Raw genomic sequence first — 57,671 nt, 5'->3', positions numbered from 1 at the left:
CCCCTCCGTCGCAGCCGCCGGGACCGGCGAGGGGTGCCGGCCCGGTCGGGTGCTGGCTCGCGTGGTGCCGCCGTCCCCGTGACGCCGGCCTCCCGCACCGATGATCACCCAGCCCGCGCGGCTCGGCCACGCGAATGACAACTTCCCGGCGAGCCGTCCCGCGGCGGGCGCGGAGGGCCGGCCCGGACGGTCACCCGCCGGGCAGGTGCCCGCGCAGCCGGCGCGGGGCGCGGCTCGGCCACGCCCCGGTGAGCGCCTCCTCGAGGTCCTCGACCGACGCCGCCTCGACGTCCGCGAGCACCCTCGGGTGGGTGCCGTGGCCGGCGACGGTGGTGGACGCCCGCGGCTGCGCCGCGACGAGGACGTCCACCACGCCGGCACCGGGCAGGTCCAGCGCTGCGCCGCCCGTCGTCCCGGCCGCCAGGAGCGCTACGCGAGCTCCACGAGGTCGGCGAGGTCCTCGCTCCAGGCGTCCTCGGTGCCGTCGGGCAGCAGGATGACCTTGTCCGGGTCGAGCGCGCGGACCGCGCCCTCGTCGTGCGTGACCAGCACGATGGCGCCGGTGTAGGTGCGCAGCGCGTCGAGCACCTGCTCGCGGCTGGCCGGGTCGAGGTTGTTGGTCGGCTCGTCGAGCAGCAGCACGTTGGCGCCGGAGACGACGAGCGTGGCCATCGCCAGCCGGGTCTTCTCCCCGCCGGACAGCGTGCCGGCGCGCTGGTCGGCGGCGTCGCCGGAGAAGAGGAAGGCGCCGAGGATGCGCCGCAGCTCGGTGTCGGTGCTCTGCGGCGCGGCCGCGCGCATGTTCTCCAGCAGCGAGCGGTCGTGGTCGAGCGTCTCGTGCTCCTGCGCGTAGTAGCCGATCCGCAGCCCGTGGCCCGGCAGCACCTCGCCGGTGTCGGGGACCTCGGTGCCGGCCAGCATCCGCAGCAGCGTCGTCTTCCCCGCCCCGTTCAGCCCGAGGACGACGACCCGCGCGCCCCGGTCGACGGCGAGGTCGACGTCGGTGAACACCTCGAGCGAGCCGTAGCTCTTGGACAGCCCCTCCGCGGTGAGCGGGGTCCGCCCGCACGGCGCCGGCGTCGGGAACCGCAGCTTGGCCACCCGGTCCTGGACGCGGACCTCCTCCAGCCCGGCGGCCAGCCGCGCGGCGCGCTTGTCCATGCTCTGCGCGGCCCTGGCCTTGGTGGCCTTGGCGCGCATCTTGTCCGCCTGCGCGGTCAGCGCGTCGATCTTGCGCTCGGTGTTGGCCCGCTCCTGCTTGCGGCGCCGCTCGTCGGTCTCCCGCTGGGCGAGGTAGGGCTTCCAGCCGAGGTTGTAGACGTCGACGGTGGCCCGGTTGGCGTCCAGGTGCCACACCTTGTTGACGACGGCGTCGAGCAGCTCGACGTCGTGGCTGATGACGATCAGCCCGCCCTTGTGCGCGGCGAGGAACGTCTTGAGCCAGGCGATCGAGTCGGCGTCGAGGTGGTTGGTGGGCTCGTCGAGCAGCAGCGTCTCGGCGTCCGAGAACAGGATGCGGGCGAGCTCCACGCGCCGCCGCTGGCCGCCCGACAGGGTGCGCAGCGGCTGGCCCATGACCCGGTCGGGCAGGCCGAGGGCGGTGCAGATGCGCGCGGCGTCGCTCTCGGCGGCGTACCCGCCCAGCGCGGCGAACTGGTCCTCGAGCCGCCCGTACCGGCGGACGGCGCGGTCGCGCTCGGCGTCGTCGGCGGGCTCGGCCATGGCGACCTGCGCCTTGACCAGCTGGGCCTTGAGGACGTCGAGGCCGCGGCCGGACAGCACGCGGTCGCTGGCGGTGATGTCGAGGTCGCCGCTGCGCGGGTCCTGCGGGAGGTAGCCGATCTCGCCGGTCACCTCGACCTTGCCGGCGTGCGGCAGGCGCTCACCCGCGAGCGTGGTGAGCGTGGTGGTCTTGCCGGCGCCGTTGCGCCCGACCAGACCGATGCGGTCGCCCGGCTGCACGCGCAGGCTGACGTCGCTGAGGAGGATGCGGGCGCCGGCGCGCAGTTCGAGGCCGGTCGTCGTGATCACTGATCCCAGGGTAGGCCCTCTCGTCCCGGAACCGGAGCGGATTGCCGGGTGACGTCCACGGCACCCCCGTCCGTCCACAGTCCGGGCGAGATCGCTACCGCCGGCGCCCGCGGCGCGTCACCATCCGCCCGTGACCGATCCCTCCTGGTCCGGGCCCTCCTGGGGTCTGCCCTGTCCCGTCTGCGGCACGCCGGCCGCGCCCGCCCCGGCGCCCTGCGGGACGTGCGGCCTGCCCGCCGTCGCGCAGGCGGCCACGGTGGTGGCCCGGCTCGGCGCGACCATCGACGAGTTCGCCCGCGAGCGGGACGCCCTGGTGGCCACCCTGCGCGCCGCGGCCCCGGGCCCGGCCCCCGCCCCTCCGCCCGCTCCGGCCCCGGCCTGGGCGCCCGCTCCGGCCCCCGCCTGGGCGCCGCCGCCCGCGCCCGTGGCGCCGCCCGGTACGCCACCGCTCCCGCAGCCACCGTCCCCGCGGCGGCGGCTGAGCCCGCAGCAGGTGCTGCTGGGCCTGGGCGCGCTGCTCGTGGTCGCCGCGGCCATCGCGTTCGTGGCGGTGGCCTGGAGCCGGCTGGGCGTGACCTTCCAGGCCGCGGTCATGGCCACGGTCACCGCCGCCGCCTGCGCGGCCTCGGCGTGGAGCGCCCGCCGCGGCCTGCGGGCCACCGAGGAGGCGCTGGCCGGCGCCGGGGCCGCGCTGCTGGCGGTCGACCTCGCCGCCGCGCACGCGCTCGGCCTCTGGGGTGCCGACGCCGTGCCGCCCCGGCTGTGGGGCGGGCTGTCCTGCGTCGCGGTCGCGGCCGTGGCCCTGGCCCTCGGCCGCGGCACGCGCAGCACGGTCACCTGGCCGCTGGTCGCCCTGCTCGCCGCCCAGCCGGCCGGCTGGCTGCTGCTGCCCCTCGGGGTGGCCGACGGCGGCGCGGGGGTCGCGGTCCTGCTCGCCACCGCGCTGGTCGACGTCCTGGCGCTGCTCCTGCTGCGCCCGGCCCTGCAGCGGGTCGCGCTCGGGCTGGGCGCCCTGACCGGAGGCGCCGGGGTGCTCCTCGGCGTCCCGCTGGCCTGGGACGGCGGTGCGGTCGACGGGTGGGTCGCCACCGGCGTCCTCGTGGTGGCCGCGGCCGTCGCCGGCGCCCTGCTGCGGGAGCCGCGGCTGGCGCCGTTCCTGCCGGAGCCGCGCGCCGCCGCGGCCGGCGCGGCGGGGGTCGCGGCCCTGGCCCTGGCCGGGTCGCTGAGCGGGCTCGGTGTGGCGGGGACCGTCGCGGCGGGCGGGCTGGGCCTGGTCCTGCTCACCACCGCCGCGCCGCCGTCGGTCGCCGGGTCCGCGCCGGCGGCGCTGCTCGCCGGCGGGGGCGCGCTGACCGCCGCCGGCGCCGGCGTCCTCGCCGACGGCGACCACCCCGCGCCGCTGGCCCTGCTGGTGCTGGCCGCCGCCGTCCCGGCCGTCCTCGCCGCGGTGCTGCGCCCCGGGGTCCGCGCCGCGGCGACCGGGACCGCGCTGGCCGCACCCGGCGGTGCCGTCCTGATCGCCTCGGGGGGTGGCCTGCTCTCCCCCGGGGTCGCGGGCCTCCTGCTCGCGCTCGCCGCCGCCGCCGCGTTCGCCGTCGCCACGGCCCGCGCCGCGCGGCCCGAGGAGGTCGCCGCCGCAGGCACCGGCGCGGTCCTCGCCGTGGCCGCCGGGATCACCGCCGGCAGCGCCGGGGCGTGGGGGCAGGTCGCGGTCGACCTCGCCGTGGCCGGGGCGGCCGCCGGCTGCTACGCCGTCGTCGCCCGGCGCCGCCTCGCCGCCGTCCTCGCGGTGGCCGACCTCGTGCTCGCCGGGTGGATCGCCGCGGCGGGTGCGGAGATCCGCACGCCGGAGGTCTACACGCTGCCGGCCGCGGCGGGGCTGCTGCTGCTCGCGCTCCCGGCGCTGCGCACGGGAGCAGCCTCCTGGGCCGCCGAGGGCGCCGCGGTGGCCGTCGCGCTGCTGCCGTCGGCGGTCGTCGCCGTGGCCGACCCGGCGCCGCTGCGGCTGGTCGGGGTGGTCGCCGCGGCGGCCGGGCTGACCGTCGCGGGGGCGCTCACCCACCGGCAGGCGCCGTTCGTCCTCGGGGCCGGTGCCCTGCTGGTGGTGACGCTCGGCCGGCTGGCGCCCTACGCGCCGCTCGTGCCGCGCTGGGTCACGCTGGCCACCGCGGGCCTGCTCCTGCTGGTCGTCGGGGCCACCTACGAGCGGCGCCGGCAGCAGGCACGGGAGGCGGTGGCCTGGGTCGCGCAGATGCGCTGACCGCCCCTAGCGTGAGGCCCGACGGCCGGGCGCGAGGGGGGACGGCGATGACGGGCGCGCCGCTGCCACCCCTGCCCTACGCGGGCCCGCCGGGAGCGGCCCGCGTCGATCCCGGCCCGCCCCTGCCCTCGCTGCCCGCCCGGCTGCGGCCGCCGCAGGTGATCCTCGGCGTCGGGGTGGTCCTGCTGGTGGCCACGGCGCTGGCCGGGCCGTGGCTGGCGGGCGGGGTCGCCCGGATCGGCGTCCTGCTGCTGGCGCTGGTCGCCGCGTGCGCCGCGGCGTGGGCCGCCCGGGCCCGGCTGCGCAGCACCGAGGAGGCGTGCGCCGCAGCCGCGGTCGCACTCGCGCTGACCGGAGCCGCCGGCGGGGAGCGCACCGCCGACGGCGGGCCGCTGCCGGCGCTGGGCCTGGCCGTCCTGCTGCTCAGCCTGCGGGTGCTGCTCCCCCGGCCGCTGAGCTGGCCGCTCGGCGCCTGGCTGGCGCTGCAGGTGGCGGCCCTGCGGTCGCTCGCCCTGGTGCCCGCGGGCCTGCCGCGCACCGCGCTGCTGCTCGGCGTCGCGCTGGCCGGGCTCGCGGTCACCCTGACGGCGCGGCGCCCGCTGGCCCGCGTCGCCCTGGTGACCACCGCGCCCTGGTTCGTCGCCGGGGCAGCCGGCGGGCTGGTCGGCGCCGCCACCGGTGCCGGCGCCGCCCGCTGGGTCGCGGCCGGCCTGACCGTCGCCGCGGCGGCCGGGCTGCTGCTCGTGCGGCTGGAGCGCGCGGTCGAGCCGCTGCTCGGGCCGCCGCGGCTGGTCCCCGGGGTCGCGGGCCTGGTCGCCGGCGGGGCGGTGGGTGCGGCGCTGTCCACCGACGGGCCGGTCCCGCTCCCGCTCGCGGGCTGGCTCGGCGTGCTGCTCGCGAGCGTGGCCGCGGCCACGCTGACCGGCTGGCGCCGGGGGCTGCTGCTGCCCGCCGCGACCGCCGCGGGGCTCGTCCTGGTGGTGCCGGCGGTGGCCCAGCTGGTCGCGGCCGCGCGCTGGCCGGCCCTGGTCGCGCTGCTGGTGCTGATCGCGCTGCCCGCGGCCGGTGTCGCGGCGGCCCGCCGGGACGAGCGGGCCCGGGCGCTGCCCGCGGCCGTCGGCTGCCTCGCGGCCGCGGCGCTGCTCGCGGTGCCGGCGGGGCTGCTCTCCGCCGGCGCGGCCGCCGCGGCGCTCACCGGGCTGTTCGCCGGAACGCTGGCCGCCCGGCCCGCGCTGGCCGCCGACGTCCGCGGTGCGACCGGCACGGTCGGCGCCGTCTGCGCGGGTGCGGCGCTGGTGGTCCTGGCCGTCTCCGCCGCGTGGGGTCCGCTCGCGGCGCAGCTGGCCGTGCAGGGCGTGCTGGTCTGCGCCTGGGCGGCGCCGGCGGCCCGAGGGGGCGAGGCCGAGGCGGCCTGGCGCACCGGCGCGCTGGAGCTGGGCGCTGCGGGGTGGACGCTGGCCGCGCTGACCGGCACGGCCGTGGTCGAGGCCTGGAGCCTGCCGGCCGCCGCGGCGCTGCTGGTGGCGGCCGGGCCGCGCCTGTTCGACGGCCCGTCCTGGCCGGTGTGGGGTCCGGGTCTGGTGGCCGCGGCGGCGCCGTCGACGGTGGCCGCGGTGGTGCAGCCCGGCGCGCTGCGCCCGCTGCTGGTGCTGCTCGCCGCGGCCGCGGTCATGGCGCTCGGTGCGCGCGCCGCGGTGCGGGCGCCGCTGGTCGTCGGCGCGGCCACGGCGGTCGCGCTCGGCGTGGGGCTGGCGGTGGAGGCCCTGCCGCTGCCGCTGGCCGGGGTCCTCGTCGCCGGCGCGGGCCTGCTGGCCCTCGGCGCCCGCCGCGAGCTGCGCCCGGTCGCGGGCTTCGGCGCGCGGCTGTCGGAGATGCGCTGACCCCCGGCCGGTGGTCAGCCGGGTCCGGGGCCCGGCACCCGGGCGACGTCGGCTCCCCCACCGGCGCCGGGGTACCGGCCGGCCGCGGCCAGGTCGGCCAGCTGCAGGGTCCGCGTGACGTCGCTCGGGGACACGACGCCGACCACGCGGCCGCCGTCGAGCACCACGGCTCGCCCGTCGCCGCAGCCCTCCATGCGCCCCAGCAGGTCCAGCAGTGGCTCCTCCGGGCGGGCGGTCGGGACCTCCGACGGCGGGCAGGCGACGTCACGCAGCCGCGTCGTCGCCCGGGCGGATGCCGGTACCGACCGCAGCCGGTTGAGGGTCACGAGACCGACCAGCGCCCCGCCGGGGCCGACCAGCGGGTAGGTGCTGAACCGGTGCGCCAGGGCCACCTCGTACAGGAATCGGTCGACCGGCTGGTCGGGGTCGGCGGTCAGCACCGGGCCGCTCATCACCCGGCCCACCGGCAGCCCGCCCAGCCGTGCGGACGCGCGGGCCTGCTGCTCCTCGGCGGTCGCGGCGTTGACGAGGAACAGGCCGATCAGACCCAGCCACAGCCCGCCCAGGCCGCGGCCGGTGACCAGCTGCAGGGCGCCGAGGGCGACGAGCGCGAACCCGAAGAACCGCCCCGCCCGGGACGCCGTCACCGCCGAGGACCACGGGTCCCCGCGCCGCCACCACAGCAGCGCCCGCAGCAGCCGCCCGCCGTCGAGCGGGGCCGCCGGGACGAGGTTGAACAGGGCCAGCGAGACGTTGATGACCGCGAGGTAGTCCAGGACGGCCACGGGCAGCCCGCCGGCGCCGGCGACCCGCGCCAGGACGGCGGCCGCCATGGCCAGCCCGCCGAGGACGAGGCTGGTCAGCGGGCCGACGCCGGCGATGCGGAACTCCGCCCCGGGGGTCCGTGCGCCGCCGCGCAGCCGGGCCACCCCACCCAGCAGCCACAGCGTGATGCCCTCGACCTCCACGCCGTTGCGCCGGGCGACCACCGCGTGGGCCAGCTCGTGCGCGAGGAGCGAGGCGAGGAAGGCGGCCGCGGCCACCAGGGCGGCGGCCGCGTACGCGAGGCCGCTGCGGCCGGGCAGCACCAGGGGGAAGCGCCCCAGTGCCAGGCCGGCGGCGATGATCGCCACGATCACCAGGACGCTGGCGTTGACGCCGACCCGGATGCCGGCGATGCGGCCCAGCCGGAAGGTCTCGTTCATGCCGTCCTCCTCGGGCGGAGTGCGCAGCCCGCTGGCGCCCTACCCGATGGTGCGCCACGGACAACCCGCGCCCGGCTCGGGAGCCGGACAGCGACTCCGCGCACACCGCCCGGTGGCCCGGGCTCGGGAACGCGCGCAGCGGCGAGAGGAGCGGGCGCCCAGCGGCAGGGCCGGCCGGTCCGGGGCCACCGGCGGGCGACCCGGTCCGGGTCGACGTCGGCGGCGACGACGTGCCGGACGGTCCCCCCGACGACGACTGCCCGCGCCCCGAGGGGCGCGGGCAGTGTCACGACGCTCGCGTGGGCCGCCGGGTCGTCCCCGGGGGCCCATCGAGGAGTCCGGCGAGGGGATCGCGGACCCTCAGTCGGGCTGGTCCGGCGCGGCCGCGGGGTCCCGCGGCACGCGGAGCGTGTCGTGCGGGGCAGACGGTCCCTCGATCAGACCCGGAAGCCGAGGGCGCGCAGCTGCTCGCGCCCGTCGTCGGTGATCTTGTCCGGACCCCACGGCGGCATCCAGACCCAGTTGATCCGGACGTCGTCGACCAGGCCGGGGCCGGGGCCGCCGGTCAGCGCGGCGCGCGCCTGGTCCTCGATGACGTCGGTCAGCGGGCAGGCCGCCGAGGTGAGCGTCATGTCCAGGACGGCGACCTGCGAGTCGCCGTCCTCGGCGACGTCGATGCCGTAGACCAGGCCCAGGTCGACCACGTTGACCCCCAGCTCGGGGTCGACGACGTCGCGCATGGCCTCCTCGACGTCCTCGAGCAGCGCCGACTTGTAGGCCGGGAGCTCGGGGGCGGTGTTCTCGGTGGTCTCGCTCATGCCTGTCCTCCAGTGGGGGTGGCGGCCAGCGCGCGGGCGGAGGCGTCCTTGAGGGCCATCCAGCTCATCAGCGCGCACTTGATGCGGGCGGGGTACTTCGACACCCCGGCGAAGGCGACGGCGTCCTCGAGCTCGTCCTCGAGCTGCGCGGCCACCGCGGAGTCGCCCTTGGACTGCATGAGCGTCATGAACGAGTCGCCGGTGGCCAGCGCGTCGGTGACCGGGCGGCCGACGACGAGGTCGTACATCGCCGAGACCGAGGCCTGGCTGATCGAGCAGCCCATGCCCTCGTAGGACACGTCGGCGATCGTCTCGCCGTCCAGGTGCACCCGCAGGGTCACCTCGTCCCCGCAGGTCGGGTTGACGTGGTGCACCTCGGCGTCGAACGGGTCGCGCAGTCCGCGGCCGTGGGGGTTGCGGTAGTGGTCCAGGATGATGTCCTGGTACATCGACTCGAGCTGCATCAGGCGGTTGCCTCCTCCGGCGTCACACCGAAGAAACGCTGCGCGGCCCGCACGCCTTCCACGAGCGCGTCGACGTCGTCGTACCCGGTGTGCACGTAGAAGGTGGCCCGGGTGGTGGCCGGGACGCCGTAGCGCCGGACCACCGGCCACGCGCAGTGGTGCCCCACCCGGACGGCGATGCCGAGGTCGTCGAGGACCTGGCCGACGTCGTGCGGGTGGATGCCCTCGACGGTGAAGGACACCGCGCCGCCGCGGGCGACGGTGTCCGGCGGGCCGATCACGGTGACGCCGGGGACCGCCTGCAGCTGCTCGAGCGCGTAGGCGGTCAGCGCCTCCTCGTGCGCCTGCACGTTCGCCATGCCGAGCGCCTGCAGGTAGTCGACGGCGGCGCCGAGGCCGATGGCCTGGGCGGTCATCGGCACGCCGGCCTCGAACCGCTGCGGCGGCGGCATGAAGGTGCTGCCCTCCATCCGCACGACCTCGATCATCGACCCGCCGGTGAGGAACGGCGGCAGCGCGTCGAGGACGTCGTAGCGGCCCCACAGCACGCCGATGCCGGTGGGCCCGAGCATCTTGTGGCCGGAGAACACCAGGAAGTCCGCGCCGAGCGCCGCGACGTCGACCGGCTGGTGCGGCACCGACTGCGCGCCGTCGACCAGCACCAGCGCGCCGACCTCCCGCGCCCGCGCCGTGATCGGCCCGAGCGGGTTGATCGTGCCCAGGATGTTCGACTGCTGGGTGACCGCGACGAGCTTGGTCCGCTCGTTGACCACGGTGTCCAGGTCGGACAGGTCCAGCCGGCCGTCGTCGGTGAGCCCGAGCCAGCGCAGGGTCGCCCCGGTGCGCTCGCACAGCTGCTGCCAGGGCACCAGGTTGGCGTGGTGCTCCATCTCGGTCACGACGATCTCGTCGCCCTGGCCGACGGCGTACCGGCGGTGCGCCGGGTCCTTGGCGGTCACCGCGTTGGACAGCGAGTACGCCACGAGGTTGATCGCCTCGGTGGAGTTGCGGGTGAAGACGACCTCCTCGGCGGAGGCGCCGATGAAGGCCGCGATCCGCGCCCGCGCCGACTCGTACGCGCCGGTGGCCTCCTCGGCCAGCTGGTGCGCGCCGCGGTGCGGGGCGGCGTTGATCCGCTCGTAGAAGTCGCGCTCGGCGTCGAGGACGCTGCGGGGCTTCTGCGCGGTGGCGCCGGAGTCGAGGTAGACCAGCCGCTTCCCGTCGCGCACGGTGCGCGACAGGATCGGGAAGTCCGCCCGGATCGCCTCGACGTCCAGGGGCAGCGGGACACGCGTCCCCGTGGGACGCGAGGCGGTCGAGGTCATGCCTTCGCGGTCTCCTTCGAGCCCTTGACGTAGGCGGCGTAGCCCTCTGCCTCGAGCTTGTCGGCGAGCTCCTTGCCGCCCTCGTCGACGACCTTGCCGCCCACGAACACGTGCACGAAGTCGGGTGTGATGTAGCGGAGGATCCGCGTGTAGTGGGTGATCAGCAGGACGCCGACGTCACCCTCCTCGCGGGTGCGGTTGACGCCCTCGGAGACGACCCGCAGCGCGTCGACGTCGAGGCCGGAGTCGGTCTCGTCGAGGATCGCGATCTTCGGCTTGAGCAGCCGCATCTGCAGGATCTCGTGGCGCTTCTTCTCACCGCCGGAGAAGCCCTCGTTGACGTTGCGCTCGGCGAACGCCGGGTCCATCTCCAGCGCCGACATCTCGTCGCGGACGTCCTTGACCCAGGTGCGCAGCTTCGGGGCCTCGCCCTTGACCGCGGTGGCGGCGGTGCGCAGGAAGTTCGACACCGAGACGCCGGGGACCTCGACCGGGTACTGCATGGCGAGGAACAGGCCGGCGCGGGCGCGCTCGTCGACGCTCATCGCGAGCACGTCCTCGCCGTCGAGGGTCACCGTGCCGCCGGTGATCGTGTACTTCGGGTGCCCGGCGATCGAGTACGCCAGGGTCGACTTGCCCGAGCCGTTGGGGCCCATGATCGCGTGCGTCTCGCCCGACCGGACGGTCAGGTCGACGCCGCGGAGGATCTCCTTGGTCTCGTCGCCCTCACCGACCGTGACGTGCAGGTCGCGGATCTCCAGAACCGACACTTCTTCTCTCGCTCCTCAGTTGCCGGCCGCGAGCGGGAGGCGCCCGTCGGACTCGGTGTCGACGTAGACGTCATCCCCCTCCACGCGGACCGGGTAGACGTCGACCGGCTCGGTGGCCGGCAGGTTGGTGGGCTCGCCGGTGCGCAGGTCGAAGCACGACCCGTGCAGCCAGCACTCGATGGTGGGTGCGCCGTCGAACTCCTCGACGTCGCCCTCCGACAGCGGGACCTCGGCGTGCGAGCACACGTCCTGCACCGCGTAGACGTCGCCGTCGTACCGGACGACGGCGACGTCGACGTCGGCGAGCTCCACCCGCAGCGCCCCGTTCTCGGGGACGTCGGAGAGCCCGCAGACCCGCTCGAAGGCCATGGGTCAGGCCACCTCGACCGGCTGCTCGTCGAGGCCGGGCAGGGCGCCCAGGCGCGTCTCGATGGAGCGCATCAGGCGGTCCTGCAGCTCGTCGACCCCGATGTGCTGGACGACGTCGGCGAAGAAGCCGCGCACGACCAGGCGGCGGGCGGTCTCCGCGTCGATGCCGCGCGAGCAGAGGTAGAACAGCTGCTCGTCGTCGAACCGGCCGGTGGCGCTGGCGTGACCGGCGCCGACGATCTCGCCGGTCTCGATCTCCAGGTTGGGCACCGAGTCGGCGCGGGCGCCGTCGGTGAGCACCAGGTTGCGGTTGAGCTCGTAGGTGTCGGTGCCGGTGGCCGCGGGGCGGATGCGGACGTCGCCGATCCACACCGTGCGCGCGCCCTCGCCCTGCAGCGCACCCTTGTAGAGCACGTTGCTGGTGCAGTTGGGCACCGCGTGGTCCACCCAGAGCCGGTGCTCCTGGTGCTGCGTCTCGTCGGAGAAGTAGACGCCGAACAGCTCCGCGGTGCCGCCGGGGCCGGCGTACTGCACGTTGCTGACCAGCCGGACGAGGTCGCCGCCGAGGGTGACCACGACCTGCTTGAAGCTGGCGTCCCGGCCGACGACGGCGTCGTACTGCCCGCCGTGCACCGCGCCGGGCGCCCACTCCTGCACCGAGACGACGGTGACCTGCGCGCCGTCACCGACGAGCACGGCCACGCCGCCGGAGTACCGGGCGAGGCCCGCGTGGTCGAGGACGACGGTCACCTCCGCGAACGCGCCGACCTCGACGACGAGCTGGCCCCACACGACGTCGTCCGAGCCGCTGCCCGACAGCCGCAGCGTGACCGGGCGGTCGGGCCGGGCCTCCGCCGGCACGCGGACGACGGCCGCGCCGCCGCTGCGCTGCCGGGTGAGCGCCGCCAGCCGGTCGACCGGCTCGGGCAGGCCCTTGATCAGCGGGTCGTCGGCCTCCACGCGGGTCAGCTCGACGCCCTCGGGCAGGTCGGTGTCCCACTCCAGGTGCGCGTCCGAGGGGGCGCCGTCGAGCAGCGGGCGGATCCGGCGCATCGGGGTGAAGCGCCAGTCCTCCTCGCGGCCGGTGACCGCGCCGAAGGCCTCGGGGTCGGTCGAGGTGAACCGCTCGGCCGGCGAGCCGGTCGGGGTGGTGCCGCCGTGCGAGTGGGCGCCCGGCGCGGCCTGGCCGGCCGTGCCGGTGCCCGCCGCCGGGACGGCCGGCGGGCCCGCCTGGGTGCCCACCCCCTCGCCGAACAGCTCGCCGGCGAGGGTGGCGGACTCCGTGGTGAGACCGGTGGTGATGGGGGTGTTCTGGTCCGGCATCAGCCGACGGCACCTTCCATCTGCAGCTCGATGAGCCGGTTGAGCTCGAGGGCGTACTCCATGGGCAGCTCGCGGGCGATCGGCTCGACGAACCCGCGGACCACCATCGCCATGGCCTCGTCCTCGGACAGGCCGCGGCTCATCAGGTAGAAGAGCTGGTCCTCGCTGACCCGGGAGACGGTCGCCTCGTGGCCCATGGCGACGTCGTCCTCGCGGACGTCGACGTAGGGGTAGGTGTCCGACCGGCTGATCGTGTCGACCAGCAGGGCGTCGCACTTGACCGTCGACTTCGAGCCGGACGCGCCCTCGTCGATCTGCACCAGGCCGCGGTAGGAGGTGCGGCCACCGCCGCGGGCCACCGACTTCGACACGATGGTCGAGGAGGTGTTCGGGGCGGCGTGCACCATCTTGGCGCCGGCGTCCTGGTGCTGGCCCTCGCCCGCGAAGGCGATGGAGAGCACCTCGCCCTTGGCGTGCTCGCCGGTCATCCAGACCGCCGGGTACTTCATGGTGACCTTGGAGCCGAGGTTGCCGTCGATCCACTCCATGGTCGCGCCCTCGTGGGCGATCGCCCGCTTGGTGACCAGGTTGTAGACGTTGTTCGACCAGTTCTGGATGGTCGTGTACCGGCAGCGCGCGTTCTTCTTGACGATGATCTCGACGACCGCGGAGTGCAGCGAGTCCGACTTGTAGATCGGCGCGGTGCAGCCCTCGACGTAGTGCACGTAGGCGCCCTCGTCGACGATGATCAGCGTCCGCTCGAACTGGCCCATGTTCTCGGTGTTGATCCGGAAGTAGGCCTGCAGCGGGATCTCGACGTGCACGCCCTTCGGCACGTAGATGAACGAGCCGCCCGACCACACCGCGGTGTTCAGCGCGGCGAACTTGTTGTCGCCGGACGGGATGACCGAGCCGAAGTACTCGCGGAACAGGTCCGGGTGCTCCTTGAGGGCGGTGTCGGTGTCGAGGAAGACGACGCCCTGCTCCTCGAGGTCCTCGCGGATCTTGTGGTAGACGACCTCGGACTCGTACTGGGCCGCGACGCCGGCGATCAGCCGCTGCTTCTCCGCCTCGGGGATGCCCAGCTTGTCGTAGGTGTTCTTGATGTCCTCGGGCAGCTCGTCCCACGAGGCGGCCTGGGCCTCGGTCGAGCGCACGAAGTACTTGATGTTCTGGAAGTCGATGCCGGAGAGGTCCGACCCCCAGTCGGGCATCGGCTTGCGCTCGAAGAGCTTGAGCGCCTTGAGGCGGCGCTCGAGCATCCACTCGGGCTCGTCCTTGCGCGCCGAGATGTCCCGGACGACGTCCTCGTCGAGACCGCGTCGGGCGGAGGCCCCGGCGACGTCGGCGTCGGCCCAGCCGTACTGGTAGCGGCCGAGCTGCTCGATCTGCTCGTCCTGCGTCAGCGGCGTGCCGGTCACCGGCTGCTGGGTGCTGGTCATGCGGGCGTCCTCTCCCGGTCGTTCGTGGGGGTGCTGGTGGACGGTGCGGGGCCGGGTCGTGGGGGGACGACCCGCGCTGCTCGCTCACCGGGTACAGGGCGTGCGGGGGTCGTTCTGTTCCCCGCACCGGTGTGAGGCCGGGCGCCTCCGCTGCTGCGAGGCGGCCCGGGGATGTGGGTGGTGCAGACGCCGTCGCCGTGGGCGATCGTGGCCAGCCGCTGGACGTGGGTGCCCACCAGCCGGCCGATGACCGCCGTCTCGACCTCGCACAGCTGCGGGAACTCCGCCGCCACGTGCGCGACCGGGCAGTGGTGCTGGCACAGCTGCCCGCCGCTGGAGATCGCCGAGGCCGTGGCAGCGTAGCCCTCGGCCGTCAGCGCCTCGGCCAGCGCCCGGGCCCGCTCGACCGGCGCACCGGCCGCGCGGGCGACGGCGTCGGAGGCCCGCTGCTCGAGACCGGCCAGCTGCGCCTCGGCGACGGCGCGGACGGCGTCGGGACCACCGGAGGCCGCGACGTACCGCAGCGCGGTCAGCGCCAGGTCGTCGTAGGCGTGGGCGAACCCGGACCGGCCGGCGTCGGTGAGGTGGAAGTGCCGGGCGGGCCGGCCCCTCCCCCGGTGCGCGCCCGCGGCCGCGCGCTCCTCGACCCGGCCCTGGGCGGCCAGGGCGTCGAGGTGGCGCCGGACGGCGGCGGGGCTGACGCCCAGCCGGCCGGCCAGCTCGCTGGCGGTCTGCGGACCGTGCTCGAGCAGCAGCGCGAGCACGCGGTCGCGGGTGCGGACGTCGTCGGCCCGCACCGTCCCCGCCTGCGTCGCGCTGCTTTCCACAACACGATTGTGTCCTATTTCGGGAGGCCTGCAAGCAAGGTCCCCCTAAGTCGCCCGGCCCCCGACCGTGCAGGTCAGGGGCCGGGTGGCGCAGGTCACGACGGGCTCAGGCCCGGGCGGCCGCGGCCGGCTCGCGGTCCTCGACGCGCAGGTCGAGGGCGCCGTCCCGGACGTCGGCGACGACGTGCCGGCCGGCCCCGACGCGACCGTCGAGCAGCAGCCGGGCCAGCGGGTTGTCGACCTCCCGCTGGATCGCCCGGCGCAGCGGGCGCGCCCCGAACGAGGGCTCGAAGCCCCGCTCGGCGATCCAGGCGACCGCCTCGTCGGTGAAGGTGACCTCGATGCCCTGCGCCGACAGCCGCCGGCGGGTCTCGTCGAGCAGGAGCCGGGTGATCTGCTGCAGCTGCTCGCTCTCCAGCTGCTGGAACACCACGATCTCGTCGATCCGGTTGAGGAACTCCGGCCGGAACGACTCCCGCAGCCGCCGCATGAGCCGGTCCCGCAGGCCGGCGTCGGCCGCGGCGCCGTCACCGGTGCCGAAGCCGAGCGGGGTGTTGCGCCCCTGGATCAGCTCCGACCCCAGGTTGCTGGTCATGATCAGCACGGTGTTCGTGAAGTCGACCGTGCGGCCCTGCGAGTCGGTGAGCCGGCCGTCGTCGAGCACCTGCAGCAGCGTGTTGAAGACGTCGGGGTGCGCCTTCTCGATCTCGTCGAGCAGCACCACCGAGTAGGGCCGGCGGCGGACCGCCTCGGTCAGCTGACCGGCGTCCTCGTAGCCGACGTAGCCGGGCGGGGAACCGACCAGGCGGCTGACGGTGTGCCGCTCCTGGAACTCGCTCATGTCCAGCCGGATCATCCGGTCGGAGTCGCCGAACATCGCCTCGGCCAGGGCCCGGGCCAGCTCGGTCTTGCCGACGCCGGTCGGGCCGAGGAACAGGAAGCTGCCGATGGGCCGGTCCGGGTCGCCCAGGCCCACGCGGGACCGGCGGATGGCCTCGGAGACCACGCGGACGGCGTCGTCCTGGCCGACCACCCGCTCGTGCAGGCGCTCCTCGAGCTGCAGCAGCCGCGCCATCTCCTCCTGGGTCAGCTGGGCCACCGGGATGCCGGTCTGCCGCGAGACCACCTCGGCGACGTCCTCGACGCCGACCTCGGGCACGCCCGGCTGGCCGCCGCCGGTGCGGGCCTCCTCCAGGCGGCGCTGCGCCGTGGCGAGCTCGTCGCGCAGCTCGGAGGCGCGCTCGTACTGCTCGGCGGCGACCGCCTGGTCCTTCTCCCGCTGCAGCCGCTCGACCTCCTGCTCGAGGCCGCGCAGGTCCGTCGGCGGGGTCTTCACCCGGCGGCGGACGCGGGCGCCGGCCTGGTCGATGAGGTCGATGGCCTTGTCCGGCAGGTGCCGGTCGGTCACGTAGCGGTCGGAGAGCTCGACGGCGGCGCGGACGGCGTCGTCGGTGAAGCGCACCTGGTGGTGGGCCTCGTAGCGGTCGCGCAGGCCGCAGAGGATCTGCACGGTGTCCTCGACGCTGGGCTCCGACACCAGGATCGGCTGGAACCGGCGCTCGAGAGCGGCGTCCTTCTCGATGTTCCGGCGGTACTCGTCGAGCGTCGTCGCGCCGATGACGTGCAGCTCGCCGCGGGCCAGGGCGGGCTTGAGCATGTTGCCCGCGCCGCCGGAGCCCTCGGACGCGCCCGCGCCGACGACGGTGTGCAGCTCGTCGATGAAGACAACCACCTCGTCGGAGTGCTCGCGGATCTCGTCCACGATCTTCTTGAGCCGCTCCTCGAAGTCCCCGCGGTAGCGGGTGCCGGCCACCAGGCCGGTGAGGTCGAGCTCGACCAGGCGCTTGCCGCGCAGCGTCTCCGGGACGTCGCCCTCGACGATCTGGGCGGCGATGCCCTCGACGATCGCGGTCTTGCCGACGCCGGCCTCGCCGATGAGCACCGGGTTGTTCTTGCGGCGCCGCGAGAGGACCTCGACGGTCTGCTCGATCTCGGACTCGCGGCCGATCACCGGGTCGATCTGGCCGTTGCGGGCCATCTCGGTGAGGTCGCGGCCGAACTCGTCGAGCGTCGGGGTGCTCGAGGCCGGCCGCCCGGGACGGCCGCCGCCCGGCGTGCCGCCGCCGGTGGCCGCCTGCTGCAGCGCCTCGGGGGTGACCCCGTGCTCGCGCAGCACCCGCCCGCCCGGGGACTCGGCGTCGACGGCGAGGGCGAATAGCAGGTGCTCGGGGCCGATGTAGGTGGAGCCCAGGGCCCGCGACACCTGGTGGGCGTCGAGCAGGACCCGCTTCGCGGCCGGGGTGAGGGCGGCCCGCTCGGCCTGCGGCGTCCCCTGCGGCATCCGCTCCTCGAGCTCGGTGCGCAGCCGGTCGGGGTCGGTGCCCGTGCGGGACAGGAAGGCGCGCGCGGTCTCGTCGCCGGTCATCGCCCACAGCAGGTGCTCGGTGTCGAGGTCGGCGCTGCCGGTGGCCAGGGCCTGCGCGGCCGCGGCGTTCACCAGCTCGCGGGCCTGCTGGCTGAGGAACTGCACGGGGCTCACCCGCTGCCGCGGCGTGCGCTGCTCGCCGCCCAGGTAGCGGGCGAAGAAGTCGTCGAACGGGCTCCCGTAGGGGCCCGGGAAGAAGGGGTTGGTCATACCTCACGTCCAAGGGGAAGTCGGGGCGTCGGCGGGGCTCGCTCGGAGGTCGCCCGGATGGGGCACCCGTACCCGGGAGGGCGCACCGACACCAGGTCGGCGCGTCGGCCGCCTGCGCCTCCTACAGCGCGGTCGGGCGCCCCGTCCTTCCCCGTCCGTGATCGCCCTGGGCGAACCGGGGAGGTGGCCGGCCGCGACTAGCATCGGGCCGTGCCGGTCCTGCCCACCGCCTTCTCCCCCGCCGTCATCACGCGCCTGGCGCTGGCCAACGTGGTCGCCAACGGCGCCATCGTGGTCACCGGCGGCGTGGTCCGGCTGACCGGCTCGGGTCTGGGCTGCCCCACCTGGCCGCGGTGCACCGCCGACAGCTTCGTGACGACGCCGGAGATGGCCGGGCACGGCCTGATCGAGTTCGGCAACCGGCTGCTCACCTTCGTGCTCACCGCGGTGGCGGTCGCGGTGCTGGTGGCGGTCTGGCGCTCCCCGCGCCGGGACCTGCGGCCGCTGGCGGTGCTGACGTTCCTCGGCATCCCGGTCCAGGCGGCGATCGGCGGCGTCACGGTGCTCACCGGCCTGAACCCGTGGACCGTCGCCGTCCACTTCCTCGTCTCCACGCTGCTGGTCGCCGTCTCGACCGTGCTGTGGCTGCGGTCCCGCGAGCCCGGCGTCGGCCGGCCGGTGGTCCGCCGCCCGATCGCGCTGCTGGCCGGCGGGATCGCCGCGGTCACCGCGGTGGTGCTCGCGCTGGGGACGGTCGTCACCGGCAGCGGCCCGCACAGCGGCGACCTCGACGACGCCGGCGTCCCCACCGGCGACCGCATGGGCTTCGACCCCGAGACGGTGAGCCGGCTGCACGCCGACGCGGTGTTCCTGCTCGTCGGCCTGACGATCGCGCTGCTCGTGGCGCTGTACGCCACCGACGCCCCCGACCGCGTCCGCCGGGCCGCGCGCGACGTGCTCGTCGTCCAGCTCCTGCAGGGCGTCGTCGGCTTCGTCCAGTACTTCACGCACCTGCCGGTCGTGCTGGTGCTGCTGCACATGCTCGGCGCGGTGCTGGTGACCGCGTACACCGCGCGGCTGGTGTGGTCGGTCCGCGGCCCGGCGACCGGGCAGCCCCTCGACGCCGCCGCCGTCCCCGCCACCGCCGCCCGCTGAGCCGCCGGGCCGGGCCTCACTCCCGACCGCGCCGGCCTCACCACGCGGTGTCCGACCTCGCGCTGCAGGGTGAGGTCGGGCACCGGAGAGCGAGGTGGAGCCCCTCGTGCGGGGCCGGGCTCAGCCGCGCAGGCCGACCGTCCAGATCTCGCCGTCGAGCGTGACGACGTAGGCGGTCCGGCCCACCACCTCCATGGAGGTCGGCCGGTCGAGCGGCTCGGCCAGCAGTTCGAAGCCGCCGTCCCGGGTCGCCCGGAGCAGCTGCCCGGTGTCCGGGTCCGCCGGCGACCCCTCCGGGTTGCCGGGCGTGAAGACGCCCTGCGACAGGGCGTAGACGCCACCCGGACCGCGCTCGACGTCCACGAGCAGCCGGCCACCCGAGGCGACCTCGCGGACGTCCTCGTCACCAGGCCGGAAGGCCAGCACCCGGCCGGTCGCCGGCTCGTGCGGGACCGGCCCGGCCAGGGCGACCAGCACGCTGCGGCCGTGGGCCGCCAGGCCGGTCGGGACGACGTTCCCCAGGGTCAGGACCTCGGTGATCCCGCCGTCGGAGGTCACGTGCAGGACGCGGTTGTGGTGTCCGTCGGTGACCAGGAAGCCGCCGTGCACTGCCTCCAACGCGTACTGCACGCCGGTGGGCACGAAGAAGTCCGTCTCCGGGGGGTTCTCGAGCGACCAGGCGCCGATGTCCGCGACGACCGTGCAGGTGTCCGGAGCGTCGACGCGATAGAGCCCGACGACGTCGTCCCCGCCGACATCGGGGCCGACCAGCGTCACCAGCACATAGGCGGTCCGACCCTGGAAGGCGACGTCCATGGCACCGCCCGTGTCGTCCGGGGGGAGCACCCGCTCCGGCAGGCAGTCCGCGACCGTCGTCGCCTCCCCCGTGCGGCGGTCCACGCGGGTCAGGTCGCCGGAGACCGGCTCGGTGACGTAGAGGTCCCCACCGGGACCGACGGTGCTCCCGGAACCGCCGGCGAGCCCCTCCACCAGCAGCTGCGGCTCCGCGGTCCCGGCGGCTGGTGCGGCACTCGCCGTCGCAGGTGCGGCCAGAGCCAGCAGCAGCGCGGCGGCGGCAACCGCCGGAGCCCTTCCTGGAGTGCTCCCCACGGTCCTCCCCTTCCTCGACGCGGTCCCCCCTTCACGCGGCCGGGACGGCGCGTCGCCGCGCCCCTGCCGCGGACCGGACGGCCGGTGTACTCCGTCGCCGCGTGGGCCGGGACCCCGTTCCGGCACCGCGGTTCTCGGCTCACGGCACGGCACCACCTGCCGTGACGGCGCCCGACACGGCGCGAGACGACACTGGATCGACACCGGGCACCCCGACCGGCGAGAGGCGCCGCGTGGCGGTCGGTCGCGTCGGACGTCGAGATCCCGTGATCTCGACCGGCGGCACCGGCCCGGACGGTCGAGATCACGGGATCTCGACCCAGCCGAGTGGGTCAGACGAGGACGTCGATGGCGATGGCGATCGACAGCAGCGTCATGTGGGTGATCGACACCGAGAACAGCTTCATCGGCCGGTCGGGGACGGCGGCGCGGATGCGGTCCAGCCACTGGTGGGTCTCGGCGACGTACCAGGCGCCGAGCAGGCCGCCGCCGATGGCGAAGGCCCAGTTCAGCACCGGGGTGATCGACCCCATGAGCAGGGTGGCGCCCAGGGTCGCCCACGCCCACGCGACCGACTGGCGGCCGACGCTCTCCGGGCCGGCGACGACGGTCAGCATGGGGACGTTCGCGCGGGCGTAGTCGTCGCGGTAGCGGCTGGCCAGCGCCCAGAAGTGCGGCATCTGCCAGCAGAAGACGACGGCGAAGAAGGCGAGCGCCGGCCAGTCGAGCGAGCCGGTCACCGCCGCCCACCCGATGAGCACCGGCGCCGCGCCGGGGAAGGCCCCGAAGACCGTGTTGTGCCAGGTCCGGCGCTTGAGCACCATCGTGTAGACGACGGAGTAGGCCAGGATCGCGACCGCGGCCAGCGCGGTGGCCAGCGGCGTGGTCTCGAACCACAGGATCGCCAGCGACGCCGTGGCGAGGGCCGCCCCGAAGACCAGGGCCGCCCGCGGGGACACCACCCCGGCGGGGATCGGCCGGTTGCGCGTGCGGGACATCAGCCGGTCGATGTCGCGGTCGTACCAGCAGTTGAACACGTTGGCCGCGCCGGCGGCGAACATCCCGCCGACCATCGTCGCGGCCACCAGCCGCCAGGACGGCCACCCGTCGGCCGCCATCATCATCGCCGGCAGCGTCGTCACCAGCAGCAGCTCGACGAGCTTCGGCTTGGTCAGCGCGACGTAGGCCCCGACCACGCCCGACAGCCGGCGGGCCGGGACGGCCGGCCGCTGGGTGAGCGCCGTCACCGGGCGGCCTCTGCCGCGCGCACGCACGGACGGCAGGGAGCCACCGGGCACGAAGACAGCACGATGGTCCCTTCGAACCGGGGTATGGAACGGGCCCACTGTAGCCCTCGGCCACCCCGCCCACCGGTGCGGATGACTAGGGTTTGATCACGTTGACGCCGCGGGAACTGCGGGTAGGGCCGTCGCCGACGACGGAGGGTCACGGGTCGAGGGAGACCAGGGACACGGCCGATCCGCTGCCCCGCACCCGACGTCGTCCGCCCGGGAGCACGGACCACCGCTCCCCGGACGGCCCCACGCACGGCCGACCTCGAGGAGTTCCGCCCGACATGACCCAGGCTGACGACACGAAGAGCACGGAGTCCGAGGCCCCCGCCGAGGCCGCGACCGACTCCCCCACCGGATCGCCCCGGCAGCCGCACCCCACGCTGCCGGAGGACTTCGGCGACCTCGACCGCCGGGCCATCGACACCGCCCGCGTGCTGGCGATGGACGCCGTCCAGAAGGTCGGCAACGGCCACCCCGGCACCGCGATGAGCATGGCGCCCACGGCCTACCTGCTGTTCCACAAGTGGCTGCGGCACGACCCCACGGACCCGAACTGGGTGGCCCGAGACCGCTTCGTCCTGTCGATGGGCCACTCGAGCCTGACGCTGTACGTCCAGCTCTACCTGTCCGGCTACGGCCTGGAGCTCGAGGACCTGCAGGCCCTGCGCACCTGGGGCTCGAAGACCCCCGGCCACCCCGAGGTCAACCACACGCCCGGCGTGGAGACGACGACCGGCCCGCTCGGCCAGGGCGTCGGCAACGCCGTCGGCATGGCCATGGCCGCCCGCCGCGAGCGCGGCCTGCTGGACCCCGACGCCCCCGAGGGCGAGAGCCTCTTCGACCACACCGTCTGGGTCTTCGCCTCCGACGGCGACCTGGAGGAGGGCGTCAGCGGCGAGGCGTCGTCGCTGGCCGGCACCCAGCAGCTGGGCAACCTGGTCCTGGTCTACGACGACAACCGGATCTCCATCGAGGACGACACGAACGTCGCCTTCACCGAGGACGTCGGCAAGCGCTACGAGGCCTACGGCTGGCACGTGCAGCACGTCGACGACGGCGAGGACCTGGCCGCGGTCGACGCCGCGTTCGCCGCCGCCAAGGCCGAGACCCGCCGCCCGTCGATCATCGTGCTGCGGACGATCATCGCCTGGCCCGCGCCGAACAAGCAGAACACCGGCGCCGCGCACGGCTCGGCGCTCGGCGACGACGAGGTCCGCGCCACCAAGGAGGTCCTGGGCTTCGACCCGGGGAAGACCTTCGAGGTCGACGACGAGGTGCTCGCGCACGCCCGCTCGGTGGTCGACGCCGGCGAGAAGGCCCACGCCGAGTGGCAGGAGCGCTTCGACGCCTGGGCGCAGGAGAACCCCGAGCGCGCCGCCCTGCTGGAGCGGATGCGCGAGCGCCGGCTGCCCGAGGGCTTCGCCGACGGCCTGCCGACCTTCGACGCCGACCCCAAGGGCGTGGCCACCCGCAAGGCCTCGGGCAAGGTCCTCGCCGCCCTCTACCCGGCGCTGCCCGAGCTGTGGGGCGGGTCGGCCGACCTCGCGGAGAGCAACAACACCGCCGTCGAGGGGGAACCGTCCTTCCTGCCGGCCGACCGCCAGACGAAGATGTGGAGCGGTGGCCCCTACGGCCGCACGCTGCACTTCGGCGTCCGCGAGCACGGCATGGGCGCGGTCATGAACGGCATCGCGCTGCACGGCGGCACCCGCGTCTACGGCGGCACGTTCCTCACCTTCTCCGACTACATGCGCGGGGCGGTCCGCCTGGCCGCGCTCATGCAGCTGCCGGTGACCTACGTGTGGACGCACGACTCGATCGGCCTGGGCGAGGACGGCCCCACGCACCAGCCGATCGAGCACTTCGCCGCGCTGCGGGCCATCCCCGGCCTCGACGTCGTCCGCCCGGCCGACGCCAACGAGGTCACCGTCGCCTGGCGCACGATCCTCGAGAACAACGACCGCCCGGCCGGCCTGCTGCTGTCCCGGCAGAACCTGCCGGTGTTCGACCGCTCGGAGTTCGGCTCCGCCGAGGGCGTCGCGCGCGGCGCCTACGTGCTGGCCGACGCCTCGAACGGGCAGCCCGAGGTGATCCTGCTGGGCACCGGCTCGGAGGTGCAGATCGCCGTCGCCGCCCGCGAGCGGCTGGAGGCCGACGGCGTCCCGACCCGCGTGGTGTCGGTGCCCTGCGTCGAGTGGTTCGCCGACCAGGACCAGGCCTACAAGGACGAGGTGCTGCCGCCCTCGGTCCGCGCGCGGGTGAGCGTCGAGGCCGGCGTGCCCATGGGCTGGCGCGAGTTCGTCGGCGACGCCGGCCGGATCGTGGGGCTCACCCACTACGGCGCGAGCGCCGCCTACTCGGTGCTCTACGAGGAGTTCGGGCTGACCGACGAGGCCGTCGTCGCCGCCGCCCGCGAGTCGATCGAGGCCGCCGCCGCGGGGAACGCCGTCCCGGCCGGCCCGGTTGCAGCCACCGGGGGCCTCCCCCACCCCACCGGCGACCGCTGAACCCACGCGGCCTCACCACGAAGGGCAGAGACATGGCACAGAACGAGAAGCTGGCCGAGCTGTCACAGGCGGGCGTCGCCGTCTGGCTCGACGACCTGTCGCGGGACCGCATCCGCAGCGGCAACCTGCAGTCGCTGGTCGACGAGCGCTCCGTCGTCGGCGTCACCACCAACCCGACGATCTTCGCCGCCGCGATCAGCGGGTCGGAGTCCTACGACGACCAGCTGCACGCCCTAGCGGTGCGCCAGGTGAGCGTCGAGGAGGCGCTGCGCACCATCACCGCCTCCGACGTGCGCGACGCCTGCGACCTGCTGGCCCCCGTGGCCGAGCGGCAGCCCGGCGACGGCCGGGTGTCGCTGGAGGTCGCGCCGGGCCTGGCGCACGACACCGACGCCACCGCCGCCGAGGCCGCGCACCTGTGGTGGCTGGTGGACCGGCCGAACCTCTACATCAAGATCCCGGCCACCGTGGAGGGCCTGCCGGCCATCACGACGTCGATCGCCCGCGGGATCAGTGTCAACGTCACCCTGATCTTCAGCCTCGAGCGGTACCGCGCCGTCATGGACGCCTACCTGTCCGGGCTGGAGCAGCGCCTCGAGCAGGACCCCGACGCCGACCTCAGCGGGATCGCCTCCGTCGCCTCGTTCTTCGTGTCCCGCGTGGACAGCGAGATCGACAAGCGGCTGGAGAAGGCGGGCGCCGACCAGCTCAAGGGCAAGGCCGCGCTGGCCAACGCGCAGCTGGCCTACCAGGCCTACGAGGAGGTCTTCTCCTCCGACCGCTGGAAGGCGCTGGAGGCCAAGGGCGCGAGGCCGCAGCGGCCGCTGTGGGCCTCGACCGGGGTGAAGAACCCGGAGTACTCCGACACGCTCTACGTCAGCGAGCTCATCGCCCCCGGCACCGTGAACACGATGCCGGAGAAGACGCTGCAGGCCTACGCCGACCACGGCGCGGCGGGCACCCCGGTGCAGAAGACCTACGACGACGCCGCGGCGACGATGAAGGCCATCGCCGACGCCGGCGTCGACCTCGACGACGTGTTCCGCGTCCTCGAGGAGGAGGGCGTGCGGAAGTTCGTCGACTCGTGGGACGAGCTCACCGAGTCCGTGCGCGGCCAGCTCGAGGACAAGGCATGACGCTGGAGTTCTCCTGCTCCGGCCTCGACGTCCCGGAGGTCGTCCGCACCCAGCTCGCCGACGACGACGTCGCCGCGCGCCTGGTGGCCAAGGACGCCACCCTCTGGGGCCCCGAGGCCGAGAGCGAGGCCTCGATCCGGCTCGGCTGGCTGGACCTGCCCGCGTCCTCGCGCGAGCTGGTGTCCCGGCTGGCCGAGCTGCGGGCCGAGCTCGCCGGCGAGGGGATCGACCGCGTCGTCCTGTGCGGCATGGGCGGTTCCTCGCTGGCGCCGGAGGTCATCTGCCGCACCGCGGGCGCGCCGCTGGTCGTCCTCGACACCACCGACCCCGGGCAGGTCGCCGCGGCGATGACCGACCTCGACCGCACCGTGGTCGTGGTCAGCTCCAAGTCCGGCGGCACGATCGAGACCGACAGCCACCGGCGGGCGTTCGTCGCCGCGTTCGCCGAGGCGGGGCTGGACGAGAAGGAGGTCGGCCGGCGGTTCGTCGTCGTCACCGACCCCGGCTCCCCGCTGGCCGACACCGCCGCCGCCATGGGCGCCCGCGCGGTGTTCCTCGCCGACCCGAACGTCGGCGGCCGCTACAGCGCCCTGTCGGCGTTCGGGCTGGTGCCCGCGGCGCTGGCCGGGGTGGACGTCGGCACCCTGCTGGACGAGGCCGCCGACCTCGCCGAGCACCTCGCCGAGCCGGACAACCCGGCGCTGGAGCTCGGCGTCGCCATGGGCGCGGGCTTCCGCACCGGCCGGGACAAGGTCGCCCTCGCCGAGGGCACCGGCGGCAGCGGCCCGCGCATCGAGGGCTTCGGCGACTGGGCCGAGCAGCTCATCGCCGAGTCCACCGGCAAGGAGGGCCGGGGGCTGCTGCCCGTGGTCCTGGAGTCGGTGGACGCGCCCGGGTCGCAGGCGCCGGACGCGCTGCTGGCCGTCGTCGACGGGGACCCGGTCGACGGCCGGCCCTCGGTCGGCGTCACCGGCCCGCTGGGCGCGCAGTTCCTCGGCTGGGAGTACGCGACGGCGGTGGCCGGGCGGGTGCTGGGGATCAACCCCTTCGACCAGCCCAACGTCACCGAGTCCAAGCAGAACACCTCGCGGATCCTCGAGTCCGGCCTGCCCGAGGAGCGGCCGGCCGCCACGATCGGCGCGGTCGAGCTGTACGCCTCCGGCGGCGTGCTCGACGGCGTCGACCTGACCCAGGCCGACGGGCTGCGGCTGGCGCTGGACGCCCTGCTGGGCGCCGTCCCGCCGCGTGGCTACCTCGCCGTCATGGCGTACCTGGACCGCGAGGCCGACGCCCGGGCCGGCGAGCTGCGTGCGGCGCTGGCCCGCCGCACGGAGCACGCGGTCACCTTCGGGTGGGGTCCGCGCTTCCTGCACTCGACCGGCCAGTACCACAAGGGCGGTCCGCAGGTCGGCGCGTTCCTGCAGCTCACCGGCGCGGTGACGCAGGACCTCCCGGTGCCCGACCGGCCGTACTCCTTCGGCACGCTGCAGGCCGCCCAGGCCGCCGGCGACCGGCAGGCGCTGGCCGACCGGCAGCGCCCGCTGCTGCACCTGCACCTGACCGACCGGTCCGCCGGCATCGACCAGGTCCTCGCTGCCCTCGACTGACCCTGCACCCCCTCGAGGAGGGCACGTGATCCCCAACCCGCTGCGCGACCCGCGGGACCGGCGGCTGCCGCGGGTCCCCGAGCCCTGCGCCCTGGTCGTCTTCGGCATCACCGGCGACCTGGCCCGCAAGAAGCTGCTCCCGGCCGTGTACGACCTGGCCAACCGCGGGCTGCTGCCGACGAACTTCGCGCTGCTGGGCTTCGCCCGGCGGGACTGGGGTGACCAGGACTTCGCCGAGCTGGCACGGGACGCGGCCCGCAACGCGGCCCGCACGCCGTGGCGGGAGGAGGTGTGGGAGCGGCTGGCCAACAGCGTCCGGTTCGTCCAGGGCTCCTTCGACGACGACAACGCCTTCGACGAGCTCGCCCACGCCCTCGCCGACCTGGAGAGCAGCCACGGCATCGGCGGCAACGCGGCGTTCTACCTGTCGATCCCGCCGGCGATGTTCCCCGTCGTGCTCAAGCAGATGCAGCGCACCGGCATGGCCGAGAGCACGCCGGACCGGTGGCGGCGGGTCGTCGTCGAGAAGCCCTTCGGCACCGACCTCGCCTCCAGCCGGGAGCTCAACGAGCTGGTCGACTCGGTGTTCAGCGCCGAGGACGTCTTCCGCATCGACCACTACCTGGGCAAGGAGACCGTCCAGAACCTCATGGCGCTGCGGTTCGCCAACGAGCTGTTCGAGCCGGTCTGGAACGGCCACCACGTCGACTCGGTGCAGATCACCATGGCCGAGGACGTCGGCATCGGCGGGCGGGCGGGCTTCTACGAGAAGACCGGGGCGGCGCGCGACGTGCTGCAGAACCACCTGCTGCAGCTGCTCGCGCTCACCGCGATGGAGGAGCCGGTCGAGTTCTCGGCCGACGAGATCCGCACCGAGAAGCTCAAGGTGCTGCGTGCGATCTCGCTGCCCGAGGACCTGCACACCTTCGCCGTCCGCGGCCAGTACGAGCAGGGCTGGCTGGCGGGTCAGCGGGCCAGGGGCTACCGGCAGGAGGAGGGCGTCGACGCGCACTCGACCACCGAGACCTACGCCGCGGTCCGGCTCGGGGTGGAGACCCGCCGGTGGGCCGGCGTGCCGTTCTACCTGCGCACCGGCAAGCGGCTGCCGCGGCGGGTCACCGAGATCGCGCTGGTGTTCAACCGGGCGCCGCACCTGCCCTTCGCCGACACCGACACCGAGGAGCTGGGCAACAACCAGCTGGTGGTGCGCGTGCAGCCCGACGAGGGGGTCACCCTGAAGTTCGGGTCGAAGGTGCCCGGCAGCGTCATGGAGGTCCGGGACGTGTCCATGGACTTCCTCTACGGCGAGCAGTTCACCGAGGCCAGCCCCGAGGCCTACGAGCGGCTGCTGCTGGACGTGCTGCTCGGCGACGCCACGCTGTTCCCGCGCAACGCCGAGGTCGAGGCCTCCTGGGCCGTCATCGACCCGCTCGAGGAGTTCTGGGCCGGCAGCACGCCGCACGCCTACCGGGCCGGCGAGTGGGGGCCGCGCGCGGCCGACGAGATGCTGGCCGCCGAGGGCCGCCGGTGGCGGCGTCCGTGAGGCGCCCCCGCGGAGAGGAGACGCGATGACGACGCTCTGGGACACCACCGGCTCGGCCGTGGTCAAGGAGCTCGCCGCCCAGCGGCGGACCGGCGGAGCGGTGCTGTCGGGGGTGGCGCTGACCCTGGTGGTCGTCGCCGACGAGGGCCGGGTGGCCGAGGCCGAGGAGGCCGCGACGGCGGCCGCCGAGCAGCACCCCTGCCGGATCCTCGTCGTCGTCCGCCGGCAGATCGAGGCCCCGGTGCCGCGGCTGGACGCCGAGGTGTCCATCGGCGGGCGGCTGGGCCCCGGCGAGGCGGTCGTCATGCGCATGTACGGGCGCCTGGCGCTGCACGCGGAGTCGGTCGTGCTGCCGCTGCTGGCCGCCGACGCGCCCGTGGTCACCTGGTGGCACACCGAGCCGCCGCGGCAGCTGAGCACCGACGCGCTCGCGGTCATCGCCGACCGGCGGATCACCGACAGCACGTCGGCGTCGGACCAGCTGGCCTCGCTGCGGACCCGGGCGCACGACTACTCCCCCGGCGACACCGACCTGGCCTGGACCCGCGCCACCGGCTGGCGGGCGACGCTCACCTCCGCGCTGGACTCGGTGTCCGGCCGCCGCGGGGACGCGGTGAAGGTGCTCGGCGCCCGCGTCGAGGGCGACCCCGGGGCGGCCACCGCCCAGCTGCTGCGCGGCTGGCTCGCGTCCCGCACCGGCAGCGCGGTCGAGGTCGTGCAGGCCACCCGGCACCCCGGGCCCAGCGGCATCGACTCGGTGTTCCTGACGCTGGACCAGGACGAGGAGGTGCGCGTGCACGCCGACCGCCGCGGCGGCGCGGTGATCAGCCAGCCGTACCGGCCCGACGCCACGATGGCGCTGCCCGACCGGTCGCTGGGCGACCTGCTCGGCGAGGAGCTGCGCCGGCTGGACCCCGACGAGCCGTACGCCGAGGCGCTGGAGGCCACCACCGGGGTGACCGGCCTGGCCGGCCGGGCGCCGGTGCGCGCGCACGTGTGGGTGGACCCGGCCGAGCACGCGGGCGCGCCGTTCGCGAGGGACGACGTCGGCACCAACAGCCCGCACGGGGAGGCGCCGACGGTGCCGCCGGACTCCGAGGGCACCGACGAGGTGGCCGAGCACGGCGAGCACGACACCCCGGACCCGACGGCGCCCGAGACCCCGTCCGAGGCCGGCTCCGGAGCGGCGCGGTGACGCTGCCTCCCGGGGACCGGATCGCCGAGGCGCTCGCGGAGCGGATCGAGGGCCCCACGCCCGGGATCGTCGTCGAGCCCGACGCCGAGCTGCTGGCGCGGGCGGTGGCCTCCGCGCTGGTCGCGCGGCTGGCCGCGGCCCAGGCGGTGCACGGGACGGCGTCGGTGGTGCTCACCGGCGGCGGGATCGGGACGGCGGTGCTGCGGCACGCCGCGGAGCTGGCCGAGGAGCCGGCGCCCGGTCAGGCGGTCGACTGGACCGCCGTCGACGTCTGGTGGGGCGACGAGCGGTTCGTCCCGGCCGACGACGACGAGCGCAACGAGAAGGGCGCCCGCGAGGCGCTGCTGGACCGGGTCGGGGCGCCGCCGGAGCGGGTGCACCCGATCCCGGCGTCCGATGCCGGCTTCGACACCCCGGAGGAGGCCGCGGACTGGTACGCCGGGGCCCTGGCCGACGCCGCCCGCGACGCCGGGACCGACGGCCCGCTCCCCCGGTTCGACGTCCTGCTGCTCGGGATGGGCCCCGAGGGCCACGTGGCGTCGATCTTCCCGGACTCCCCCGCGGTCTCCGACGAACGGACCGTGGTGCCGGTGCGGGACTGCCCGAAGCCGCCGCCGACGCGGGTGAGCCTCGGCTTCGCCGCGATCACCGCCGCCGAGGAGGTCTGGCTGCTGGTGTCCGGGGAGGGCAAGGCCGAGGCCGTGGCACGGGCGCTGGGTGGCGCCGACCGCGCCGAGGTCCCGGCCGCCGGGGCCCGCGGCCGCCGGGCGACCCGCTGGCTGCTCGACGCCGCCGCCGCGAGCCGCCTGCCCGGGGCGGGGTGACCGCCGTCGACGGCTGCCTGCCGTGCGCCGTCGACGGAGGCCGACGCGTCCTCCTCCCGCACGCGGGTGCGGGAGGACGAGCCGTGGCGGCTGTCGGTCGTGCTCCGCGGGGTGCTGCCCCGTCGACCCGGCGCCGCGCCGCGAGGGCGGCCGCTGGCCGACGGCCGCGGGCTGCCGGCGCCCGGCACGCCCGGTGCCCCGGCGGAGGCCCACGGGGCCTCCGCCGGGGCGGTCAGACGGGAGCTCTAGGCGCCGCGGCGGGCCCGCAGCTTGGCGAGGGCCTCCTCGAGGAGGGCGTCACCGTCGGCGTCGCTGCGCCGCTCACGCACGTAGGCGAGGTGCGTCTTGTACGGCTCGGTCCGTGGCGCCGGCGGCGGCGCCTGCGGGTCCTGACCGGCCGGGAGACCGCAGCGCGGGCAGTCCCAGGTCTCGGGGACCTCCGCGTCGGTGGCGAAGGCCACCCGCGTCTCGTGACCCGAGCTGCACCAGTAGCCGACCCGGTGCCGCGGGGCCGCCTCTCCGCGCTCGGCCTCACCCATCGGACCCGCGCCGACCCGGGTCCCCCGGATCGCGTTGCCACCAGCCACGAGCGCCCCCTCGTCCTGACCTGCCTGCTGGATCGTCACGGCGCGTGATCACGCCGCCCGGGCAGTCTAGGGCCTGAGGGTGTCTCCCCGGTCACGATTTCGCCGCGACCAGGGGCGGGGCGGGGCTACACCTTGAGCAGGATGCCCAGCGCCACGATGCACACGGTCCAGATCAGGCCGGTGAACACGGTGAGCCGGTTGAGGTTCTTCTCGACGACCGAGGAGCCGGACAGCTGGGAGGAGACCGCGCCGCCGAACATCGAGGACAGGCCACCGCCCTTGCCCCGGTGCAGCAGGATCAGCACCACGAGCAGCACGCTGGTGAGGACCAGCAGCACGTTGAGGACGAGCTCGACCATGGCCCCAGCGTAACCGGTGCCCGCAGGCGTCCCGGTCAGCGCACGCCCGCGGTGGCCAGGTCGTGCCCCGCGTAGGGCTCCATGACCAGCCCGTTGCGCAGCCGCTGCCCGGCCAGGAGCTGCACGCGCGTCTCCACCAGCGGCACGTAGGCGCCGGTCCCGCCGGCCGCCGTCGCGACCTCCCGCCAGGCGCCCCGGGCCGCCTGCGGGTCGGCGGCGGCGCGGGCGGCGTCGACCAGCCCGGAGATCGCCGGGTCGGTGAGCCGGGCGTAGTTGGTGTTGCCGACCAGGCTCACCGAGCGGCCGTCGACCAGCGGCACGAGGAACGAGCCCGGCGTCGGGAAGTCGGCGGTCCAGGTGGCCAGCACGATGCCGAAGCCGTTGCGCGCCACGTTGTCCGGATTGCCGACGTCGGTGGCGTAGAAGCTGGTCGCCGGCAGCGGGCGCAGCTCCGCGGTGATCCCGACCTCCGCGAGCTGCGCGACGACCTCCTCGGCCACCGCGACGCTGGCCTGGGCGTCCGGCACGGCGAGGACCGTGCGGAACCCGTCGGGCTGCCCGCAGGCGGCCAGCGCCTCCCGGGCGGCGTCGGGGTCGGGGCCCGGGTCGGGGTCCTCCGGCCCGCCGCCCAGGGACCGCGGCCACAGCTGCGAGGTGCGGACGGCGTTGTCCGCGCCGCCGGCGACCTCCTGGACGGCGCCGCGGTCGATCGCGGCGGCCACCGCGGCCCGGCAGTTCGGGTCGTTCATCGGCGCGACGTCGGTGGGCAGCGCGAGCAGCCGCACCGCGCCGGTGGTCAGGTCGTCGACCCGGTCGGTCAGCGGCACGTCGCCGCCCGCGCCCTCGGCGAGCCGGGCGGCGGTGGCCGCGTGCAGGCCGGCGCCGGAGACGTCGACGTCGGCCGAGCCGGCGAGCAGCTCCTGGTCCCGCTCCAGGGTGGACAGCCCGGTGCGGACGACGACGCGGTCGGGCAGCGCCGTCCGGACCTCGTCGGTGGCCGGGTCCCACTGCGGGTTGCGGTCGAGGACGATGCCGGTCGCGGCGTCGACGGTGGTGACCGCGTAGGGGCCGGAGGAGACCGGGTCGCTGCCGTAGGCGGCGCCGGTGTCGTTCTCGATCGGCACCGGGCTGCTCGAGGGGAGCGCCAGCACGTAGGGGAAGTCGGGCTGGGCCGAGCGCAGCCGGAAGGTGATCGTGGCGTCGTCGGGCGTCTCGATCGCGGCCAGCCCCAGCCTGCCTGGGGTCTCGTCCTGGTACGGCCCGGCGTAGGGGTTCTCGGGGTCGTCGAGCAGGTCCACGACGTAGGTGGGCCCGCCGACCACGACGTCGGAGGCGAAGGACCGCTCGATGCCGTACTTGACGTCGCGCGAGGTGATCGCCCGGCCGTTCTCGAACCGGGCGCCCTGCTTGAGGGTGAACGTCCAGCTCAGGCCGCCGTCGGGGGTGGTGCCGAGGCCGGTGGCGAGGTCGGGCACCAGCTCGCCGGTGCGGCCGGGCTCGCTGGCGTAGGTCACCAGGGTGCGGGTGTAGAGCCGCATGAGGTTCCACACGCCGGGCTGGTAGGACCGCTGCGGGTCGAGGCTGTCGACCTCGCTGGTGACCACGCGCAGCGTGCCGCCGGTCGCGTCGGAGGGCGCGCGGACGCCGTCGACGCCGGCGTCGGGCCCGTCGCCGAGCACCGGGACGCCGCTGTCGCCGTCCCCGCCGCCGCTGCAGCTCACGGCCACCGCGACGACCAGCAGGACGACGAGGGCGAGCCCGAGGACGCGCCCGGGCGTGCCGCGCAGCCACTCGGGCAGGCGGCCGCCCCGGGAGCGGGCGGGTCCCTGCAGCGTGCTGTCCACCCACCCGCTCCCGTGCGGCCGCGGGCTAGCTGCCGCCTGCGGCGATCCGACAGATCTGCGCGAACTCGTCGGCGTCCAGGCTCGCGCCACCGACCAGTGCACCGTCGACGTCCGGCCCGGCCAGGATCCCGGCCGTGTTCGCGGCCTTCACCGACCCGCCGTAGAGGATACGGACCGCCGAGGCCGTCTCCGGGCCGAAACGCCCGTCGAGGCGGGACCGGAGTGCGCCGCACACCTCCTGGGCGTCCTCGGGGGTGGCCACCTCGCCGGTGCCGATCGCCCACACCGGCTCGTAGGCCAGCACGACCCCGCGCACCTGGTCGGCCGACAGCCCCTCGAGCGCGGCGTCGAGCTGGTCGGTGCAGTGCGGGACGTGTTGCCCCGCGCGGCGGACGTCGAGGCCCTCGCCCACGCACAGGATCGGCGTGAGCCCGTGCCGCAGCGCGGCCTGCACCTTGGCGGCCACCGTCGCGTCGTCCTCGCCGTGCAGCGCGCGCCGCTCGGAGTGGCCGACGACGACGAAGCCGCAGGCCAGCGCGGCGAGCATCGCGCCGCTGACCTCGCCGGTGTAGGCGCCGGAGTCGTGCGCCGACAGGTCCTGCGCGCCGTAGCCGACCGGCAGCTTGTCGCCGGTGACCAGCGTCTGCACGCTGCGCAGCGCGGTGAACGGCGGGAGCACGACGACCTCGGCGTCGTCGAGCTCCCTCTCCTTGAGGCTGAAGACGAGCTTCTGCACCAGGCCGATGGCCTCCAGGTGCGTCATGTGCATCTTCCAGTTGCCCGCGATCAGCGGGCGGCGGCCCTCGCGCGGGGCGCGCGGCGCGGTGCGTGCCATCCCCGGCCCCCTCAGTCCGCGAGCACCGCGAGGCCCGGCAGCTCCCGGCCCTCGAGGTACTCCAGCGACGCGCCGCCGCCGGTGCTGATGTGCCCGTAGGCCGCCTCGTCGAGGCCGAGCTGCCGGACCGCGGCCGCGGAGTCGCCGCCGCCGACCACCGACAGCCCGTCGACGGCGGCCACGGCCTCGGCCACGCCGCGGGTGCCGGCCTGGAAGGGCGCCAGCTCGAACACGCCCATCGGGCCGTTCCAGAAGACCGTGCGGGCGCCGGCCAGCTCGCGGCCGAACGCCTCGACGGTGCGCGGGCCGACGTCGAGACCCATCTGCCCGTCGGGGATCTGCTCGGCCGCGACGACGGCGGTGTCCACGTCGGCGCTGAACTCCGGCGCGACGACGACGTCGACCGGCAGCACGATCCGCTCCCCCGCCTCGGCCAGCAGCCGGCGGCAGGTGTCGACCTGGTCGGCCTCCAGCAGGGACCTGCCGACGCCGTGGCCCTGCGCGGCGAGGAAGGTGAAGCACATCCCGCCGCCGACGAGCAGCCGGTCCACCTTGGGCAGCAGCGCCTCGATGACGGCGAGCTTGTCGCTGACCTTCGAGCCGCCGAGCACCACGACGTAGGGCCGGTCGGGGTCGGTGGTCAGCCGCTGCAGCACGTCGAGCTCGGTGGCCACGAGCCGGCCGGCCACGTGCGGCAGCCGCTGCGCGACGTCGAACACCGACGCGTGCTTGCGGTGCACGGCGCCGAACGCGTCGTCGACGTAGACGTCGGCCAGCGCGGCGAGCCGGTCGGCGAGCTCGCCGCGCTCGGCGTCGTCCTTGCTGGTCTCGGCGGCCTCGAAGCGGACGTTCTCCAGCAGCAGGACGTCGCCGTCGCCGAGCGCGTCCGCCCGGGCGCGGGCGTCCTCGCCGGCGACGTCGGCGGCCAGCGGGACCTCCGCGCCGAGCAGCTCCCCCAGCCGCGCGGCGACCGGGGCCAGCGAGTACTGCGGGTCGGGCGCGCCCTTGGGCCGGCCCAGGTGCGCCGCGACGACGACGCGGGCGCCGGCGTCGCGCAGCGCCGCGATCGTCGGCAGGCTCGCCCGGATCCGGCCGTCGTCGGTGATGGCCCGCGTCTGCTTGTCGAGGGGGACGTTCAGGTCGGCGCGCAGCAGCACGCGCCGACCCGACACCCCCTCGGCGAGCAGGTCGTCGAGGGACCGCATCAGAGCGAGTCGCCGACGAGCTCGACCGAGTCGACCAGCCGGTTGGAGTAGCCCCACTCGTTGTCGTACCAGCCGAGCACCTTGGCCATCGGCCCGAAGACCTTGGTCAGCTTCGCGTCGTAGATGCACGAGGCCGGGTCGGTGACGATGTCGGAGGAGACGATCGGCGCCGAGGTGTACTTGAGGATCCCGGCCAGCGGGCCGGACTCGGCGGCCTCGCGGTAGGCGGCGTCGATGTCGTCGGCCGAGGCCTCGCGGCTCAGCTGGACGGTGAGGTCGGTGGCCGAGCCGGTGGGCACCGGGACGCGGACGGCGTAGCCGTCGAGCTTGCCCTGCAGCTCCGGCAGCACCAGGCCGATCGCCTTCGCGGCGCCGGTCGAGGTGGGGACCATGTTGAGCGCGGCGGCGCGGGCGCGGCGCAGGTCCTTGTGCGGGCCGTCCTGCAGGTTCTGGTCGGCGGTGTAGGCGTGGATCGTCGTCATCAGGCCGCGCTCGATGCCGAAGGCGTCGTTGAGCACCTTGGCCAGCGGGGCCAGGCAGTTCGTGGTGCAGGACGCGTTGCTGATGATCGTCTGGGTGCCGTCGTACTTCTCGTGGTTGACGCCCATGACGATGGTCAGGTCGTCGCCGGTGGCCGGCGCCGAGATGACGACCTTCTTCGCGCCGCCCTTGTCCACGTGCTTGCGGGCGTCGTCGGCCTTGGTGAAGAAGCCGGTGGACTCGACGACCACGTCGACGCCGAGGTCGCCCCACGGCAGCGCCGCCGGGTCGCGCTCGGACAGGACCTTCATGGTCTTCCCGGCGATGTCGATGCCGCCGTCGGAGGCGGCGACGTCCTCGCCCAGCACCCCCAGGATGCTGTCGTACTTGAGCAGGTGGGCCAGGACCTCGGGGCTGGTCAGGTCGTTGACCGCCACGATCTCGATGTCCTTGCCGCTGGCCGCGGCGGCACGCCAGAAGTTGCGCCCGATCCGGCCGAACCCGTTGATGCCCACGCGTACGGTCACGACTGACCTCCATGTGTCCCCGGCGACGCCCGTCGCCCCGGTCGGCCGCACGGCGCGCGGCCTCGATCGGCGACGACCCTATCGGCCGGGGCGGGGTCCGTCCGGATGAGGTCAGGCCCCGGCCACGAGCTCCGGGAGGTCGCCGGGCGGGGCCGGCACGGGCAGCGCCGGACCGGCGGCCGGCGCGGCGGCGACGACGCGGTCGCGGCCGGTCGCCTTGGCGGTGTAGAGCGCGCGGTCGGCCGCCTCGAGCAGGGCGGCCGCCGAGGTGCCGTCGGCCGGGCAGACGGCGACGCCGACGCTCACGGTGACGGCGACGTCCTCGCCGTCGAGCAGGTGGCGGACGGCGGCGACCTCGCGGCGGACCCGCTCGGCGCGGGCCAGCGCCTGCTCCCGCCCGGCGCCGGGCAGGACCACGACGAACTCCTCGCCGCCCAGCCGCGCGGCCGTGTCGCCCTCGCGGACAGCGGCGGCGAGCGTGCCGGCGACGCCGAGGAGCACCCGGTCGCCGGAGGCGTGGCCGAAGCGGTCGTTGACGGCCTTGAAGTGGTCGACGTCGACGACGAGCAGCGACAGTTGCCCGGTGCGCGGCCGGCGGGCGAGGTCGGCGTCCAGCACCCGGTCGAGGTGCCGGCGGTTGTGCAGGCCGGTCAGCGGGTCGCGGACGGCCTCCTCGGCGACGACCGCGCGCAGCCGCTCGATGACCTCGACCTGCTCGGCCAGCTGCCGGTTGAGCCGCTCGACGGCGAGCTGCCGCTCCTGCTGCTCGCTCACGTCGCGGACGACGAGGATGCGGCCCAGCGCGCGGCCGCGGGGGTCGGCGACGGCGGAGTCGCGCACGTCGAGCCACACGCCGGGCCGGACCTGGGCGACGCGGTGGCCGTCGCGGCGCTCGGTGCTGAGCAGCACCCCGACCGCCCGGGGCCCGGCGACGTCGTGCAGGGCACGGCCGACGAGGTCGCCGTCGAGGTCGGGGCGCAGCTCCCGCAGCATCCGGGTGGCGGCGGGGTTGCAGTCGATGAGCACGCCGTCGGGGTCGACGACCAGCACGGCGTCGGGGACGGTCTCGACGACCTGCTCGCGGGCGACCGGGACCAGCCGCAGCAGGCCGCCGCGGAAGATGGCCCAGCAGTCGAGGAGCCCGGTGAGCAGGAAGAACAGCGGGGTGACGTCGGTGCCGTGCCCGTCGAGCTGGGAGCCGACCGCGACCACGTTGCCGACCGTGGACAGGCACGCCGAGCCGAGCAGGATGCCGATCTGGCGGCGGAAGACGCCGGCGACGCGCAGCCATCGGCGCGCGAGGACGGCGTAGGCCACGCCGATCAGCGCGTAGGAGTAGGCGGTGTGGGCCAGGAACAGGGGCCCGAACGTCACCCGGGACTCGGCGCCGGCGGTGCCGGTGACCATGTCGGTCATCACCAGGTCGCGGGTCGCGGGCAGCGCCCCGGTCAGGACGAGCAGGACCGGCTCGACCGCCAGCAGCGCCGCGGCGCGCGGCGCGAGCCGCCACGAGGGGTCGGCGACGGTGCGGGCCAGCACCCAGGTGCCCACGACCACCAGACCGACGGCGGCCATGAGCAGGGGGACGTAGACGCGCTGGACCGGCTCGCTGCCGGCCAGGTAGACGACGCCGTCGGCGGCCGACCAGGTGGCGACGCCGGCCATGGTGACCGCGAGCGCGGTGGCCGCGGGGGTGCGCCGCCGCCGGCGCCAGGCCAGGACGCCGGTGCCGACGGCGACCAGCGCGGCACAGCCGAAGACGACGGCCCAGTTCCCCGCGGTCATGCCGCCTCCGCTCCGCACCGGGGCGGGCCCGGGCGGCCGCCTCCACCCCGCCCATCGGCGGCACCGGGCGCGGGGTACAGCGGCGCGGCCGGGCGCTCACCCCCGGGGGTGACGACGACGGGGCGCCCCCCGCGTGAGCGGAGGGCGCCCCGTCGTCGTCGGTGCCGCGAGCGCTACTGAGCCAGCATGTCCTCGGTGACCACCGACTCGGTGTCGGGGATGCCGAGGTCCTTGGCCCGCTTGTCGGCCATCGCCAGCAGACGCCTTATCCGGCCTGCGACGGCGTCCTTGGTCATCGGCGGGTCGGCGCGCTGGCCGAGCTCCTCCAGCGAGGCCTGGCCGTGCTCCAGGCGGAGCCGGCCGGCGACGAGCAGGTGCTCGGGGGCGTCGCCCGCGAGGATCTCCAGCGCCCGCTCGACGCGCGCGCTGGCCGCGACCGCGGCGCGGGCCGAGCGGCGCAGGTTGGCGTCGTCGAAGTTGGCCAGCCGGTTGGCGGTGGCCCGGACCTCGCGGCGCATCCGCCGCTCCTCCCAGGCCAGGACCGCGTCGTGGGCGCCCATGCGGGTGAGCAGCGCGCTGATCGCGTCGCCGTCGCGGACGACGACCCGGTCGGCGCCGCGGACCTCGCGGGCCTTGGCGGCGATGCCCAGCCGGCGGGCCGCGCCGACCAGGGCCATGGCCGCCTCCGGCCCCGGGCAGGTCACCTCGAGCGACGAGGAGCGGCCGGGCTCGGTGAGCGAGCCGTGCGCGAGGAAGGCGCCCCGCCAGGCGGCCTCGGCGTCGTTGATGCTGCCGGAGACCACCGACGGCGGCAGGCCGCGCACCGGGCGCCCGCGCTGGTCGACCAGCCCGGTCTGGCGGGCCAGGCCCTCGCCGTGCTTGGCGATCCGGACGAGGTACCGCACGCCGCGGCGGATGTTGCCGCCGGCGAGCACGCTGACCCCGCTCGTGTAGCCGTAGACCTCGCTGATGTCCCGGCGCAGCCGGCGTGCGACCGAGCCGGTGTCCAGCTCGGCCTCGATGACCACCCGGCCGCCCACGATGTGCAGGCCGCCGGAGAAGCGCAGCAGCGCCGTCACCTCGGCCTTGCGCTCGGAGGTGCGCGTGCACTCCACCCGCGACAGCTCGTCCTTGACCATGGCCGTCATCGCCACGACGACCACCCCCTGCTCTGCTGCGGCGCCATCCTCGGCGTCACCTCTCCCCCTCGTACCGTCTGGGCACCCCCGCTCCCGGTGCTCCGGCCGGGACCGTTCCCGCTCACCGTGCCCCGACCACCGAGCTCAGCGCGGCCCCCAGGCGCGCGGGGTCGTGGCGCGGTGATCCGTCGGGCGCGGCGACCGGAGCCAGGACCAGCTCGGCGCCACACTCGCGCACCGCTGACAGGAGACCACAGCGGTCAACCACCGATTCCGCATCCGCGACCACGGTGTGCAGCGCCACACCGCCCAGGTGCGCCTGCAGCACCCGCAGGTGCTCCTCCGGCGAGAAGCCGTCGGTCTCCCCTGGCTGCGGCTCCAGGTTGAGGACGACGACCACCCGGGCGCGGGTGGCGGCCAGCGCGGCGCGCAGCCGCGGCACCAGCAGGTGCGGCAGCACCGACGTGTACCAGGAGCCGGGGCCCAGCGACACGACGTCGGCCCTGGCGATCGCCTCGAGCACGTCGGGGTGCACCGGCGGGTCCGGCGGCGACACGAGGATGTCGCGCACCCGCCCCGGGGTGGACGCGATGGCGACCTGCCCGCGGATGGTGCGGGTGCGCGCGGGGTCGTCGGGGTCGACGGTCTCCACGCGGGCGACGAGGTCCAGCGGCACGTCGGCCATCGGCAGCACCCGGCCGCACGCGCCGACCAGCTCGCAGACCGCGTCGAGGGCGCGGACGGTGTCGCCGCCGTGCAGCTCGACCAGCCCGGTGAGCAGCAGGTTGCCCACCGGGTGCCCGGCCAGCACGCCGGTGCCGCCGAGGCGGTGCTGCAGCAGCCGGGCCATCTCCTGCCGGCCGTCGTCCTCGCCGGCCAGCGCGGCCAGCGCCATCCGCAGGTCACCGGGCGGCAGCACCGGCATCTCCCGGCGGATGCGGCCGGACGAGCCGCCGTCGTCGGCGACCGTGACGACGGCGGTGAGGTCGGGCGTGATCCGCCGCCAGGCGCCCAGCGCCGCTGCCAGCCCGTGGCCGCCGCCGAGGGCGACGACCCGGGGGCCGCCGGACCCGGGCGCCGTGTCGTCGCCGCCCACTACTCGCGGCCCAGGTCACGGTGGCGCGCGACCGCGTCGGTGCCCTCGGCGCGCAGCCGGCGGGCGAACTCCTCGGCGATGGCGACGCTGCGGTGCTTGCCGCCGGTGCAGCCGACCGCGAGCGTCAGGTAGCGCTTGCCCTCCCGCCGGTAGCCGGGGATGAGCAGCCGCAGGACCTCGGTGTAGCGGTCGAGGAACGGCCCGGCGTCGGCCTGGCCGAGCACGTAGTCGCGGACGTCGGCGTCCTGCCCGGTGTGCGGGCGCAGCTCCGGCAGCCAGTGCGGGTTGGGCAGGAACCGAGCGTCGACGACGAGGTCGGCGTCCAGCGGCAGCCCGTACTTGAAGCCGAAGCTGAGCACGGTCGCCGTCAGCGGCGGCGTGCGGCCCTCGCGGGCGAAGGCGTTCTCCAGCGTGGCGCGCAGCTGGTGCACGTTGAGGTCGCTGGTGTCCACCCACAGGTCGGCCTCGCCGGCGATGCCGGTGAGCAGCGTGCGCTCGGCGGTGATGCCGTCGAGGGGGCGCCCGGAGCCCTGCAGCGGGTGCTCGCGCCGGTTGGACTCGTAGCGGCGCACCAGCACCTCGTCGCGGGCGTGCACGAACACCACCCGGGGACGGTGGCCGGCCTCGGCGAGCACCCGGATGGCCTCCTGCAGGTCGCTGGAGAAGGCCCGGCTGCGGACGTCGACGACGGCGGCGAAGCGGCGCACGTCGCCGCGGGCGCCGAGCTCCACCATCGGCAGCAGCAGCGCCGGCGGCAGGTTCTCGACGACGTACCAGCCGAGGTCCTCGAGCACCCGCCCGGCGGTGTTCTTGCCCGCGCCGGACAGCCCGGTGACGACGACGACCTCGACCGGCGGGGTCTCGGTGCCGGCCGGGTCGAGCCCGGCGGGGACGTCGGCGTGCGGCCCGTGCTGGCCCTCCGGGGACGGCACCGGCGCCGTCCCCGCGTCCTGCCCGGCGCTCACGAGGCGACCCGGCCGACCTCGGCGGTCTCCCCGGCCCCGGGGCGGGGGGTGCCCCGCTCCGCCGGTCCGCTGGGTGCCGTGGTGCTCTCCACGACGGTCCCCACGCCGGCCTCCACGCCGGCCTCCACGCCGGTCTCCGCGCCGGTCACCGGCGCCCCGTCCTCCTCGGCGGGACGGCCCGCGTCGTCCCCGGTGGCGGGCTCGGCGACGGCGGCCATGACCGCCTCCGCCGTCCGGCGGCCGATGCCGGGGACGGCTGTGAGCTCCTCCACCGTGGCCGCGCGCAGCCGCTTGAGGGACCCGAACTGCTTCATCAGCGCCTTCCGCCGCGTCTCCCCGAGACCGGGGACGTCGTCCAACAGGGAGACCAGCATGCTGACCGAACGCTTCTGCCGGTGGTAGGTGATCGCGAACCGGTGGGCCTCGTCCCGCACCCGCTGCAGCAGGTACAGCGCCTCGGAGGTGCGCGGCAGGATCACCGGGTCGCTCTCCCCGGGCAGCCACACCTCCTCCATGCGCTTGGCCAGCCCGCAGACGGCGACGTCGACGATGCCCAGCTCGTCCAGCGACCGCGCCGCCGCGGCCACCTGCGGGGCGCCGCCGTCGACGACCAGCAGGTTCGGCGGGTAGGCGAACCGGCGCGGCCGGCCCTCCTCCGCGGCGACGCCCTGCTCGTCGCGCCGGTCGGCCTCCTCCTTGAGGTGCCGGGCGAAGCGGCGGCGGACCACCTCGGCCATCGCCGCGGTGTCGTCGGTGCCCTCGTGCACGGCGAAGCGCCGGTAGTCGGACTTCTTCGCCAGCCCGTCCTCGAACACCACCATCGAGGCGACGACGTTCGTCTGCTGCACGTGGCTGATGTCGATGCACTCGATGCGCAGCGGCGCCTCGGGCAGCTCGAGCGCCTCCTGCAGCTCCGCCAGGGCCAGCGAGCGGGCGGTCAGGTCGCTGGAGCGCTTGACCCGGTGCCGGGCGAAGGCCTCCTTCGCGTTGCGCTCGACGGTCTCCAGCAGGCTGCGCTTGTCGCCGCGCTGCGGCACGCGCAGCGACACCTTCGACCCGCGCAGCTCGCTGAGCAGCTCCTCGTAGACGTCGGCGTCGTCGGGGAGCTCGGGGACGAGCACCTCCTTGGGCACCGACTCGCCCGCCTCGAAGGAGCCGGTCTGCTCGTCGACGCCGCCGTAGACCTGCAGGAGGAACTGCTCCACCAGCTCGCCGGTGGTGACCTCCTCGACCTTGTCGATGATCCAGCCGCGCTGGCCGCGCACCCGGCCGCCGCGGACGTGGAAGACCTGGACGGCGGCCTCGAGCTCGTCCTGCGCGAACGCGACGACGTCGGCGTCGGTGCCGTCCCCCAGGACGACGGCCTGCTTCTCCATCGCCCGCCGCAGCGCGCCGAGGTCGTCGCGCAGCCGGGCGGCCTTCTCGTACTCCATCGCCTCGGCGGCCTCGGCCATCTCCCGCTCGAGGCGCTTGACCATGAGGTCGGTGCGACCGGCCATGAAGTCGCAGAAGTCGTCGACGATCGCCCGGTGCTCCTCGGCGCTGACCCGGCCCACGCAGGGGGCGGCGCACTTGCCGATGTAGCCGAGCAGACAGGGCCGGCCGATCTGCCCGGCGCGCTTGAAGACGCCGTTGGAGCAGGTGCGGGCCGGGAAGACGCGGGTGAGCGTGTCGAGGGTCTCGCGGATGGCCCAGGCGTGCGCGTAGGGGCCGAAGTAGCGGACGCCCTTCTTCTTCGGCCCGCGCATCACCTGCAGCCGCGGGTACTCCTCGTTGAGGGTCACGGCCAGCGACGGGTAGCTCTTGTCGTCGCGGTACCGGACGTTGAACCGCGGGTCGAACTCCTTGATCCAGTTGTACTCGAGCTGGAGGGCCTCGACCTCGGTGCCGACGACGGTCCACTCGACGCTCGCCGCCGTCGTGACCATCTGCCGGGTGCGCGGGTGCAGGCCCGCGACGTCGGCGAAGTAGCTGTTGAGCCGCTGGCGCAGGCTCTTGGCCTTGCCGACGTAGACGACGCGGCCCGTGGGGTCGCGGAACTTGTAGACCCCCGGCGACTCGGGGATGGAGCCGACCGCCGGGCGGTACGTGGACGGGTCGGGCACGCATCCACAGTAGGTGGCGCGGCCGACGGTCTGCTCACCCTCGGTCGCGGGGAAGCACATCCGTGTGGTTCAGCCCACCCGCGACTCCAGCCAGGCGAGGAGGTCGGCGGTCACCTCGTCCCGGTTGGTCTCGTTGAACACCTCGTGGCGGGCGTCGGGGTAGACGTGCTGCTCCACCGGCAGACCACGCTCGCGCAGCAGGCCGGCGAGTGCGGTCACCTGGGCGGCGTCCTCGCCGCCGACCGGGTCGCGCCGCCCGGACAGCAGCAGCACCGGCAGGCCGTCCGGCAGCCCGGCGACGGCCTCGGGGGTCGCGGCGCGGGCGGCGAGGGCGAACATGCCGGCGCCGTACCGGTGGGTGGGCGGGACGTCGTCGCCGCACAGCGGGTCGGCGAGGTAGGCGTCGACCTCGGCCGGGTCGCGGGTCAGCCAGTCGTAGGGCGTGCGCGCCGGCTCGAACGGCGCGTTGAAGGCGGCGAGGGCCTCCATCGGCTCGTCGCCCGCCCCGCCGGCCACCGCGGCCTCGAGCTGCTCCGCCGTCGCGGCGAGGTGCGGCGCCACGCCGATCGGCCCGGACAGCACCAGCCCGGCCAGCCCGTCGCCGTCCCGCTCGGCCGAGGCCAGCGCGACCGCCGAGCCGAGCGAGTGGCCGAGCAGCACGGAGGGGACGCCGGGGTGGTCGGCGGCCAGCCGGCGGCCCAGCTCGCGGACGTCGTCGAGGACGGCGTCGCTGCCCGCAGCGTGACCGGCGGCGGGGTCGCCGAACCGGCCGGGGCCGGTCGACCGCGCGGTGAGCCCGTGGCCGCGCTGGTCCTGCGCGGCGACGGCGAACCCGCGGGCGGTGAGCGCGGCGGCCAGGCGGCCGTAGCGGCCGGCGTGCTCGGACAGCCCGTGCACGACCTGCACGACCGCGCGCACCTCGCCGTCGGGGGTCCAGCGGCGCTCGGCGAGCCGCGTGCCGTCGGCGGCGGGGACGAGGGTGGGGTCGGCGGGCAGGGTCACGGGGCTGGCCTCCTCGGACGTCGTCGTCGGAGGTCAGCCTGCCGGTCCGCCCGTCCCGCCGCAGGGCGGGCGGGGTCAGCCGGCCGGGCGGGAGCGGTGCAGCGCCGGCAGGTGCACCGCCGCGACGGCGCGCCGGCCCAGGCGGACCGCGCGGCTCCCCAGCAGGAGCGCCGCGACCAGCCCGACCCCGCCGGCGAGGAAGGCCGTCACGCCGGAGACGGTCCCGGTGCCCACGGCGGACGCCACCACGGCCACGAGCCCCACGAGGACCAGCGTGGAGCGGATCCCGTCACTGGGCCGGGGCTGACCGCAGTGCGCCAGGTCGGGATCGCAGTCGGGCGTGAGCGCGCTCATGGGCGACTCCATCCATCGAGGACCCCGCCACGCCGGTCCGACGGCGTGACGTCCGTCACACAGAAGATAAGCGCAGTGACGCCCGGCGTTCAAGCCGTCGCCGCGGGCGGGCCCTTCACGGCGAGGATCGGGCAGTCGACGGTGAGCAGGATCCGCTGGGCCGCGCTGCCCATGAGCAGCTTGCCGACGGCGCTGCGCCGGCGCAGGCCGATGACCAGCAGCTCCGCGCCGGTCTCGGACACCGCGTCGGCGAGCTCCTCGGCGACGTCGCGGCCGATCGGCTGGCGCAGCTCGACGGGCAGGCCGGAGACGGTGAGCTCGTCCTGCAGCCGGCGCAGCGGGGCGCCCTGCAGGTACTCCTCGTCGACCAGCGCGTCGCCGCGGCTGCTGTTGACCACGACCAGCCGGGCGCCGCGGCGGTGCGCCTCGGCCAGGGCGTGCTCGAGCGCCGCCTGCCCGCGCGGGGTGGGCACGTGCCCGACGACGACCACCGGTTGCCGGCTCACCGCTCCTCCTCCCCGTCGGCGCGCGCACCGACGCGCTCGTCCTGCCCGTGCTCGTGGTGCCGCAGCCCCTCCCCCGCCTGCAGCTCCTCCGGGGTGGAGCGGCGGCCGCGCACGGCCCGCAGCACCACCGGCAGCACCAGGGCGAGCAGCGCCAGGAACAGCACGACCCGGCTGAACCAGGTCTCGACCAGCACGCCGAGGTCGCCGCTGCTGATCGCCAGCGCGCGTCGCAGGTTGGTCTCGGCGACCGGGCCGAGGATCAGCCCGATGACCGCGGGGGCCACCGGCCAGCCGTAGCGGCGCATCACGAACCCGAGCAGGCCGAGGACCAGCAGCAGGACCAGGTCCAGCGGGTCGGCGTTGACCGCGTAGCAGCCCAGCGAGGCGAACAGCAGGATCCCGGCGTAGAGGTAGGGCCGCGGGACGCGCAGCAGCTGCACCCACACCCGGGCCAGCGGCAGGTTGAGCACCAGCAGCATGACGTTGCCGACGAGCAGCGCGGCGATCAGCGTCCAGACCAGCGAGGACTCGGTGGACAGCAGCGTCGGGCCGGGCTGGATGCCGTAGCCCTGGAAGGCGGCCAGGATGATCGCCGCGGTGGCCGAGGTGGGGAGGCCGAGGGTGAGCAGCGGGACGAGGACGCCCGCGGCCGCGGCGTTGTTGGCCGCCTCCGGTCCGGCGACGCCCTCGATCGCCCCGCGGCCGAACTCCTCCGGGTGCTTCGTGAGCTTCCGTTCCGCGGCGTAGGACAGGAACGTCGGGATCTCCGCGCCGCCGGCCGGCAGCGCGCCGAGCGGGAAGCCCAGCGCCGTCCCGCGCAGCCACGGGCCGACCGAGCGGCGCAGGTCGCGGCGGGTGAGCCAGGGCCCGGAGGCGGCCATCACCTGCACCGGCCCGCGGCGCAGCCGGGAGGCGACGTACAGCGCCTCCCCCACGGCGAACAGCGCCACCGCCACCACGACGACGTCGATGCCGTCGGCCAGCTGCGGGACGCCGAGGGTGAACCGCTCCTGCCCGGTGAGCACGTCGGTGCCGACCAGCCCGAGGTAGAGACCGACACCGAGGGACGCCAGCCCGCGCAGCGGCGAGGCGCCCAGGACGGTGGCGACCGCGACGAAGGCCAGCACGGCGAGGGCGAAGTAGTCGGCCGGGGTGATGCCGATGGCCAGGTCGACGACGGTCGGGGCGACCAGCGCCAGCAGCAGCGTGGCGATGGTGCCGGCGACGAACGACCCGATCGCCGCGGTGGCCAGCGCGGCGGCGCCGCGGCCGGCCTTGGCCATCCGGTTGCCCTCGAGCGCGGTCATGATCGAGCTGGACTCGCCGGGGGTGTTGAGCAGGATCGACGTCGTCGAGCCGCCGTACATGCCGCCGTAGTAGATGCCGGCGAACATGATGAACGCCGTCGTCGGCTCCAGCGCGTAGGTGACCGGCAGCAGCAGCGCGACGGTCATCGCCGGGCCGATGCCCGGGAGCACGCCGACGGCGGTGCCCAGCAGCACGCCGAGCAGCGCGAACAGCAGGTTGACCGGGGTGAGCGCGTCGACGAAGCCGCCGGCCAGGTCCGCGAGGGCGCCCATCAGAACCAGCTCGTCGCCAGCTCGAGGAGGGTGCCGCCGGGCAGCGCGACGCCGAGGCCCTTGACGAACACGATCCAGACGACGACCGAGAGCACCCCGCCGGCCAGCAGCGGCCGCACGATGCCGCGGGCGCCGAGGGCCCAGGCGACGAGCGCGAACATCAGCGTGACCGCCAGCGGCCAGCCGATGACGTTGATGAGCAGCGCGTGGCCGAGGAACGCGACGGCGATGACCCCGACCGCAGCCCACGACGTCGGGGCGTCGGGGTCGACGTCCTCGCTCTCGTCGGAGGGCCCGCGGTCCCCCTTGAGCACGCGGAAGCCCAGCCCGAGCGCGGTGGCCAGGACCACCCCGCCGACCAGGTACGGGAAGAAGCGCGGGCCGATGGCGTTCGCCGAGCCGGGGACGGCGATGTTCGCGGCGTCGAGGACGAGGTAGAGCCCGAGCGCGCCGAGCAGGACCACCATCGCCAGCTCGCCGCGGCTGACCCCGGCCGGCGGCGGGGCGGGGTGCCGGGACTCCGCGGCGTCGTGCGTGCCGGTGGCGTCGGCGGTGGACACGTCCGGGTCCGGCGACGCGCCGCTCACTGCACGAGCCCGATCTGCTCCAGGATCGCGCGCACCCGCGCCTCCTCGTCGGCCAGGAAGTCGCCGTACTCGTCGCCGGTGAGGAGCAGGTCGTCCCAGCCGTTGGTCTCGACCGCCTCGGCCCACTCGGGGGTGTCGTGGACGTCCACGACGAGCTGCGTGAGGTCCTCGCGCGCCTCTTGCGACATCCCCGGCCGGGCCATGAGGCCGCGCCAGTTGGAGACCTCGACGTCGAAGCCGGACTCGACCAGGGTCGGGACGTCGGGCACCTGGTCGGACCGCTCGGCCGTGGAGACCGCGAGGCCGATCAGGTCGCCGGTGCGGACCTGCTCGCCGTAGTCGGTGGGGCCGGAGATGCCGGCGGCGACCTGGTTGCCGAGCAGCGCGGCGAGCGACTCACCGCCGCCGGAGTAGGCGATGTAGTTGACCTGCCCGGGGTCGATGCCGGCGGCCTCGGCCAGCAGCCCGGCGAGGATCTGGTCGGTGCCGCCGGCCGAGCCGCCGGCGATGGGGGTGCCGGCCGGGTCGGCGGCCCACGCCTCCACGAAGCCCCGGATGTCGGTGTAGGGCGCCTCGGCCGGGGCGACGATGAGCTCGGTCTCGCCGATCAGCCGGGCGATCGGCGTGACGTCGGACAGCCGGGTGGCGGAGTCGTTGGTGTCGACGGCGCCGACCATGACCAGGCCCATCATCATGAGCAGCGCGTCGTCGGTCTCCCGGGCGAGCTGGCCGAGGCCGATCGTGCCGCCGGCGCCCTCGACGTTGAACACCTGCACGTTGCGGGCCAGGCCGCTGGTCTGGACGACCCGCTGGAAGACGCGCGCCGTGGTGTCCCACCCGCCGCCGGGGCTGGCCGGCGCCATCAGCCGCAGCCGGGAGAGGTCGCCGGGCTGGACGACGGTGCCGGCGCACCCGCCGAGCGCCCCGGCCGCGGCCGCCAGCGCCGGGGCGGCCACCGTCCCGGCGAGGAACGACCTCCGGCTGAGCGGCACGGACGGCCTCCCCTCGGTGGTGACGGCGGTCACACCGGACGCTAGACCCGGCCGGAGGCGCGGTCGAGCCGGCGGACCCGGACGTGCGGGTTCCGCGGCCGGCCCCTGCCGGCTCCGTGACGGCCGGGCCCGGGGACCGCGACGCGGTCCCCGGCGGGCCCGGCCGGCGGGGTCACGCCGAGGGCGGCGGGGTCATCTGGGCGATGCGGACGGAGTTGCCGAACGGGTCGCGGAAGCCGAAGTCGATGCCGTAGGGCTGCACCACCGGCTCCTCGGGCAGGTCGACGCCCTTCTCCTTGAGCGCGGCGTGGGTCTTGTGCGCGTCGTCGGTGGTGAGGAACAGGTGGCCGCCGCCGGCGCCCTTGGTGACCAGGTCGCGCACCGTGTCGGCGATCTCCGGGCTCACCGACGGCGGGGCGGGCCGCTCCAGCAGCACCGCGTGGCCGGGGTCGCTGGGCAGGACGACGGTGAGGAAGCGCATCGGCCCGAACTGCTGGTCGGTCTGGACCTCGAAGCCCAGCTTGCCGACGTAGAAGTCCAGCGCCTGGTCCTGGTCGAGGACGTAGAGGGAGGTGATCGAGATGGAGGTCAACATGCCGACGACGCTAGGGGCGGGCGTCGGCGGCGGGCTTCTCCGGAACTGCTGTCTTCTCGCTGGGCCGCAGCCAGCGCATGCCGAAGCAGGAGGGCACCGGCGCCAACGGCCCGCGCCGCCGGTAGACGCTCGGAGGCTCCCCCACGACCTCGGCGAAGACCCGGCTGAACGTGCCGAGGCTGGAGAAGCCGACGGCCATGCAGATGTCGGTGACCGTGCGGTCGGTGCTGCGCAGCAGGAACATCGCCCGCTCCACCCGCCGGCGCTGCAGGTACCGGTGCGGCGTCTCGCCGAAGGTCTCCTTGAAGGTGCGGATGAAGTGCGCCTCGGAGACGTGCGCGATGCGGGCGAGCGCCGGGACGTCCAGCGGTTCCCCGTAGGAGCGGTCCATCTCGTCCCGCGCCCGCAGCATGCGCCGGTTGGAGTCCTCGCTGGCCCGGCTCACGGGGGCAGCATCCCAGGGTCTCGACGGGATCCTGACCCACGACGGCGGCACGTCACTCCGCGGAGGGCCGTCCGGGGGCGCCGGGGGCTCGGGCTACCCGTTCACCCCACGAGCCGGCGGCACCGCGGGCACGGGTCGTCCGCCGCGCGCCAGGGGGCCTCCAGCACCTGCACGATCGCGCCGCAGAGCGCGACCTCGTTCTCCCCCGTCAACTCCTCCGCGCTGCGGTGCACCTCGACGGCGTGCACGAGCCCCGTCTCCCCGCCCGGACTCATCCGCGGCGGCCAGCAGGACCGCGGCCGGCCGCACAGGAGGCTCGCGCCGGCCGCACTGACTGTTCGGTCAGTAATCACAGTCCCAGCGTGCCCTGGATCACATCCGGCCGCGCCTCGGACGATGCCGTCTTGTTACCGTGGTGCCGTCCTTTCTGCTCAGCGGCTCGGGCGCCTCGTTCTTCGAACGCATGAGCGCTCACGTGGACGACGTGGTGACCGCCCCGGTGCCGGTGGCGCCGGCGGTCGGGCTGTCGTCCGGGCCGCTGGGTGCCGCGCAGGCCGCCGACCGGGAGATCGCCCGGTCGACCGCCCGACCGCCGCGCCCGACCTGGCCGGCTGCTGCGCCCGCCACCACCGCGGCGAGCACCGGGCCCCCGGCTGGCGGCACCGCCCGGCCGCCGACGGGGCCCTCACCGTCACCACCCCCACCGGCCTCACCGCGACGACCACCCCACCGCCCCGCCGAGGCGGGACCCCGGGGCGAGGCGCGTGTGCGACCCGGAGCGTTGACCGGTCCCGGACGCCGCGGACACGATGACGGGCGCACGCCCTGCATGGCCGACCTGCCGCGCGCCGGCCCGAGCGACGGGAGCGACCATGGCGGACACGGGAACGATCACGGTGCCCCACCTCGGCACGTCGACCATCGGCTACCGGTTCGGCCGGCCCTACGACCCCTCGCTCCCGACGCTGGTCCTGGTCAACTCCTTCAGCACGTCCGCCGACCTCTACCGGCCCCAGTTCGCCGACGAGGACCTCGCCGCCACCGCCAACCTGCTCGCGCTCGAGCCCTACGGCCACGGCCGCACCCGTGCCTCGTACGAGCAGTTCACCTACTGGGACTCGGCCGTCGCCGACCTGCAGGTCCTCGACGCGCTGGGCATCCCCGAGGCCTTCGTCCTGGGCACGTCACAGGGCGGGTGGGTGGCGGCCCGGATGGCGATGCTGGCGCCACGCGTCGTGACGGGCATCGTCCCCCTGGGCACCTCGATGGACCACGAGAGCCCGCGCAGCCGCGACCTGGGCTGCTGGGACGGCGTCGCCTTCTGCACCCCGGCCATCGACGCGCTCGCCGAGGAGGTCGGGCACGACTGGGCCGTCCCGGTGGAACTGGTCGACGCCGTCCTCGCCGAGGGGCTCGGCGAGGACGTGTCCCCGGCCGAGCGCTCGTTCTGGCACGAGACGCACCAGCAGAACTACAGCGGAGACGACGGCCGCCGCCGTCTCCGGCTCTCCAGCATCAACCTGCGCGACCGCGACGGCCTGCACGGGCGCCTGGACGACGTGCGGTGCCCGGTCCTGTGGATGCACGGCACCGAGGACACGGTGTACTCCGTCGCGAACGCCGAGCAGGAGATCGGGCTCTTCACGAGCAGTGCCGACGCCGAGCTGCGGGTCGTCGACGGCGGCCGGCACTTCCTGAGCGCCTCGCACCCCGCCGAGGTCGATCGGGCGACGATCGACTTCATCCGGCGCTGGACGTAGCGGCGCCGCCCTCCCCGAGGCCCTCGTGCCGACCGTCCGCGGACCCACGATCCCACCGCGCCTGCTCCTCACGGCGCTGCTGGCCCTCGGGCTCGCGCTCGCGGCGCCCGGCACCGCGTCGGCGCACCCGCTGCTGCTCGCCACCGAGCCGGTCGCCGACAGCACCGTGATGACGACCCCGCGGGCGGTCACCCTGACCTTCGCGGCCCGGCCGGCGGGCGGCGAGGTCACGGTCACGGGGCCGGACGGCGCATCCGCCGGTGCCGGCCCGGTCGTGCTCGACGGCGCCGTCCTGGTCGCGCCCGTCGCCCTCACCACGGCGGGCCGGCACACCGTCGCCTGGTCGGCGGTCTCCGACGACGGCCACCGGCAGCGCGGCGTCTTCGTCTTCTACCACGCACCCGCGGCACCGCCGTCCCCGCTCGCGCCGGCCGCGAGCACCCCGACGCCCCCCGCCGGCGAGCCCGCCCGCACCGGCACGGCGTCCGGCGCCGACGACGGCGGCGCACCGGCCCGGGCGGTACCCGTCCTGGTGGCCGTCGGGCTCGCGACCGCCCTGGCCGCCGCGTTCCTCGTGCGGCGCGGACGCCGCTGAGGCGCGACGCGACCGGTCTCAGTCCGCCTGCTCCCACCGCCCACCCGAGCGGGTCACGCGGCCACGCGCCGGCTGCGGGGAGTGGGCGCCCACGCCGGACGTCCCCTCCTCCCCCAGCTCCCGCCACAGCCGCCGCCGGGTGCGGTGGGCCAGCGCGGCGTCGACGTCGCCCATCGACCGCCAACCCGGCTCGGCCAGCTGCACCGGGCAGGTGACGGCGTCGCCGAGCAGCACCAGGCGCTCCCCGCCGGAGGTCACCGACACGGGCGGGTGCCCCGGCGTGTGCCCGGGCGTCAGCCGGGCGTCGACCCCGGGCGTCACGGTGGCGTCCTCCGCGAGCGGGCGCAGCCGCGCCGTCCCGGCCCAGCGGCGGAAACCGGTGCGGACGTGGCCGGCCATCTCCCCCGGCCCGTCGACGAAGTGGGTGCCGTCGGCGGCGACGAACCAGATCGTCGCCCCGGGGAACCCCGGCTCGCCGTCGGGCCCGAACAGCCAGCCGACGTGGTCGGCGTGCAGGTGCGTGCACACGACGTCGGTCACGTCGTCCTGGCGCACGCCGAGCGCCCGCAGGCCGGTCGGCAGCTGCCCGCCGGCGAGCAGCATCCGGTCCGGCAGGGACTGCGCCTCCGGCCCCGTGCCGGCGTCGACCAGGACGACCCGGCCGCCGGTGCGGACGACGAAGCAGCCGATCGGCAGCCACGCGGCGCCGTCGCGGTCGAAGACCTCGGGGTGCGCACCGGCCGGCACGTCGGCGCCGAAGCAGCTCGGGCGGGCGACGGACGTCCCGTCCGCGACGGCGTCGACCCGCACCTCGCCGATGCGCATCCCCGGAGCTCCGGTCAGCTGGCGCGCTTGCGCGTGGCCCGCTTCTTCGGCCCGGCCGCCGCGGCCTCGATCGCCGCGGGGTCGAGCAGCGGCACCAGGTACCGGCCGGTGTGCGACTCGGGCACCGACGCGACGAACTCCGGCGGCCCCTCGGCCACGACCGTGCCGCCGCGGAACCCGCCCTCGGGCCCCATGTCGATCAGCCAGTCGGCGCTCTTGATCACGTCGAGGTTGTGCTCGATGACGATGACCGAGTTGCCCTTCTCGACCAGGCCCTGCAGCACCTGCAGCAGCTTGCGGATGTCCTCGAAGTGCAGGCCGGTGGTCGGCTCGTCGAGGACGTACACGCTGCGGCCGTTGGACCGCTTCTGCAGCTCGCTCGCCAGCTTCACCCGCTGCGCCTCGCCGCCGGACAGCGTCGTCGCCGGCTGGCCGAGCCGCACGTAGCCCAGGCCGACGTCGGTCAGCGTGCGCAGGTACCGCGAGATCGAGGGGATCGCGGCGAAGAAGTCCGCGGCCTCCTCGATCGGCATGTCGAGGACCTCGGCGACCGTCCTGCCCTTGTAGTGCACCTCGAGCGTCTCCCGGTTGAACCGGGCGCCCTTGCACACCTCGCAGGGGACGTAGACGTCCGGCAGGAAGTTCATCTCGATCTTGAGGGTGCCGTCGCCGGAGCACGCCTCGCAGCGCCCGCCCTTGACGTTGAAGGAGAACCGCCCCGGCTGGTAGCCGCGGATCTTCGCCTCCGACGTCTGCGCGAACAGCTTGCGGATCTGGTCCCACACGCCGGTGTAGGTGGCCGGGTTGGACCGCGGCGTCCGCCCGATCGGCGACTGGTCGACGTGCACCACCTTGTCCAGGTGCTCGAGCCCGGTGACCGTGCGGTGCCGGCCCGGCACCATCCGCGCCCGGTTCAGCTCGTTGGCCAGGACCGTGTAGAGGATGTCGTTGACCAGGCTGGACTTGCCCGAGCCCGACACCCCGGTGACGGCGACCAGGCAGCCCAGCGGGAACGTGACGTCGACGCCCTTGAGGTTGTGCTCGCGGGCGCCCTTGACCACCAGCTCGCGCCCCGGCGTCGGCTGCCGCCGCACCTTCGGCACGGTGATCTCCATCCGGCCGGACAGGTACTGCCCCGTCAGCGACCGCTCGCTGGCCATCAGCTCCGACACCGGCCCGCTGACGATCACCTCGCCGCCGTGCTCACCGGCGCCCGGGCCGATGTCGACCACCCAGTCGGCGGTCTTGATCGTGTCCTCGTCGTGCTCGACGACGATGAGCGTGTTGCCCATGTCCCGCAGCCGGACCAGCGTCTCGATCAGCCGGGTGTTGTCCCGCTGGTGCAGGCCGATCGACGGCTCGTCGAGCACGTACAGGACGCCGACCAGCCCGGAGCCGATCTGCGTGGCCAGCCGGATCCGCTGCGCCTCGCCACCGGCCAGCGTGGCCGCCGGCCGGTCGAGGGACAGGTAGTCCAGGCCCACGTCGACGAGGAACGACAGCCGCGCCTGGATCTCCTTGAGCACGCGGTCGGCGATCGCCCGCTCGCGCTCACCCAGCTCCAGGGCACCGAGCCAGTCGGCCGCCTCGCCGATCGACAGGCCGGTCACCTCGGCGATCGAGCGGCCGTTGAGCTTCACCGCGAGGATCTCCGGCTTGAGCCGGGTGCCGTGGCACACGGGACAGGGCACGTCGCGCATGTAGCCCTCGTACTTGTCCCGCATGTAGTCGCTGTCGGTGTCCTCGTGCCGGCGCTCGATGAACGGCAGCACGCCCTCGAACGCGGCGTAGTAGCTGCGCTCGCGGCCGTAGCGGTTCTTGTAGCGGACGTGCACCTGGTCCGGGGAGCCGTGCAGGACGGCCTTCTGCACCCTCGCCGGGAGCGCCTCCCACGGGGTGTCCATGGAGAAGCCCAGCTGGTCGGCCAGCCCGGACAGCAGCCGCTGGAAGTACTCGTTGCTCATCGACCCGGCCCACGGGGCGATCGCGCCCTGCGCCAGGCTCTTCTCCGGGTCGGGGACGACGAGGTCGGGGTCGACCTCCTTGCGCGTCCCGATGCCGGTGCACTCCGGGCAGGCGCCGAACGGCGAGTTGAACGAGAACGAGCGCGGCTCGAGGGCCTCGAACGACAGGCCGTCGTCGACGCAGGCCAGGTGCTCGGAGAAGGTCCGCTCGCGCTCCGGGTCGTCCTCGGGGAGGTCGACGAAGTCCAGGACGACGAGGCCGCCGGCGAGGCCGAGCGCGGTCTCGACCGAGTCGGTGAGGCGGCGCTTGGCGCTCTCCTTCACCGTCAGCCGGTCCACGATCACCTCGATCGTGTGCTTCTCCTGCTTCTTGAGCTTCGGCGGCTCCGTCAGCGGGTACACCACGCCGTCGACCCGGACGCGGGAGAAGCCCTGCGTCTGCAGCGAGCTGAACAGGTCGACGTACTCGCCCTTGCGTGCCCGCACGACCGGGGCCAGCACCTGGAACCGGGTGCCCTCCTCCATCGACAGCACCTGGTCGACGATCTGCTGCGGCGTCTGGCGGGCGATCGGCTTGCCGCAGTTGGGGCAGTGCGGCTGGCCGGCGCGGGCGTAGAGCAGCCGGAGGTAGTCGTAGACCTCGGTGATGGTGCCGACGGTCGACCGCGGGTTGCGGTTGGTCGACTTCTGGTCGATCGACACCGCGGGCGACAGGCCCTCGATGAAGTCGACGTCGGGCTTGTCCATCTGGCCGAGGAACTGGCGGGCGTAGGCCGACAGCGACTCGACGTAGCGCCGCTGGCCCTCGGCGAAGATCGTGTCGAAGGCCAGGCTCGACTTGCCCGACCCGGACAGCCCGGTGAAGACGATCAGGGCGTCGCGGGGCAGGTCGATGTGGACGTCCTTGAGGTTGTGCTCACGGGCGCCGCGGACGACGAGACGGTCCAAAGTGATCCCTGTCGGTCAGCCGGGCCGGCCGGTCTCGCCGGGCCGCGGTCAGTGTGTCGAGATGTCGATACGGACAACGCCGTCACTGTCCGCGCGCAATCCGTGACGACGGCGACGTTGCCGCCGGGTGGGGGTGCTCAGACGGAGGCCGGGGACGGCGCTCGGGCGGGGTCGAACACCGGGGCGTGACGGCGCCAGGGCGCGCGTCGCTCCAGCTCTCCGGCCAGCCAGAGTAGTCGCGTCTCGCTGCCCGGGGGGCCGACCAGCTGGACCGCCAGCGGCACCCCCTCCTCGCGCGTCCCGGCGGGCAGCACGACCGCCGGGACCCCGGCCAGGTTCCACGGCCAGGCCCACGGCGCCCACCGGTTGTCGGCGTCGAAGTTCGCCAGGAACCCCCGCTCGTGCCACGGCCGCGCCGGCAGCGGCGGGCCGTTGGTGATCGGGGTCAGCAGCACGTCGAGGTCGTCCTCGGCGAAGAACGCCGCCGTCCGCTCGCGGAACCGCTCGGCGGTCGCCGGCCGGACGAGACCGGCCCGCCGGGCCAGCCGGCCGAGCCGGGCGTGGGTGCGGCTGCGCGGCTGCAGCGCCGCCCGGTCCAGCCCGAGCGCCGTGGCGTCGTCCTCCGCGCCGGCCAGCCAGCGGGCGGTCGCACCGAAGACGGCCCCCCACGGGACCACCGGGGCGCGCTCGACGACGACGTGCCCGGCGCCGCGCAGCAGCCGCGCCGTCCGCTCGACCGCCCCCAGGGCGGTGGCGTCGGGCCGGGCCCACGGCAACGGGGAGCGGCGGCCGACGGCGATGCGCAGCGGCCGGCCCGGGTCGGCCGCCGACCAGTCCAGGTCGGCGTCCTCCCCCGCCAGGACCGCGGTGCCCAGCGCGACGTCCTCGACCGTCGTGGCCAGCACGCCGTTGACCGCCATGCCCGACCAGTCGTCGGCGCCGATGCCGCCGGGCAGCACGCCGCGGCCGGGCTTGAGGCTGACCAGGCCGCACGCGGCGGCCGGCAGCCGCAGCGAGCCCATCCCGTCGTTGCCGTGCGCCAGCGGGACCGCTCCCGCGGCGACCGCGGCGGCGCTGCCGCCGGAGCTCCCGGCCGGGGACAGCGCGGTGTCCCACGGGTTGCGGGTGACCGTGCCCGGCCCGTCGGTGGCGGCGTAGAGGCACAGCTCCGGGACCCGGGTGATCCCGACGACGACGGCGCCGGCGGCGCGCAGCCGGGCGACGACCTCGTGGTCGGCGTCCGCGGTGATGGCGTGGGCGGCGCAGCCGTCGGTCACGGTCTCCCCGGCGACGCCGACGTTGTCCTTCACCGCCACCGGGACGCCGGCCAGCGGCAGCGTGGCCCGGCGCGGGTCGGCGTCGACGGCTGCCGCCTCGGCCAGCGCCTCCTCGGCGCGGACCACGCGGAAGGCGCCGATCCGGGGCTCGACGTCGGCGAGGTGGGCCAGGTGCGCCCGCACCACCTCGACCGCGGACACCTCGCCCGCGCGCACGCGCCCGGCGAGGACGGAGGCGGGCAGGCCGACGAGCCGGGCGCCGCCCGGAGCTCCGCTAGCGTCCATGCGGGCGACCGTAACCGCGCTCGCCGACAGTTCTCGAACGGAGGCCCGATGACCTACACCGGCGACGTCGAGGTGGGTGGCCCGGCCGACGTGCGGGAGCTGCCCGGGCTCACGATCAGCAAGGTCGCCGTCAGCGAGATGGCCAACAACGCCTACCTGCTGCGGGACACCGCCACGGGCCAGGCGCTGCTCGTCGACGCCGCCGCCGAGCCGGACACGCTGCGCGCCCTGATCGGCGACGCCGACCTGCGCACCGTCGTCACCACGCACGGGCACTGGGACCACCACCGCGCCCTGCCCGACGTCGTCGCGGCCACCGGGGCGCAGACGGTGGCGCACGCCGCCGACGCCGGCGACCTGCCCGTGCCGGTCGACCGGACGGTCGCGCACGGGGACACCGTCGCCGTCGGCGAGCAGGTGCTGGAGGTGGTGCACCTGCGCGGGCACACGCCCGGCAGCATCGCGCTGGTCTGGCGGGGCCCGGAGGGCGCCGGCACGCACGCCTTCACCGGCGACAGCCTCTTCCCGGGCGGCGTCGGCAACACCTGGGAGGACCCCGAGCGGTTCGCCAGCCTGATCGACGACGTCGAGCAGCGGCTGTTCGCCGTCCTCCCGGACGACACGTGGGTCTACCCCGGCCACGGCAGGGACACGACGCTGGGCGCCGAGCGGCCGTCGCTGCCGGAGTGGCGCGCCCGCGGCTGGTGACCTGCTGCGGAGGCCCTCCCGGTGCGACCATCCGTGCAGGCCAGGACGGCCGGCGGCGGGTCACGAGGAGGCCTCCGATGCACTCCCAGGCGAAGCAAGAGGCACAGGACGCCCTGTTCACCGCGATCAGGGACCAGGCCGAGAAGAACATGCGGTCCGCGATGCGGCCCGCGGAGAAGGCCGCGCTCCTGCGCCGGCTGGCGGAGGCCTACCGGCTCACCGCCGGGGGCCCGATGCCCGACACCCCCACGCGCCGATCGGTCCCCGCACCGCGCAAGGCCGCGGACGACGGAGCGCCCGCGCGGACACGCACCGCCTGACCGGCGCCCGTCCCCGGCGTCGGCGCGCGACCTCGTCGAGGACGGCGGTCGGCGCCCGCCGCAGGGCGGCGACGGGGACGGTGACCGGCGCGGTCACCGCTGCCGCGTGCGGCTCCACCGGGGTGGGGGGGGGGGGGGGGGGGGGGGGGGGGGGGGGGCGGGGGGGGGGGGGGGGGGGGGGGGGGGGGGGGTGGGGGGGGGGGGGGGGGGGGGGGGGGGGGGGGGGGGGGGGGTGGGCGTGGTGGGGGTGGGCGGGGCCGCCGTCGTCCTGGTCGGCGGG

Annotated in this window: 50 protein-coding genes; 13 read left to right on the top strand and 37 right to left on the bottom strand. The window is 75.4% G+C overall.

The window, feature by feature from the left end:
* Window positions 1-190: 190 nt before the first annotated feature.
* Together ACI8AK_RS07185 and ACI8AK_RS07180 are read right to left on the bottom strand one after the other, a co-directional pair.
* Window positions 191-373, bottom strand: coding sequence for a hypothetical protein (locus ACI8AK_RS07185; RefSeq protein WP_387992904.1), 183 nt, complete (start codon window positions 371-373; stop codon window positions 191-193).
* Between the two features lie 56 nt (window positions 374-429).
* Entirely contained in the window at window positions 430-2,031 is a 1,602-nt protein-coding gene (locus tag ACI8AK_RS07180) for an ABC-F family ATP-binding cassette domain-containing protein (RefSeq protein ID WP_456902961.1), read from the bottom strand.
* A gap of 130 nt (window positions 2,032-2,161) precedes the next feature.
* Between ACI8AK_RS07180 and ACI8AK_RS07175 the strand changes: the two genes are divergently transcribed.
* Window positions 2,162-4,291, top strand: a complete 2,130-nt coding sequence (locus ACI8AK_RS07175) for an SCO7613 C-terminal domain-containing membrane protein (protein ID WP_456955646.1) — start codon at window positions 2,162-2,164, stop codon at window positions 4,289-4,291.
* Between the two features lie 47 nt (window positions 4,292-4,338).
* Entirely contained in the window at window positions 4,339-6,171 is a 1,833-nt protein-coding gene (locus tag ACI8AK_RS07170; protein WP_456955644.1) for an SCO7613 C-terminal domain-containing membrane protein, read from the top strand.
* 14 nt (window positions 6,172-6,185) lie between these two features.
* Here ACI8AK_RS07170 and ACI8AK_RS07165 read toward each other — a convergent pair whose 3' ends face one another.
* From ACI8AK_RS07165 to ACI8AK_RS07120, 10 genes are all read right to left on the bottom strand, one after another.
* Window positions 6,186-7,376 carry a site-2 protease family protein gene (locus tag ACI8AK_RS07165; protein WP_456955642.1) on the bottom strand — a complete coding sequence of 397 codons (1,191 nt, stop codon included), beginning with the start codon at window positions 7,374-7,376 and terminating at the stop codon, window positions 6,186-6,188.
* A gap of 437 nt (window positions 7,377-7,813) precedes the next feature.
* Window positions 7,814-8,194 carry a metal-sulfur cluster assembly factor gene (locus tag ACI8AK_RS07160; RefSeq protein ID WP_387992918.1) on the bottom strand — a complete coding sequence of 127 codons (381 nt, stop codon included), beginning with the start codon at window positions 8,192-8,194 and terminating at the stop codon, window positions 7,814-7,816.
* Window positions 8,191-8,658 carry a Fe-S cluster assembly sulfur transfer protein SufU gene (gene sufU / locus ACI8AK_RS07155; RefSeq protein WP_456949567.1) on the bottom strand — a complete coding sequence of 156 codons (468 nt, stop codon included), beginning with the start codon at window positions 8,656-8,658 and terminating at the stop codon, window positions 8,191-8,193. The genes ACI8AK_RS07160 and sufU overlap by 4 nt, the downstream gene beginning before the upstream one ends.
* The gene (locus ACI8AK_RS07150) at window positions 8,658-9,983 is read right to left on the bottom strand and encodes a cysteine desulfurase (protein WP_387992924.1); all 1,326 of its coding nucleotides are present in this window, start codon (window positions 9,981-9,983) and stop codon (window positions 8,658-8,660) included. The genes sufU and ACI8AK_RS07150 overlap by 1 nt, the downstream gene beginning before the upstream one ends.
* Window positions 9,980-10,753 (bottom strand): Fe-S cluster assembly ATPase SufC, encoded by a 774-nt coding sequence (sufC, locus tag ACI8AK_RS07145; RefSeq protein WP_456949566.1) that lies wholly within the window; start codon window positions 10,751-10,753, stop codon window positions 9,980-9,982. Before sufC ends, ACI8AK_RS07150 begins: the two co-directional genes overlap by 4 nt.
* 15 nt (window positions 10,754-10,768) lie before the next feature.
* On the bottom strand, window positions 10,769-11,122 hold the full coding sequence (locus tag ACI8AK_RS07140; protein WP_387992930.1) for a non-heme iron oxygenase ferredoxin subunit: 354 nt from the start codon (window positions 11,120-11,122) through the stop codon (window positions 10,769-10,771).
* A gap of 3 nt (window positions 11,123-11,125) precedes the next feature.
* Entirely contained in the window at window positions 11,126-12,445 is a 1,320-nt protein-coding gene (gene sufD / locus ACI8AK_RS07135; protein WP_456955640.1) for a Fe-S cluster assembly protein SufD, read from the bottom strand.
* Window positions 12,445-13,887, bottom strand: a complete 1,443-nt coding sequence (sufB, locus tag ACI8AK_RS07130; protein ID WP_387992934.1) for a Fe-S cluster assembly protein SufB — start codon at window positions 13,885-13,887, stop codon at window positions 12,445-12,447. Before sufB ends, sufD begins: the two co-directional genes overlap by 1 nt.
* Window positions 13,884-14,714, bottom strand: coding sequence for a helix-turn-helix transcriptional regulator (locus tag ACI8AK_RS07125; RefSeq protein WP_456955638.1), 831 nt, complete (start codon window positions 14,712-14,714; stop codon window positions 13,884-13,886). The genes sufB and ACI8AK_RS07125 overlap by 4 nt, the downstream gene beginning before the upstream one ends.
* Before the next feature lie 106 nt (window positions 14,715-14,820).
* Window positions 14,821-17,349 carry an ATP-dependent Clp protease ATP-binding subunit gene (locus ACI8AK_RS07120; RefSeq protein ID WP_456955636.1) on the bottom strand — a complete coding sequence of 843 codons (2,529 nt, stop codon included), beginning with the start codon at window positions 17,347-17,349 and terminating at the stop codon, window positions 14,821-14,823.
* Between the two features lie 210 nt (window positions 17,350-17,559).
* On the opposite strand from ACI8AK_RS07120, the gene ACI8AK_RS07115 reads away from it, so the two are divergent.
* Window positions 17,560-18,504: a COX15/CtaA family protein gene (locus tag ACI8AK_RS07115; RefSeq protein ID WP_387992942.1), complete on the top strand. Its 945-nt coding sequence runs from the start codon at window positions 17,560-17,562 to the stop codon at window positions 18,502-18,504.
* Between the two features lie 120 nt (window positions 18,505-18,624).
* Here ACI8AK_RS07115 and ACI8AK_RS07110 read toward each other — a convergent pair whose 3' ends face one another.
* Together ACI8AK_RS07110 and ACI8AK_RS07105 are read right to left on the bottom strand one after the other, a co-directional pair.
* The gene (locus ACI8AK_RS07110) at window positions 18,625-19,614 is read right to left on the bottom strand and encodes a ScyD/ScyE family protein (RefSeq protein ID WP_456955635.1); all 990 of its coding nucleotides are present in this window, start codon (window positions 19,612-19,614) and stop codon (window positions 18,625-18,627) included.
* A 332-nt stretch (window positions 19,615-19,946) separates the two neighbouring features.
* Complete coding sequence (locus ACI8AK_RS07105; protein WP_456955634.1) at window positions 19,947-20,861, bottom strand: heme o synthase; 915 nt, start codon at window positions 20,859-20,861, stop codon at window positions 19,947-19,949.
* Between the two features lie 329 nt (window positions 20,862-21,190).
* Between ACI8AK_RS07105 and tkt the strand changes: the two genes are divergently transcribed.
* The 6 genes from tkt to pgl are packed head-to-tail and all read left to right on the top strand — an operon-like array spanning window position 21,191 to window position 29,721.
* Window positions 21,191-23,416 carry a transketolase gene (gene tkt / locus ACI8AK_RS07100; protein WP_387992950.1) on the top strand — a complete coding sequence of 742 codons (2,226 nt, stop codon included), beginning with the start codon at window positions 21,191-21,193 and terminating at the stop codon, window positions 23,414-23,416.
* 32 nt (window positions 23,417-23,448) lie between these two features.
* Window positions 23,449-24,552, top strand: coding sequence for a transaldolase (tal, locus tag ACI8AK_RS07095; protein ID WP_387992953.1), 1,104 nt, complete (start codon window positions 23,449-23,451; stop codon window positions 24,550-24,552).
* Window positions 24,549-26,159, top strand: a complete 1,611-nt coding sequence (locus ACI8AK_RS07090) for a glucose-6-phosphate isomerase (protein WP_387992956.1) — start codon at window positions 24,549-24,551, stop codon at window positions 26,157-26,159. Before tal ends, ACI8AK_RS07090 begins: the two co-directional genes overlap by 4 nt.
* A gap of 25 nt (window positions 26,160-26,184) precedes the next feature.
* On the top strand, window positions 26,185-27,702 hold the full coding sequence (gene zwf, locus ACI8AK_RS07085; RefSeq protein ID WP_387992959.1) for a glucose-6-phosphate dehydrogenase: 1,518 nt from the start codon (window positions 26,185-26,187) through the stop codon (window positions 27,700-27,702).
* Window positions 27,703-27,727: 25 nt separating this feature from the next.
* Complete coding sequence (locus ACI8AK_RS07080) at window positions 27,728-28,897, top strand: glucose-6-phosphate dehydrogenase assembly protein OpcA (RefSeq protein WP_456949557.1); 1,170 nt, start codon at window positions 27,728-27,730, stop codon at window positions 28,895-28,897.
* Entirely contained in the window at window positions 28,894-29,721 is an 828-nt protein-coding gene (gene pgl, locus ACI8AK_RS07075) for a 6-phosphogluconolactonase (protein ID WP_387992964.1), read from the top strand. Before ACI8AK_RS07080 ends, pgl begins: the two co-directional genes overlap by 4 nt.
* Before the next feature lie 245 nt (window positions 29,722-29,966).
* On the opposite strand, the gene ACI8AK_RS07070 is transcribed toward pgl, so the two are convergent.
* From ACI8AK_RS07070 to ACI8AK_RS06975, 20 genes are all read right to left on the bottom strand, one after another.
* Window positions 29,967-30,308: an RNA polymerase-binding protein RbpA gene (locus ACI8AK_RS07070; protein ID WP_387993047.1), complete on the bottom strand. Its 342-nt coding sequence runs from the start codon at window positions 30,306-30,308 to the stop codon at window positions 29,967-29,969.
* Between the two features lie 125 nt (window positions 30,309-30,433).
* On the bottom strand, window positions 30,434-30,667 hold the full coding sequence (gene secG / locus ACI8AK_RS07065; RefSeq protein ID WP_387992967.1) for a preprotein translocase subunit SecG: 234 nt from the start codon (window positions 30,665-30,667) through the stop codon (window positions 30,434-30,436).
* A 35-nt stretch (window positions 30,668-30,702) separates the two neighbouring features.
* Complete coding sequence (locus tag ACI8AK_RS07060) at window positions 30,703-32,511, bottom strand: ABC transporter substrate-binding protein (protein WP_456955632.1); 1,809 nt, start codon at window positions 32,509-32,511, stop codon at window positions 30,703-30,705.
* Window positions 32,512-32,536: 25 nt separating this feature from the next.
* A complete protein-coding gene (tpiA, locus tag ACI8AK_RS07055; protein WP_387992973.1) occupies window positions 32,537-33,346 on the bottom strand; it encodes a triose-phosphate isomerase in 810 nt (269 codons plus the stop codon).
* 11 nt (window positions 33,347-33,357) lie between these two features.
* The gene (locus ACI8AK_RS07050) at window positions 33,358-34,551 is read right to left on the bottom strand and encodes a phosphoglycerate kinase (RefSeq protein ID WP_456955630.1); all 1,194 of its coding nucleotides are present in this window, start codon (window positions 34,549-34,551) and stop codon (window positions 33,358-33,360) included.
* The gene (gap, locus tag ACI8AK_RS07045; RefSeq protein ID WP_456902950.1) at window positions 34,551-35,558 is read right to left on the bottom strand and encodes a type I glyceraldehyde-3-phosphate dehydrogenase; all 1,008 of its coding nucleotides are present in this window, start codon (window positions 35,556-35,558) and stop codon (window positions 34,551-34,553) included. The genes ACI8AK_RS07050 and gap overlap by 1 nt, the downstream gene beginning before the upstream one ends.
* Window positions 35,559-35,669: 111 nt before the next feature.
* Window positions 35,670-37,343: a histidine kinase N-terminal 7TM domain-containing diguanylate cyclase gene (locus tag ACI8AK_RS07040; RefSeq protein WP_456955628.1), complete on the bottom strand. Its 1,674-nt coding sequence runs from the start codon at window positions 37,341-37,343 to the stop codon at window positions 35,670-35,672.
* A 173-nt stretch (window positions 37,344-37,516) separates the two neighbouring features.
* Complete coding sequence (gene whiA, locus ACI8AK_RS07035) at window positions 37,517-38,506, bottom strand: DNA-binding protein WhiA (RefSeq protein ID WP_456902948.1); 990 nt, start codon at window positions 38,504-38,506, stop codon at window positions 37,517-37,519.
* A 97-nt stretch (window positions 38,507-38,603) separates the two neighbouring features.
* Window positions 38,604-39,578 (bottom strand): gluconeogenesis factor YvcK family protein, encoded by a 975-nt coding sequence (locus ACI8AK_RS07030; RefSeq protein ID WP_387992984.1) that lies wholly within the window; start codon window positions 39,576-39,578, stop codon window positions 38,604-38,606.
* On the bottom strand, window positions 39,578-40,543 hold the full coding sequence (gene rapZ, locus ACI8AK_RS07025; protein ID WP_387992987.1) for an RNase adapter RapZ: 966 nt from the start codon (window positions 40,541-40,543) through the stop codon (window positions 39,578-39,580). The genes ACI8AK_RS07030 and rapZ overlap by 1 nt, the downstream gene beginning before the upstream one ends.
* Window positions 40,540-42,648, bottom strand: a complete 2,109-nt coding sequence (uvrC, locus tag ACI8AK_RS07020) for an excinuclease ABC subunit UvrC (protein ID WP_456902947.1) — start codon at window positions 42,646-42,648, stop codon at window positions 40,540-40,542. Before uvrC ends, rapZ begins: the two co-directional genes overlap by 4 nt.
* 69 nt (window positions 42,649-42,717) lie before the next feature.
* Window positions 42,718-43,650 carry an alpha/beta fold hydrolase gene (locus ACI8AK_RS07015; protein WP_456955626.1) on the bottom strand — a complete coding sequence of 311 codons (933 nt, stop codon included), beginning with the start codon at window positions 43,648-43,650 and terminating at the stop codon, window positions 42,718-42,720.
* Between the two features lie 75 nt (window positions 43,651-43,725).
* Window positions 43,726-44,004, bottom strand: coding sequence for a hypothetical protein (locus ACI8AK_RS07010; protein ID WP_387992996.1), 279 nt, complete (start codon window positions 44,002-44,004; stop codon window positions 43,726-43,728).
* Between the two features lie 89 nt (window positions 44,005-44,093).
* Window positions 44,094-44,510, bottom strand: a complete 417-nt coding sequence (locus ACI8AK_RS07005) for a universal stress protein (protein WP_387992998.1) — start codon at window positions 44,508-44,510, stop codon at window positions 44,094-44,096.
* Complete coding sequence (locus ACI8AK_RS07000; RefSeq protein WP_456955624.1) at window positions 44,507-46,090, bottom strand: tripartite tricarboxylate transporter permease; 1,584 nt, start codon at window positions 46,088-46,090, stop codon at window positions 44,507-44,509. The genes ACI8AK_RS07005 and ACI8AK_RS07000 overlap by 4 nt, the downstream gene beginning before the upstream one ends.
* Window positions 46,090-46,650, bottom strand: a complete 561-nt coding sequence (locus tag ACI8AK_RS06995; protein ID WP_387993003.1) for a tripartite tricarboxylate transporter TctB family protein — start codon at window positions 46,648-46,650, stop codon at window positions 46,090-46,092. Before ACI8AK_RS06995 ends, ACI8AK_RS07000 begins: the two co-directional genes overlap by 1 nt.
* A 23-nt stretch (window positions 46,651-46,673) precedes the next feature.
* Window positions 46,674-47,669: a Bug family tripartite tricarboxylate transporter substrate binding protein gene (locus ACI8AK_RS06990; protein WP_456902944.1), complete on the bottom strand. Its 996-nt coding sequence runs from the start codon at window positions 47,667-47,669 to the stop codon at window positions 46,674-46,676.
* Between the two features lie 172 nt (window positions 47,670-47,841).
* The gene (locus tag ACI8AK_RS06985) at window positions 47,842-48,264 is read right to left on the bottom strand and encodes a VOC family protein (RefSeq protein ID WP_387993008.1); all 423 of its coding nucleotides are present in this window, start codon (window positions 48,262-48,264) and stop codon (window positions 47,842-47,844) included.
* Between the two features lie 10 nt (window positions 48,265-48,274).
* Complete coding sequence (locus tag ACI8AK_RS06980) at window positions 48,275-48,709, bottom strand: helix-turn-helix domain-containing protein (protein WP_387993011.1); 435 nt, start codon at window positions 48,707-48,709, stop codon at window positions 48,275-48,277.
* Window positions 48,710-48,810: 101 nt separating this feature from the next.
* Window positions 48,811-48,957, bottom strand: a complete 147-nt coding sequence (locus ACI8AK_RS06975) for a hypothetical protein (protein ID WP_387993014.1) — start codon at window positions 48,955-48,957, stop codon at window positions 48,811-48,813.
* 624 nt (window positions 48,958-49,581) lie between these two features.
* On the opposite strand from ACI8AK_RS06975, the gene ACI8AK_RS06970 reads away from it, so the two are divergent.
* The gene (locus ACI8AK_RS06970; protein ID WP_387993017.1) at window positions 49,582-50,469 is read left to right on the top strand and encodes an alpha/beta fold hydrolase; all 888 of its coding nucleotides are present in this window, start codon (window positions 49,582-49,584) and stop codon (window positions 50,467-50,469) included.
* 25 nt (window positions 50,470-50,494) lie between these two features.
* A complete protein-coding gene (locus ACI8AK_RS06965) occupies window positions 50,495-51,064 on the top strand; it encodes a copper resistance CopC family protein (protein ID WP_456955623.1) in 570 nt (189 codons plus the stop codon).
* Between the two features lie 18 nt (window positions 51,065-51,082).
* Here ACI8AK_RS06965 and ACI8AK_RS06960 read toward each other — a convergent pair whose 3' ends face one another.
* The 3 genes from ACI8AK_RS06960 to ACI8AK_RS06950 all read right to left on the bottom strand — a co-directional run bounded on the left by ACI8AK_RS06960 (window position 51,083) and on the right by ACI8AK_RS06950 (window position 56,363).
* The gene (locus ACI8AK_RS06960) at window positions 51,083-51,889 is read right to left on the bottom strand and encodes an MBL fold metallo-hydrolase (protein WP_456955621.1); all 807 of its coding nucleotides are present in this window, start codon (window positions 51,887-51,889) and stop codon (window positions 51,083-51,085) included.
* A gap of 14 nt (window positions 51,890-51,903) precedes the next feature.
* Complete coding sequence (uvrA, locus tag ACI8AK_RS06955) at window positions 51,904-54,801, bottom strand: excinuclease ABC subunit UvrA (RefSeq protein ID WP_456955619.1); 2,898 nt, start codon at window positions 54,799-54,801, stop codon at window positions 51,904-51,906.
* A gap of 137 nt (window positions 54,802-54,938) precedes the next feature.
* Window positions 54,939-56,363, bottom strand: coding sequence for an amidase (locus ACI8AK_RS06950; protein WP_456955617.1), 1,425 nt, complete (start codon window positions 56,361-56,363; stop codon window positions 54,939-54,941).
* A 48-nt stretch (window positions 56,364-56,411) separates the two neighbouring features.
* On the opposite strand from ACI8AK_RS06950, the gene ACI8AK_RS06945 reads away from it, so the two are divergent.
* A complete protein-coding gene (locus tag ACI8AK_RS06945) occupies window positions 56,412-57,071 on the top strand; it encodes an MBL fold metallo-hydrolase (RefSeq protein WP_387993032.1) in 660 nt (219 codons plus the stop codon).
* A gap of 77 nt (window positions 57,072-57,148) precedes the next feature.
* Window positions 57,149-57,391: a hypothetical protein gene (locus tag ACI8AK_RS06940; protein WP_387993035.1), complete on the top strand. Its 243-nt coding sequence runs from the start codon at window positions 57,149-57,151 to the stop codon at window positions 57,389-57,391.
* Window positions 57,392-57,671 lie beyond the last annotated feature (280 nt).

Source organism: Geodermatophilus sp. SYSU D00867 (genome assembly GCF_054050315.1).
Note: the sequence above shows the minus strand (reverse complement) of the source record. Positions and strands in the feature narration are given on the sequence as shown.

Coding starts and splice junctions, on each gene's coding strand:
- ACI8AK_RS07170 (WP_456955644.1), top strand. CDS start 4,339: ATGACGGGCGCGCCGCTGCCACCCCTGCCCTACGCGGGCCCGCCGGGA.
- ACI8AK_RS07165 (WP_456955642.1), bottom strand. CDS start 7,376: ATGAACGAGACCTTCCGGCTGGGCCGCATCGCCGGCATCCGGGTCGGC.
- ACI8AK_RS07160 (WP_387992918.1), bottom strand. CDS start 8,194: ATGAGCGAGACCACCGAGAACACCGCCCCCGAGCTCCCGGCCTACAAG.
- sufU (WP_456949567.1), bottom strand. CDS start 8,658: ATGCAGCTCGAGTCGATGTACCAGGACATCATCCTGGACCACTACCGC.
- ACI8AK_RS07150 (WP_387992924.1), bottom strand. CDS start 9,983: ATGACCTCGACCGCCTCGCGTCCCACGGGGACGCGTGTCCCGCTGCCC.
- ACI8AK_RS07140 (WP_387992930.1), bottom strand. CDS start 11,122: ATGGCCTTCGAGCGGGTCTGCGGGCTCTCCGACGTCCCCGAGAACGGG.
- sufD (WP_456955640.1), bottom strand. CDS start 12,445: ATGCCGGACCAGAACACCCCCATCACCACCGGTCTCACCACGGAGTCC.
- sufB (WP_387992934.1), bottom strand. CDS start 13,887: ATGACCAGCACCCAGCAGCCGGTGACCGGCACGCCGCTGACGCAGGAC.
- ACI8AK_RS07120 (WP_456955636.1), bottom strand. CDS start 17,349: ATGACCAACCCCTTCTTCCCGGGCCCCTACGGGAGCCCGTTCGACGAC.
- tkt (WP_387992950.1), top strand. CDS start 21,191: ATGACCCAGGCTGACGACACGAAGAGCACGGAGTCCGAGGCCCCCGCC.
- tal (WP_387992953.1), top strand. CDS start 23,449: ATGGCACAGAACGAGAAGCTGGCCGAGCTGTCACAGGCGGGCGTCGCC.
- ACI8AK_RS07090 (WP_387992956.1), top strand. CDS start 24,549: ATGACGCTGGAGTTCTCCTGCTCCGGCCTCGACGTCCCGGAGGTCGTC.
- ACI8AK_RS07080 (WP_456949557.1), top strand. CDS start 27,728: ATGACGACGCTCTGGGACACCACCGGCTCGGCCGTGGTCAAGGAGCTC.
- secG (WP_387992967.1), bottom strand. CDS start 30,667: ATGGTCGAGCTCGTCCTCAACGTGCTGCTGGTCCTCACCAGCGTGCTG.
- tpiA (WP_387992973.1), bottom strand. CDS start 33,346: ATGGCACGCACCGCGCCGCGCGCCCCGCGCGAGGGCCGCCGCCCGCTG.
- ACI8AK_RS07050 (WP_456955630.1), bottom strand. CDS start 34,551: ATGCGGTCCCTCGACGACCTGCTCGCCGAGGGGGTGTCGGGTCGGCGC.
- ACI8AK_RS07040 (WP_456955628.1), bottom strand. CDS start 37,343: ATGACCGCGGGGAACTGGGCCGTCGTCTTCGGCTGTGCCGCGCTGGTC.
- ACI8AK_RS07010 (WP_387992996.1), bottom strand. CDS start 44,004: ATGAGCGCGCTCACGCCCGACTGCGATCCCGACCTGGCGCACTGCGGT.
- ACI8AK_RS07000 (WP_456955624.1), bottom strand. CDS start 46,090: ATGGGCGCCCTCGCGGACCTGGCCGGCGGCTTCGTCGACGCGCTCACC.
- ACI8AK_RS06985 (WP_387993008.1), bottom strand. CDS start 48,264: ATGTTGACCTCCATCTCGATCACCTCCCTCTACGTCCTCGACCAGGAC.
- ACI8AK_RS06970 (WP_387993017.1), top strand. CDS start 49,582: ATGGCGGACACGGGAACGATCACGGTGCCCCACCTCGGCACGTCGACC.
- ACI8AK_RS06960 (WP_456955621.1), bottom strand. CDS start 51,889: ATGCGCATCGGCGAGGTGCGGGTCGACGCCGTCGCGGACGGGACGTCC.
- ACI8AK_RS06950 (WP_456955617.1), bottom strand. CDS start 56,363: ATGGACGCTAGCGGAGCTCCGGGCGGCGCCCGGCTCGTCGGCCTGCCC.
- ACI8AK_RS06945 (WP_387993032.1), top strand. CDS start 56,412: ATGACCTACACCGGCGACGTCGAGGTGGGTGGCCCGGCCGACGTGCGG.
- ACI8AK_RS06940 (WP_387993035.1), top strand. CDS start 57,149: ATGCACTCCCAGGCGAAGCAAGAGGCACAGGACGCCCTGTTCACCGCG.